We start from the raw sequence: 43,674 nt of genomic DNA, 5'->3' as shown, positions 1-43,674 counted from the left end.
CCGCGCCGCCCGCGCCGCCCGCGCCGCCCGCGCCGCCCGCGCCGCCCGCGCCGCCCGCGCCGCCCGCGCCGCCCGCGCCGCCCGCGCCGCCCGCGCCGCCCGCGCCGGGGCCGGAGTCGCCCGCGGTCGATCTCCACAAGCCGGCCCACGAGGCCGAGCCGGCGGACCAGGCCGAGCACGTCGAGCCGGCCGCGGCACCCGCACCCGCCGCGCCCGCGCCCGCCGCGCCCGCGCCCGCCGCGCCCGCCAACCCCTGGTCCGCGCCCACCCCGTCGCTGTCGCCGCCCCAGCCCCCGCCCCCGCCGCTGCCCGCCGGCGGCTGGGCGTCGGTGCCCCCTGCCGCGCAGGCCGGCTTCCACCCGGGCTTCCACGCCCCGGCCGCCGCCAGCGTCACCAACGGCTTCGCCGTCGCCGCCCTGGTGACCGGCCTGGTCGCGGTGGCGCCGGTGGCCCTGGTCTTCGGCATCGTCGCGCTGGTCCAGATCAACCGCCGCAAGGAGCGCGGCTTCGGGATGGCCGTGATCGGCCTGGTGCTCGGCGTTGTCGGCACGCTGCTGTTCTCCCTCGCGCTGGCCGGATCGACCTTCGAGTCCGGCGGGAGCGACCGGCTCGCCCTGCCCCCGAAGGCCCCGGCCGGCTCCGTCGCCTGGGCCGCGCTGAAGTCCGGGGACTGCTACAACACCCCCGAGAACGGCAGCCGGACCGACCCCGGGGGCGGCGACGAGACGCTGTACTGGGTCCGCCGGGTGCCGTGCTCGGTACTGCACCACGGCGAGGTGGCCGGCACCGTCCGGATCCCGGCGAGCGAGGGTCCGTCCTACCCGGGCGAGGCCAGGGTCCGCGAGCTGGCCGCCGAGCTGTGCCGCAAGGTGCTCGACGACTACGCCCTCGACCAGTGGGCGATCCCGGACGGCATGGACGACGTCTACCTCTACCCGACCCGGGGCAACTGGAGGTCCGGCGACCGGAGCGTCACCTGCGCGTTCGAGGACCGCGACGCCGAGCACCTGGGGACGGTCCGCACCGACCGGGGCAGCCTGAACTCCGCCCAGCTGACGTACCTGGAGGCGGTGCGAGGCTTCAACGACACCTACGGGAGCCAGCCGAGCAAGGGCTTCGCCGAGGCGTCGTCCGAGTACCGGGACTGGGCCCGGCGGATGGCCGCCGCCTCCCACGCGGAGGCCGCGGCGCTGAACAAGGAGCCGGCGGTGTGGCCGGCCGAGGTCAAGCCGACGATCGGCAAGCTGGCCGCGGCCCAGGAGACGGCCGCCGCCGCGTGGGACGCCGCGGCCACCGGCGCCGACCTGGAGGGCGACGTCCGGCGGGCCCGGGCACTGGTGACCAGGACGGTGCCGCTCAGCGTCGAGATCCGGCGCGGGCTCGGGCTCTCCACCGGCGAGCAGGTGCCCGACCTCCAGGTCTGAGTCGCCGACGGCCTCGGTGCGTCGGCGGGCCCACCCCGCCTCCGCACCGGGTTACCCGCCGTTAACCGCGCCCGTACCTGCCGGTAGCGAGCCGCGCGTAGCGTCGCGAGGGCGGATCCCCGGCCCGACCCCCACGCAGGCCGGGGATACGCTCCCCGCCATGAGCGCCTATCGGGTGATGCGGCAGGACGACAACGGCAACCGCTTCCTGGTCGCCACCGGGCTGGAGCGCGCCGAGGCGCAGCGGCTGGCGGCCGAGTTCGAGGCCCACGGCCACAAGCAGCTGTACTGGGTCGAGGCCGACCCCGGCGAGGGCCCGGGTGCCGACGGCGGACGGCCGGGCGCGCCGACGTCCTAGGGTCGCCGAGGCCATAGGGTCGGGCCATGGACAAGGCCGCCGAGACCCCCGTAGATACCCCCGCCGAGACCCGGATCGTCGTCGGCGGCGCCCTCATCCACCGGGGCCGGGTGCTCGCCGCCCGGCGCAGCGCGCCTGCGGCCGTGGCGGGGCGCTGGGAGTTCCCGGGCGGGAAGGCCGAGCCCGGTGAGACCGAGGCGCAGGCGCTGGAGCGGGAGCTGCTGGAGGAGCTGGGCGTCCAGGCCCGGGCGCTGGAGCGGCTGCCGGGGGCGTGGAGCGTCCGGCCGGGCCTGGAGCTGCGGTTCTGGGCGGCGGAGCTGCTGGCCGGCGACCCCCGCCCGCTGGAGGACCACGACGAGCTGCGCTGGCTCGGTCCGGCCGAGCTGGACAGCGTCGACTGGATCGAGCACGACCGGGACGTTCTGCCGCACATCGCGCGGTTGCTCGGCGCCTGAGCCCCTGAAGCCCCCGAATGAAGCCCCCGAAGCGCCGAAGCGCCTGAAGCCCCCGTGCGCCCGCATCAGGCCGCGCGTGCCGGTGTGCGACGCGCGCGGTACGGGGTAGGTCAATCGGACAAGAGGACCCGACGACCGGGATAGCCTGGGTCCTGCTGGGTATGTCGCGTTTCGGCACTATTCGTCACCATCGGTGAGTCGTCCCAGCCGGCTACACCGATCCCGACCAGAGCCGGAGGCCCCGTCGGTGTCGAGTACCGGGAACGGCGGCGGGGGAGCACGGCGGACAGGTACCGCGGGCGGCGCCGCCGCGCGCGCCCGGCTGCGCCGTGGCGCCCACCCGGCCGCCCCGCAGTCGCCGGTCGGTCGCCGCCGGGACACCGTCGACGCCCCGCAGCCCGCCCCGCAGCCCGCCCAGCCGTCCCCGACCCCGGCCGTCCCCGACCCGGGCGCCCAGCCCGGCCTGCGCAGCCGTCCGGCCCGGCCGTTCCCCGGCGGGCCGTCCGACGCCGCGCACGGCCTCGGCGCGCCGCCCGAGGGCAGCCTGCTCGACATGCTGAAGGTCGCCATCGCGATCCTGGACACCGCAGGCCGGGTGGTGCTCTGGAGCCCGGCCGCCGAGGAACTGCTCGGCTGGCCGAACGAGCTGCTGGTCGGCCACCGGATCGACGACCTGATCCCCGACCAGGAGCAGGTCGCCCGGATCCGGGCCGCGATCCAGGACACCCTGCGCCACGGCCGCTGGTCGGGCAACGCCGAACTGCGCGACCGGGACGGCGTGCCGGTCGCGGTGGACGCCCGGGTCTCCCTCCTGGTGGACGGCGACGGCACCCCGTTCCTGCAGGTCAACATGGCCGAGGCGGCCGCCGTCCGGGCCGTCGAGCGCGACCTCGCCGTCCGCGACGCGCTGTTCGAGCAGTCCCCGCTGGGCATCGCCATCATGGACACCGACCTGCGCTACACCGCCGTCAACCAGACCCTGGCCGAGATGAACGGCGTCGCCCTGGCGGACCACGTCGGCCGGACCACCGGCGAGACCCTGCCCGAGCGGGCCGCCGACGAGATCACCGCCATCCAGCGCCAGGTGCTGGCCACCGGCGAGCCGGTCATCGACGTCACCCTCGCCTCCCCGGTCACCGCCCGCTCCGGCTACCGCTCGATCTCCTACAGCCGGATGACCGACCGCTCCGGCCGGGTGCTCGGCATCTCCGGCACCGTGATGGACGTGACCGAGCGCTACCGGGCCGTCGCCAAGGTCGAGCACGCCCGGCGCCGGCTCTCGCTGCTCAACGAGTTCGGCTCCCGGGTCGGCGACCTGCTCGACGCGTCCCGGATCGCCCAGGAACTCGCCAGCTCCGTCGTCCCCCGGCTCACCGACCACTCCGCGGTGATCCTGCTGCAGGCCGTCGCGCACGGCGACGACCTGCCCCGGCACGGTCACGACCGCCGCACCTCGCTGCTCCAACTCGGCACCGCCTCCGTCCAGGACGGCCCCGAGGTCGAGGTGATGCTCCGCCGCGGCGCCCGGATCACCTTCGCCGAGGACTCCGCCTGCGGCCGGGTGCTGCGCACCGGCGTCCCCGAGCTGCTCTCCGGCGCCGACCAGCTCGACGACGTGACGTACTCCGGCGACCCGAAGATGCAGGCCGCCCACGACCTGGGCGTGCACTCCATGCTGGTCGTCCCGCTGCGCGCCCGAGGCATCGTGATCGGGCTGCTGCTGGTCAGCCGGGGCGGCTACCGGGAGGGCTTCGACCGGGACGACCTGGCTTTCACCGTCGAGCTGGCCGACCGGGCCGGCAGCTCGCTGGACAACGCCCGCCTCTACGCCCGCGAGCGCACCGCCGCGCTCACCCTCCAGCGCACCCTGCTCCCGCAGCAGGTCCCGCAGCCCACCGGCGTCGAGGTCGCCTACCGGTACGTGCCCGGCAGCAGCGGCACCGAGGTCGGCGGCGACTGGTTCGACGTCATCCCCCTGCCCGGCGACCGCACCGCGCTGGTGGTCGGCGACGTGATGGGCCACGGCCTGCGGGCCGCCGCCACCATGGGACGGCTGCGCACCGCCGTGCGGGTGCTGGCCGCCCTCGACCTGCCGCCGGACGTCCTGCTGCGGCACGTCCACGAGCTGGCCGACGACCTGGCCCAGGGGCCGGACGAGGCGCTGCTCGCCACCTGCGTCTACGCGGTGTTCGACCCGGGGACGGCCAAGCTGACCGTCGCCAAGGCCGGGCACATCCCGCCGGTCCTGGTGGTGCCGGGCGGGGAGGACGGGGAGCCGACCCGGACCGGCGGCCCGCTGCCCGGCGGCGCCGGCCGGATCCTCGACCTGCCCTCGGGCGCCCCGCTGGGCGTCGGCGGCGTCCCGTTCGAGTCCGTCGAACTGAAGATCCCCGAGGGCAGCCTGCTCGCGCTCTGCACCGACGGACTGGTCGAGTCCCGGGACAAGGACCTCGACGTCGGCCTCGGCCGGCTGGTCACCGTGCTCCAGGACCCGCACGCCTCCATCCAGGCCGCCTGCGAGGCCGTGCTCGACACCATGGAGCAGGGCCGCGAGCCGGACGACGTCGCACTGCTGCTGGCCCGGCTCGGCCACGGCCAGGCCGGCACCCCGACGGCCGGCTGGACCCTGCCGGCCGAGCCCACCGCCGTGTCCCGGGCCCGCCGGCTGGTCCGCTCCACGCTCGCCGAGTGGAACGTCGAGGAGCTCACCGACACCGCCGAGCTGCTGGTCAGTGAGCTGGTCACGAACGCCGTCCGGTACGCGAGCGCCCCCATCGGCGTCCGGCTGACGCTCGGTGAGACGCTGCTGGTCGAGATCTCCGACCCGCTGCCCGACCCGCCCCGGGAGCGGCACGCGGCCGAGGCCGACGAGGGCGGCCGGGGCCTGGAACTGGTCCGCCGCCTGGCGCTGCGCTGGGGCGCCCGGGCCGAGGGCATCGGCAAGGTGGTCTGGTTCGAGCAGGCGTTGCCGGGTAATGAGCCCGACGAACTGTGAGCGGGCGCATGAGCTGGACGGGAGGCGAGGGGAACGGGGCTGCATATGCCAGCAGGCGGCCAGGGGGAGCGCGCGCTCCGGAAGGGGGCGCGAGCGTGGCATTGTGGTTGCGCGGGCGGTAGGACAAAAACCTTCGCCCGATCTGATGTTGTGATGTTGAGGGCGTGTGAACGTACCCCTCGATGATGAATACTCGGTCTTCTCGACATCCGGACGGTCGCGGGGTTGGAGGGGTCGGTCCGTTGAACAGCACCCCGGCGCGGAATGCGCCGAGTAGCAGCGGTCATGCCGCCGTGCCCGGGCAGGCCGGTTCACCGCACCTGCCCGGCCCGGCGTCGCCGCCGGGCGCCGACACCGCGGGCCGCAGCCGCACCGCCCAACCGCTGGCCGACGCCCACCCGTGGGGCGCCGGCGACCCCGGCTCGATCTACGACTACATCCGGGTCGCCACCTTCGCGATCGGCCCCGACGGCCGGATCAGCCAGTGGAGCGAGCGCGCCGCCGAGTTCTTCGGCGTCCCCGCCCCCGACGCCGTCGGCGCCGACCCGATCACCACCTTCGTCCCCCGCGAACTCTGGCAGCGCGGCCGCGCCCGGCTGGAACGCACCCTGGCCGGCGAGGAGTGGGTCGGCACCACCCCCTACCGGGACGCCGCGGGCGGCGAGGGCCTCGCCGAGCTCTACCTGATGCCCGACAGCGCCCTGCCCACCGCCGGCGCCACCTGCCTGGCCGTCGACCTCGGCCGGCTGCGCCGGATCGAGACCGACCTCGCCGCCTCCGAGGCCGTCTTCGGGCAGACCCCCACCGGCTTCATCCTCTTCGACGACCGGCTGCGCCTGCAGCGGGTGAACGACGCCTTCGCCTCCGGCATGGGCCTGGTCCCCACCGACCTCGAAGGCCTCACCCCGCACGACCTCTTCCCGCCGTCCGAGGCCGACCGCCTCAGCGCCGCCCTGCGCAAGGTCCTCGCCACCGGCGAGCCCGTCTTCGACCTGCGCTTCCACGGCGCCGTCCCCACCCGTGAGGGCAACCGGCTCTGGGCCGTCTCGCTGTACCGCCTCAACGGCGCGGCCGGGCAGCCGATGGGCGTCGCCGGGCAGGTCTCCGACGTCACCAGCCGGCACGTCGCCGAGCGGGAGGCCGACGGCGTGCGCCGCAACCTCGCCCTGCTCAACGAGGCCAGCGCGCACATCGGCTCCACCCTCGACCTGGAGACCACCGCCAAGGAACTGCTCGACGTCGTCGTCCCGCCGTTCTGCGACCTCGCCACCGTCGACCTCTACACCGCGCTGCTCTCCGGCGAGACCGTCCCCAGCGCCGGCCGGCTCGGCGACACCGTGCTCACCGACGGCAGCGGCGAACTGCGCCGGGTCGCCGTCTCCAGCGTCATCGGCGGCGCCTCCTCGGTGCTCGGCTCGGTCACCGGCCTGCCCATCGCCGAAGCCGGCGGCACCCTCTGTTACCCGCGCCGCTCCCCGCACGCCCGGGCGCTGCGCACCGGCCGCAGCGTCATCCCCGAGCCCGGCCGCGACCCGCTGCTGCGCTCCACCCTGATCGTCCCGCTGGTCGCCCGCGACCAGGTGCTCGGCCTCGTCCAGCTCTCCCGCGCGATCGGCAGCGAGCCCTTCGACGCCCGCGACGTCGCCATTGCCGAGGAGCTCGTCGCCCGCGCCGCCGTCTGCATCGACAACGCCCGGCTCTACCGCCGCGAGCACGAGCGCGCCCTGATCCTCCAGCGCAGCCTGCTGCCCCCGGGCAATCCGGCCGCCAGCGGCCTGGAGATCGCCTGCCGCTACCTGCCCAGCAACAACAACACCGAGGTCGGCGGCGACTGGTTCGACGTCATCCCGCTGCCCGGCAACCGCACCGCCCTGGTCATCGGCGACGTGATGGGCCGCGGCCTGCGCGCCGCCGTCGCGATGGGCCAGCTGCGCACCGCCGTCCGTACCCTCGCCATGCTCGACCTGGAGCCCGGCGAGGTGCTCACCGCCCTCGACGAGATCGCCCGCGGCCTCGGCGGCGACACCGTGCCGGCCGGCCCGCCCACCCCGTACGGCCGGCTCACCTCGGCCGCCGACGAGGAGGCCCGGGAGGTCTACCTGGCCACCTGCGTCTACGCGGTCTACGACGCCGTCACGCGGCGCTGCTGGATCGCCAACGCCGGCCACCTGCCGCCCGTCCTGCTCGGCCCCGGCGAACCCGCCCGGATGCTCGACGTCCCGCCCGGCCTGCCGCTCGGCGTCGGCGGCGAGCCCTTCGAGGAGGTCGAGCTGACCCTCCCGGACGGCGCCGTCCTCGGCCTGTACACCGACGGCCTGGTGGAGAGCCGCAAGCACCAGCTGGACGAGGGCCTGCGCGCCTTCCGCACCGCGCTGTCCGCCGAGGGCAAGAGCCTCGAAGACCTCTGCGACCACGTCCTCGGCGAGCTCAACCCGCACCACGGCGAGGACGACATCGCCCTGCTGATGGCCAAGGTGCACGCCTTCCCCGAGGACGCCGTCGGGAACTGGTTCCTGCCGCCCGAGCCCACCTCCGTCGCCAAGGCCCGCGAGCTGGCCTGCAGCTGGCTGCTGACCCGCGGCCTGGACGAACTCGTCGACACCACCGAGCTGCTGGTCAGCGAACTGGTCACCAACGCGCTCAAGCACGGCCGGGGCGAGATCCGGCTGCGGCTGCTGCGCGAGCGCGGCCTGGTCTGCGAGGTCTGGGACGACGGCTACGCCCAGCCCCGGCAGCGGCGCGCCCAGGAGACCGACGAGGGCGGGCGCGGCCTGCAGCTGGTCAGCCTGCTGGCCGAGCGCTGGGGCAGCCGGCGCACGCCCAAGGGCAAGATCGTCTGGTTCGAGCTGGCGCTTTAGGGTCCCGTCCCGAGCCTGCGGGATCGGCCGTCCGGGTGCAGTCGCGCGGCGGTCCGCCGTGTCGGGCCGGGACCGGCGCCCCGGTCGGCGTTGCATGGCCGCCATGCGCGTCCGCCAGCTCACCACCGCAGCCGCCGCGCTGCTGCTCGCCGCCGGCCTCGGCGGCTGTTCCGACGACCCGGCCCCGGTCCGTCCCCCCGGGCCCGCCCCGGCCCCGGCCGACCCCACCGCCGGCACCGGGGACGTCCGGCCCGCCGACCGTGCCGCCGTGCGGAGCGGCGGCACGCTGCGCTGGGCCGTGGACGGCCTCCCGACCACGTTCAACGTCTACCAGGGCGCCGCGACCGCCGACTCGGCGCTGCTCGCACACGCGCTCTACCCCTCGCTGTTCCGGCCGGACGACCACGGCCGGCTCGTCCCCGACCCGGACTACCTGGCCGGCGCCGAGTCCACCCCGCCCGGGCAGCAGCCCCAGGTCGTCACCTACCGGCTCAACCCGCACGCGGTCTGGAGCGACGACACCCCGCTCTCGGCCGCCGACCTCACCGCCCAGCGGGCCGCCCTCTCCGGCAGCGACCCGGCCTACCAGGGCGGCCGCCCGGCCGGGTACGACGCCATCGACTCGATCTCCCAGGGCGCCGACCCGCACGAGGTCCGGGTGACCTTCCGACGCCCGTACGCCGAATGGCGCTCGCTGTTCGGCCCGCTCTACCCGGCGGCCGAGACGGCCACCCCGGACGCCTTCAACCAGGCGCTCACCGGCGGAGACCACCTGAGCGCCGGGCCGTACACCGTTTCCGGGTACGACGCCGCGGGCGGGCGGGTCAGCCTCTCCCGCAACCCGCTGTGGTGGGGTGACCCGCCGAAGACCGACCGGATCGACTTCCTCGCCACGCAGCCCGAGCAGCGGCTGGACGCGCTCGACGAGGATCGGCTGGACATCGTCCCGCTCACCACGGCGGTGGACCGGGCGGTGCCCGCACCCCCCACCAGCTCGCCGTCCGCCTCCGGTACACCGACCGCCGCCGCGGCGCCGCCGGCCGCCACGCCCGAGGCCGCGACGGCGGCCCTGCAGCGGGCCGAGTCGTTGCACGGCGTCACCGTGCACCGGGCCGTCGGTGCCTCGCTCACCCAGCTCACCCTCAACGCCGCCCGCGCCCCGCTCACCGACCCGGCCCTGCGGCTCGCCCTCTCCCGCGCCGTCGACCGGCGGCGGATCGCCGACGCCGCGCTCACCCCGCTCGGCCTGCCCGGCGCCCCGATCGGCAGCCACCTGCTCGCCGGCGACCAGGACGGCTACCGCGACAACAGCGCGGCCGCCGGTCCGGCCGACGCCGACCGGCTGCTCGACGAGGCGGGCTGGAAGCGGCCCGCCGGCGGCGGCACCCGGACCAAGGACGGCAAGGAGCTCAGCCTCACCCTGCTCGTCCCGGCCGACTCCGCGACCGCCAAGCGCACCGCCGACGCGCTCACCGCCAACCTCGTCGAGTCCGGCGTCGCGGTGAAGACGGCGACCGCGCCCACCGAGACCTTCGTCGAGGACCACCTGGCCGCCGGGGAGTACGACCTGGCCCTGTTCTCCTGGCCCGCCGGCACCAGCCCGGCGGGCGAGCAGCGGCCCGTCTACGCCAAGCCCCGGCCCGACGCCGACGGCGTCCTCGAACACGGCACCAACTACGCCCGCAGCGGCACCGAGGAGATCGACCGGCTGTTCGACCGCGCCGGCGCCGAACTCGACCCGGGCGCCCGGCTCGGCCTGCTCCAGGAGGCGGACGTCCGGATCTGGCAGCTCGGGCACTCGGTGCCGCTCTACCAGCGGCCCGAGCTGGTCGGCGTCCGGGCGGGCGTCGCCGGTGCGGGGGTCTGGGGGTACGGCTGGCCGCGCTTCCAGGACGTGGGGTGGAACGCCTAGGGCCGTCCTCGAATCACCCGCCGGATCCCGGCGCAGGGGGAACGGCGGGTGAAGAGCGGGTGACCGATCTGTGATCTTGATCCCGCCCGACCTGCTCGTTTCTGCTCACCTGGGCGCTTCCCCGTACGATAGGAGGAAGCCGAGGCATGTCCGTTGCCCGGCGGGTGGACCGGTAGTAGCAGGCGGAACGGGCGGCGGCGATCCAGTGGGATCGCAGGTCGGCGTCTCGCGGCCGGGCGCCGCAACCCACGATTCCGGGAGAATCCGCAAGGCATGCCCACGCGCAACGACATCCGTAACGTCGCTATCGTCGCCCACGTCGACCACGGCAAGACCACCCTGGTGGACGCCATGCTGAAGCAGGCCGGCGCCTTCGCCGCCCACCAGCACCTGGACGACCGGATGATGGACTCCAACGACCTGGAGCGCGAGAAGGGCATCACCATTCTCGCGAAGAACACCGCGGTCAAGTACCACCCCAAGGATGGTGGCGCGCCGATCACCATCAACATCATCGACACCCCGGGCCACGCCGACTTCGGTGGCGAGGTCGAGCGCGGTCTGTCGATGGTGGACGCGGTCGTCCTGCTGGTCGACGCCTCCGAGGGCCCGCTGCCGCAGACCCGCTTCGTGCTCCGCAAGGCGCTCACCGCCCGCCTGCCCGTCATCCTCTGCATCAACAAGACGGACCGCCCGGACTCCCGGATCGACGAGGTCATCAACGAGACCTACGACCTGTTCCTGGACCTGGACGCGGACGAGGACCAGATCGAGTTCCCGATCGTCTACGCCTGTGCCCGTGACGGCGTCGCCTCGCTGACCAAGCCGGAGAACGGCACCGTCCCGGCCGACAGCACCAGCCTGGAGCCGTTCTTCAGCACCCTGCTGGAGCACGTCCCGGCCCCGACGTACGAGGAGGACGCGCCGCTCCAGGCCCACGTCACCAACCTCGACGCCGACAACTTCCTCGGCCGTATCGCGCTGCTGCGCGTCGAGCAGGGCGAGCTGCGCAAGGGCCAGACCGTGGCGTGGATCAAGCGCGACGGCACGGTCCAGAGCGTCCGCATCTCCGAGCTGCTGATGACCGAGGCGCTCACCCGCAAGCCGGCCGAGGTGGCGGGCCCGGGTGACATCTGCGCCGTCGCGGGCATCTCCGAGATCATGATCGGCGAGACCCTCGCCGACCCGGAGAACCCGATCGCGCTGCCGCTGATCACGGTGGACGAGCCGGCCATCTCGATGACCATCGGCACCAACACCTCGCCGCTGGTCGGCCGTGGCGGCAGCGGCAAGGGCGCGGACGCGAAGTCCGGCGCCAAGGTGGACCGCAAGGTCACCGCCCGCCAGGTGAAGGACCGCCTGGACCGCGAGCTGATCGGTAACGTCTCGCTGCGCGTCCTGGACACCGAGCGCCCGGACGCCTGGGAGGTGCAGGGCCGCGGTGAGCTGGCGCTGGCCATCCTGATCGAGACCATGCGCCGCGAGGGCTTCGAGCTGACCGTCGGCAAGCCGCAGGTGGTCACCAAGGAGGTCAACGGCAAGACGCACGAGCCCGTCGAGCGCCTCACCGTGGACGTGCCGGAGGAGCACATGGGCGCGGTCACGCAGCTCATGGGCATCCGCAAGGGCCGGATGGACAACATGTCCAACCACGGCTCGGGCTGGGTCCGGATGGAGTTCGTCGTGCCGTCCCGCGGTCTGATCGGCTTCCGGACCGAGTTCCTCACCAACACCCGCGGCACCGGCATCGCGCACTCGATCCACGAGGGCCACGAGCCGTGGTTCGGCAACCTGACCACCCGCAACAACGGTTCGCTGGTCGCCGACCGGGCCGGTGTGGTCACCGCCTTCGCGATGACCAACCTGCAGGAGCGCGGCGTGCTCTTCTGCGACCCGGGCACCGAGGTGTACGAGGGCATGATCGTCGGTGAGAACTCGCGCGCCGACGACATGGACGTGAACATCACCAAGGAGAAGAAGCTCACCAACATGCGTTCCTCGAACGCTGATGTGGCCGAGTCGATCGTCCCGCCGCGCAAGCTCTCGCTGGAGCAGTCGCTGGAGTTCTGCCGCGAGGACGAGTGCATCGAGGTGACCCCGGAGACGGTTCGCATCCGTAAGGTCGTCCTGGACCAGAAGGACCGCGGCCGCACCGCCTCGCGCTCCAAGAAGGCGTGATCCGGACGGCTTGACCGGCCATTGGCCGGAATGCTTCGCCCCCCTTTCCCATGGAGAGGGGGGCGAACTTTTTCAACTACTCCAAGTTGTCGACGCGGGTATTAACGGAATAGCGCTCATCACGCCCAGGTGTCCGCTGAGCGAACGTGACAGTTCGTCATTCATGACGACTGTCCGTTTGGTGCCTGTCTGGCTATGTCTCATATGTCCGGTTTTCGAAACTTACCGACTGTTCATGTGACCTAATTGAGATCGTCACTGGTCACTTTCGTGTCCGTGCGTGACGGATAGTGGGTGCAGTCAGGCTCGGGTCAAGGGTGAACGCGCAGGGGTGCGCGCCGAAACCACGAGCGCGGACGGCATAGCGGGTCCGGTGACAACCGTCCGCGATGCCCTCCTCGTTGCAACGTCGAATTCAGGAGGCACACCGATGCGTGGTGGGAGCCAGGCCAAGTGGGTTGTCGCAGCTGTTGCTGTCGCCCTTGCCGCGACTGCTTGTAGCAGTGGCGGTTCCACCGGTGGGAGCAGCTCCGATGGCGCTGCGGTCAACGCCCAGGGCGTCTTCAGCTACCAGAGCGGCGAGCCGCAGCGTCCGCTGCAGCCGGCCAACGCCATGGAGAACCAGGGCGGCCGCATCGTCAAGCAGCTCTTCCAGGGCCTCGTCGACTACGACCCCGCCACCGGCGCCCTGCGCAACCAGGTGGCCGACAAGATCGAGACCACTGACGCCAAGAACTACACCGTCACCCTGAAGTCCGGTTGGACCTTCCACGACGGCACCCCGGTGACCGCCCAGTCCTTCGTGAAGTCCTGGAACTGGTCGGCCAACACCAAGAACAACCAGATCAACTCGGACTGGTTCTCCGACATCGTCGGCTACGACGCCGTGCACCCGGAGAAGGGTGACCCGACCGCCGACAGCATGTCCGGCCTGAAGGTCATCGACGACACGCACTTCACCATCGAGCTGACCGACCCGGTCTCGTACTTCACGTACAAGCTCGGTTACTCGGCCTTCTACCCGCTGCCGGAGGGCTTCTTCGCCGACCCGGCGGGCTACGGCCAGAAGCCGATCGGCAACGGCCCCTACAAGTTCGTGTCGTGGGAGCACAACAAGGCCATCACCCTGGCCGCCTTCGACAAGTACGCGGGCACGAACAAGGCCAAGAACGGCGGCATCGTCTTCCGGAACTACACCTCCGGTGAGGCCGCGTACAAGGACCTGATGTCGGACACCCTCGACGTCCTGGACCAGGTCGACTCGACCGACCTGCCCAAGTACAAGGACGACCTGGGCAAGCGCGCGGTCGACCAGCCGCAGGGCGCCATCCAGAACATCTCCTTCGCGCTGTACAACGCCGACTGGAGCGCGCCGGAGAAGGCCAAGGTCCGCCAGGGCCTGTCGATGGCCATCGACCGCGACACCATCACCAAGACCGTGCTGAACGGCACGCGTCAGCCCGCCGACGCGTTCGTGGCGCCCGGCGTCATGGGCTTCAAGGCCGGCAGCTGCGGCGACGCCTGCAAGTACGACCCGGCCAAGGCCAAGCAGCTGATCGCCGAGGGCAACGGCGTGCCCGGCAACAAGATCACCATCCTCTACAACTCCGACGGTGGTCACAAGGAGTGGGTCGACGCGGTCTGCAACTCGATCCGCCAGGCCACCGGCGTCGAGTGCCTCGGTGACCCGAAGCCGGACTTCAAGACCTCGCGCGACCTCGTGACCAAGCGTCAGGTCCCGAGCATGATGCGTACCGGCTGGGTGCAGGACTACCCGCTGAACGCCAACTTCCTGCGCGACGTCTACGGCACCGGTGCGGCGGCGAACGACGCCGGCTACTCCAGCCCGGAGTTCGACAAGCTCTCGAAGGAGGCCGACGCGGCCACCTCGGTCGAGAAGACCACCGAGCTCTACCAGCAGGCCGAGGCCGTCCTGGCCAAGGACATGCCGGCCATCCCGCTCTGGTACTACAAGACCAGCTCCGGCTGGTCCAACAACGTCCAGAACGTGAAGTTCGACTCCTTCGGCAACCCGGTCTACACCGACGTCGAGGTCAAGAAGAAGTAATCGGTCGGCACCGCCTGACCCGGTGACAACGGCCGGTGCCCGTCCCATCCCCACAAGGGCGAGGACTGGCACCGGCCGTTGGCACGCCGACTTATCTCTGGCCGGGATGACGGGCCCGGCAGAGTCATACATGGAGGCACGATGGGGCGCTTTGTCGCGAGGCGACTGCTCCAGATGATCCCGGTCTTCCTCGGAACGACCGCGCTCATCTTTTACATGGTGCACGCGCTGCCGGGTGACCCGGTGGCCGCGATGTGGGGCGACAAGGCGCCGGACCCGGTCCAGCTCGCCGCTCTGAGGCACCAGATGGGCTTCGACAAGCCGCTGGTCCAGCAGTACCTCGACTACATGGGGAACCTGCTCACCGGCGACTTCGGAACCACCCTGGCCGGACGGCCGGTGGTCGACGTGATCACCGAGGCGCTGCCGGTGACGGTGCGGCTGGCACTGCTGGCCTTCACCATCGAGATCGTGCTCGGCGTGTCCATCGGCCTCTTCGCGGGCCTGCGCCGCGGCAAGGCGTTCGACAAGGGCACCCTGGTCATGACCCTGCTGCTGATCTCGATCCCGGTCCCGGTGCTCGGCTTCATCTTCCAGACGATCTTCGCGGACAACCTGAAGTGGGTCACGCCGACCGTCCAGGACTCGAACGACATCACCCAGCTCATGCTGCCGGCCATCGTGCTCGGCTCGCTGTCGCTGGCGTACGTGGCGCGTCTCACCCGTACCTCCATAGCCGAGAACATCAAGGCCGACTACGTCCGCACCGCGGTGGCCAAGGGCCTGCCCCGGCGCAAGGTGATCGGCACCCACCTGCTCCGCAACTCGATGATCCCGGTGGTCACCTTCCTCGGCACCGACCTCGGAGCCCTGATGGGCGGCGCGATCGTCACCGAGGGCATCTTCAACGTCAAGGGTGTCGGCAACGCGCTCTTCCACGCGATCAACCTGAAGGAGGGCTCGACGGTCTCCGGCTTCGTGGCCTTCCTGGTGCTCGTGTACCTGGCCGCCGGCCTGATCGTCGACCTGCTTTACGCGGTCCTGGACCCGAGGATCCGTTATGCCTGACCTGACCGAGAAGAAGACGGCCGAGGAGATCCCGGCCCAGCGCGGTGCCGACACCGCGGCGGCCAAGCCCGAGAAGGCCCGCAGCCTCGGCTCGGACGCCTGGCACGATCTGCGCCGCAAGCCGATCTTCGTGATCTCCGCGCTGCTGATCCTGCTGCTGATCGTCATCGCGATCGCCCCCGGGCTGTTCACCTCGGCGGACCCGCGCGCCGGCGACCTGCGTCTGCACTACCTGACCAAGCCGAACTACAGCCACTTCTTCCAGGCGGACTGGTTCGGCTACGACCTCCAGGGCCGCAGCATCTACGCCCGGGTGATCTACGGGGCCCGCGCCTCGGTCGTCGTCGGCATCTGCGTCACGGCGGGTGTGACCATCCTCGGTGGCATCACCGGCATGCTGGCCGGCTACTTCGGCGGCTGGATCGACACGATCATCTCCCGGGTCACCGACATCTTCTTCGGCATCCCGCTGCTGCTCGGCGCCCTGGTCATCCTCAACGCCTTCACCTCGCGCACCATCTGGAGCGTGGTCTTCGCGCTGGTCGCCCTGGGCTGGACCCAGATGACCCGTGTCATGCGCGGTTCGGTCATCACGGTCAAGCAGGCCGACTTCGTGACGGCCGCCAAGGCGCTGGGCGCCGGCACCAGCCGGATCCTGTGGAAGCACATCCTGCCGAACGCGCTCGCCCCGGTGATCGTGGTCGCGACCATCGCGCTCGGCGGCTACATCGCCACCGAGGCGACGCTGAGCTTCCTCGGCATCGGTCTGCAGGACCCGACCATCTCCTGGGGCATCGACATCAACACCGCCCAGAAGGTGATCCGCACCGCGCCGTACGCGCTGTTCTTCCCCGCCGGAATGCTGAGCCTCACGGTTCTGGCCTTCATCATGCTCGGCGACGCGGTCCGCGACGCCCTCGACCCGAAGCTCCGCTGAGAGAAGAGGTGACGACCCGATGACCACCGTGATCGAGAACAACCAGAAGAGCGGCCGGCTCGAAGTTGGCACCCCGCTGCTGGAGGTCAAGGACCTCCACGTGGAGTTCCACACCCGGGACGGCGTGGCGAAGGCCGTGAACGGCGTCAACTACTCCGTCGCGGCCGGCGAGACGCTCGCCGTGCTCGGCGAGTCCGGCTCCGGCAAGTCCGTGACCGCCCAGACCATCATGGGCATCCTGGACATGCCGCCCGGCAAGGTGACCCAGGGCGAGATCCTGTACCGCGGTCAGGACATGCTCAAGATGGGCAACGAGGAGCGGCGGAAGATCCGCGGCCAGAAGATCGCGATGATCTTCCAGGACGCGCTGTCCTCCCTCAACCCCGTGCTCAGCGTGGGCTACCAGCTCGGCGAGATGTTCCGGGTGCACCAGGGCGCCTCCAAGAAGGAGGCCAAGGAGAAGGCCATCGAGCTGATGGACCGGGTGCGCATCCCGGCCGCCAGGCAGCGCGTCGGCGACTACCCGCACCAGTTCTCCGGCGGCATGCGTCAGCGCATCATGATCGCCATGGCGCTCTCCCTGGAGCCGGACCTGATCATCGCGGACGAGCCCACCACCGCCCTGGACGTCACCGTCCAGGCCCAGGTGATGGACCTGCTCGCGGAGCTCCAGGCCGAGTACAACATGGGCCTGATCCTGATCACCCACGACCTCGGCGTGGTCGCCGACGTCGCGGACAAGATCGCCGTGATGTACGCGGGCCGGATCGTCGAGACCGCCCCGGTGCACGAGCTGTACGCCAACCCGGCGCACCCGTACACCAAGGGCCTGCTCCGCTCGATCCCGCGCCTGGACCAGAAGGGCCAGGAGCTCTACGCGATCAAGGGCCTGCCCCCGAACCTGCTGAAGGTCCCGACCGGCTGCGCGTTCAACCCCCGCTGTGACGTCGCCACCGACCTGTGCCGCACGGAGATCCCGGAGCTGCACCACGTGACCGACAAGGACGGCAAGGAGCTCACCGGCCGCCGCAGCGCGTGCCACCTCTGGAAGGAGACCCTCCATGGCTGAGCCCATCCTGGAGGTCAAGGACCTGGTCAAGCACTACCCGCTGAGCCAGGGCATCCTCTTCAAGAAGCAGGTCGGCGCGGTCAAGGCGGTCGACGGCATCTCCTTCGACCTGGCCAAGGGCGAGACCCTGGGCATCGTCGGTGAGTCCGGCTGTGGCAAGTCCACGCTGGCCAAGGTGCTGATGAACCTGGAGCGGGCCACCTCCGGCCAGGTGCTGTTCAAGGGCGAGGACATCTCCAAGCTGAGCGGCCAGGCCCTCAAGGCCGTCCGCCGCAACATCCAGATGGTGTTCCAGGACCCGTACACCTCGCTGAACCCGCGCATGACGGTCGGCGACATCATCGGGGAGCCGTACGAGATCCACCCCGAGGTGGCGCCCAAGGGCGACCGCCGCAAGGCCGTCCAGGACCTGCTGGACGTCGTGGGTCTGAACCCGGAGTACATCAACCGGTACCCGCACCAGTTCTCCGGCGGCCAGCGCCAGCGCATCGGCATCGCCCGCGGCCTCGCGCTCAAGCCCGAGATCATCATCTGCGACGAGCCGGTCTCCGCCCTGGACGTGTCCGTCCAGGCGCAGGTGATCAACCTGCTGGAGCAGTTGCAGAGCGAGTTCGAGCTCTCGTACATGTTCATCGCGCACGACCTCTCCATCGTCCGGCACATCTCCGACCGCGTCGGCGTGATGTACCTCGGCAAGATGGTCGAGATCGGCACCGACGAGCAGATCTACGACAACGCCACCCACCCGTACACCCAGGCGCTGCTCTCCGCGGTGCCGGTGCCGGACCCGACGGCGCGGGAGAACCGCGAGCGGATCATCCTGAGCGGCGACATCCCCTCGCCGGCCAACCCGCCGTCCGGCTGCCGCTTCCGCACCCGCTGCTGGAAAGCGGAGGACCGCTGCGCCGAGGAGATCCCGCTGCTCGCGGTGCCCTCGGTGCTGGAGGGCCCGGCCGCGCACGAGTCGGCCTGCCACTTCGCCGAGGTCCGGGAGTCGGCCGCCGCCTGATTCCCCGTGGCATCCCCGGAAGGGCCCGTGGCTTCCCGCCGCGGGCCCTTCCGTCGTTCCGCCAACCCGGCAGGCGGTGACCGCACCCATCCGGGTGCACCCGACTCGCGCCGTCGCCGGGGCGCGCTTCTCATGGGGTGTGATGCGACACACACCATGAGGAGGGACCTCCATGCCCGTAGCCGCCCGTGCTCGTTGGGTCCTCGCCGCTGCGACATCCGTGGTCCTGGTGGCCACCGGGTGCAGCAGCGGCGGCGGAGGAAGCGGTTCGCCGGACGCCAGCAAGACCTTCAGCTACCAGAGCAGTGAGCCGCAGAACCCGCTGCAGCCCGCCAACGCGAACGAGGTCGGCGGTGGTCGCATCATCCAGAACCTCTTCAAGGGGCTGGTGGACTACGACCCCAGTACGGCGAAGATCCGGATGCAGGTCGCCGACAAGATCGACACCAGTGACGCGCAGACCTTCAACGTCACGCTGAAGGACGGCTGGAAGTTCCACGACGGCACACCGGTGCACGCCAAGAACTTCGTGGACTCGTGGAACTGGAGCGCGACCACCAGCAACAACCAGATCAACAGCTCCTGGTTCTCCGACATCGAGGGCTACAAGGACGTCCACCCCGCCAGCGGCCAGCCGACCGCGACCAAGATGTCCGGGCTGACCGTCGTCGACGACCTGCACTTCACCATCAAGCTGGCCAATAAGGTCTCGTACTTCGAGTACAAGCTCGGCTACATCGCCTTCTCGCCGCTGCCGGACGCCTTCTTCAACGACCCGGCCGGGTACGGGCAGAAGCCGGTGGGCAACGGCCCGTACCAGTTCGTCAGCTGGACGCACAACACCCAGGTGGTCACCAAGGCCTTCGCGGACTACCAGGGCGTGGACAAGCCGAAGAACGGCGGCATCGTCTTCAAGATGTACACCACGTCCGAGGCGGCCTACGCCGACCTGCAGTCCAGCAACCTGGACGTGATGGACCAGGTGCCGCCGTCGGCGCTGGCGACGTACAAGAGCGACCTCGGCGACCGGGCGATCGACGCCCCGCAGGGTGCCATCCAGAACATCGGCTTCACCCTCTACCAGGCCGACTGGGCCTCGCCCGACAAGGCCAAGGTGCGCCAGGGCCTGTCGATGGCGATCGACCGCGACACCATCACCAAGACGGTGCTGCAGGGCTCCCGCAAGCCGGCCACCGCCTGGGTGGCCGAGGGCGTCGAGGGCTACAAGAGCGGCGCCTGCGGGGACTTCTGCACGTTCGACCCCGCCAAGGCCAAGCAGCTGATCACCGAGGGCGGCGGCGTCCCCGGCAACAAGCTGACCATCACCTACAACGCGGACGGCGGCCACAAGGAGTGGGTCGACGCGGTCTGCAACTCGATCCGGCAGAACACCGGCGTCGACTGCCTCGGCGACCCGAAGCCCGACTTCAAGACGGCGCGCGCCGCGATCACCGGGCACCAGGTCAACGGAGCCTTCCGCACCGGCTGGGTGCAGGACTACCCGCTGAACGCCAACTTCCTGTCCGACGTGTACCGCACCGGCGCGGCCTCCAACGACTTCGGCTACAGCAGCCCGCAGTTCGACCAGGCGGCCACCAAGGCCGACGAGGCCCCCAGCGTCGCGGACACGGTGGCCGGCTACCAGCAGGCCGAGGCGGTGCTGCCGAGCGGGATGCCGGCGATCCCGCTCTGGTACTACCGCACCAACTCGGGCTACTCGTCCAAGGTGCAGAACGTGGCGTTCGACTCCTTCGGCAACCCGGCCTGGACCCAGGTCGAGGTCAAGGGCTGAGCTCCTGAGGGCGTCGGCCCCTCACGCCGGCCCCGCCCTTCCCGCACGGAGGGCGGGGCCCGGCCTCTCGGCCGACCGGCCGCGGCCGGTCGGGTACCTAGGAAGGAGGCTCGGATGGGCAGTTACGTGCTGCGGCGGGTGCTGCAGATGATCCCGGTGTTCTTCGGCACCACGCTGCTGATCTTCCTGATGGTCTACACGCTGCCGGGCGACCCGGTGGCGGCGCTGTTCGGCGAGAAGGCCGCCGACCCGGCCGTGGTGGCCAGCATCAAGCATCAGTACTACTTGGACCAGCCGGTCTGGAAGCAGTACCTGCACTACATGGGGAACCTCTTCCAGGGGGACTTCGGGACCAGCTTCACCGGCCGTCCCGTCTCCGACATCATGGGGAACGCCTTCCCGGTCACCATCCGGCTCGCGCTGCTGGCCTTCGCCTTCGAGCTGATCCTCGGCCTGGCCCTGGGCCTGGTCTCCGGCCTCAGGCGCGGCAGCATCCAGGACACCCTGGTGCTCGTCCTGACCCTGGTGGTGATCTCGATCCCGGTCTTCGTGCTGGCCTACATCGCGCAGACGATCTTCGCCACCAACCTCGGCTGGGTCACCCCGACGGTGCAGGACTCCCGGGACCTCTCCCAGCTGATCCTGCCCGCGATCGTGCTGGGCTCGCTCTCGCTCGCGTACGTCGCCCGGCTCACCCGGACGTCCATCGGCGAGAACCTGCGGGCCGACTACATCCGCACGGCGGTCGCCAAGGGCCTGCCCCGGCGGACCATCGTCTCCCGGCACCTGCTGCGCAACTCGCTGATCCCGGTGGTCACCTTCCTCGGCACCGACCTCGGCGCGCTGATGGGCGGGGCGATCGTCACCGAGGGCATCTTCAACGTGCAGGGCGTCGGCAACGTCCTGTACCGGGCCATCAACCAGAAGGAAGGCCCGACCGTGGTCGGCATCGTGACCGTCCTGGTGATCGTCTACCTGGTCGCCAGCCTGCTCGTCGACCTGCTCTACGCGGTCCTGGACCCGAGGATCCGCTATGCCTGACGTCCACGACGAGAACTCGTACGAGCCGCACCCCAAGCCCGGGATCTCGCACCTCGACTACGCGGGGGAGCAGGGCATGGCGGTCGAGCAGGGCACCCTGGTCGAGGCCGACCCGGTCAAGCGGGAGGAGGCCCGCAGCCTCTGGGGCGACGCCTGGCGGGACCTGCGCAGGCGGCCGATCTTCCTGATCTCGGCCGTGCTGATCCTGCTGCTGGTCGTGATGGCGATCTTCCCGTGGGCGTTCACCGACGCCGACCCGCGCAAGGCCGACCTGGTGCACAACTACCTCAGGCGGCCGGACTGGACCGACTTCTTCGGCGCCGGCTGGTTCGGCTACGACGGGCAGGGCCGGTCGATCTACGCCCGGGTGGTGTACGGCGCCCGGGCCTCGATCACCGTCGGCATCTGCGTCACCCTGGCGGTCACCGTGCTCGGCGGGCTGACCGGCATGGTCGCCGGCTACTTCGGCGGCGGCATCGACGCGGTGATCTCCCGGATCATCGACATCTTCTTCGGCATCCCGCTGCTGCTCGGCGCCCTGGTGCTGCTGAACGCCTTCACCACCCGCACGGTGTGGAGCGTGGTCATCGCCCTGGGCGTCCTCGGCTGGACCCAGATCGCCCGCGTCATGCGCGGTGCGGTGCTGACCGTCAAACAGTCCGACTACGTGGTGGCCGGCCGGGCGCTCGGCGCCGGGACGGGGCGGCTGATGTTCCGGCACATCCTGCCGAACGCGATCGCCCCGGTGATCGTGGTCGCCACCATCGCGCTCGGCGGCTACATCGCCACCGAGGCGACGCTGAGCTTCCTCGGCATCGGTCTGCAGGACCCGACCATCTCCTGGGGCATCGACATCTCCTCCGCCCAGAAGGTGATCCGCACGGCGCCGTTCGCGCTGTTCTTCCCGGCCGCGGCGCTCTCCGTCACCGTGCTGGCCTTCATCATGCTGGGCGACGCGGTCCGCGACGCCCTCGACCCGAAGCTTCGCTGAGCGAGGGGGAACGCATCGTGACCACAGCTGTGGACTCCACCAGGTCCAAGCGGGACGCACCGTACGAGGGGCCGTTGCTCGACGTCCGCGACCTGCACGTCGAGTTCGTCACCCGGGACGGCGTCGCCAAGGCGGTCAACGGGGTCGACTACAGCGTCCGGGCGGGGGAGACCCTCGCGGTGCTGGGCGAGTCCGGCTCCGGCAAGTCGGTGACCGCGCAGGCGATCATGGGCATCCTGGACATGCCGCCGGCCCGGATCCCGCGCGGCGAGATCCGCTTCCGAGGCCGGGACATGCTGAAGATGGGCAAGGAGGAGCGGCGGAGGATCCGCGGCCAGAAGATCGCGATGATCTTCCAGGACGCGCTGTCCTCCCTCAACCCCGTGCTCAGCGTGGGCTTCCAACTCGGCGAGATGTTCCGTGCCCACCAGGGGGCGTCCCGCAAGGAGGCCAGGGACAAGGCCGTCGAGCTGATGGACCGGGTGCGCATCCCCGCGGCCAAGCAGCGGGTGAACGACTACCCGCACCAGTTCTCCGGCGGCATGCGCCAGCGCATCATGATCGCCATGGCGCTGGCCCTGGAGCCGGACCTGATCATCGCGGACGAGCCCACCACCGCCCTGGACGTCACCGTCCAGGCCCAGGTGATGGACCTGCTCGCGGAGCTCCAGGCCGAGTACAACATGGGCCTGATCCTGATCACCCACGACCTCGGCGTGGTCGCCGACGTCGCGGACAAGATCGCCGTGATGTACGCCGGGCGGATCGTCGAGACCGCCCCGGTGCACGAGCTCTACGCGCGCCCCGCCCACCCGTACACCCGCGGCCTGCTCGACTCCATCCCGCGGCTGGACCAGAAGGGCCAGGAGCTCTACGCCATCAAGGGCCTGCCGCCCAACCTGCTGCGGATCCCCAAGGGGTGCGCCTTCAACCCGCGCTGCCCGCGGGCCCAGGATCGTTGCCGGGCCGAGGTGCCGGAGCTGTACCCGGTCACCGAGGACGACGGCGCCCCGCTGGCCGGGCGGGGCAGCGCCTGCTTCTTCTGGAAGGAGACCCTCCATGACCGTTAACGGGTCCAGCGCACTGGGCGCGGCCGTGCCGGAGGAGGCCGCCTTCGCCCAGGTGGTGCCGCGCGGCGAGCCGATCCTCGAAGTCCGGGACCTGGTCAAGCACTTCCCGCTGACCAAGGGCATCCTGCTGAAGAAGCAGGTCGGCGCCGTGAAGGCGGTCGACGGGGTCACCTTCGACCTGATGCAGGGCGAGACGCTGGGCATCGTCGGCGAATCAGGCTGTGGCAAGTCCACGCTGGCCAAGGTGCTGATGAACCTGGAGCCGGCCACCGCGGGCTCCGTCCGGTACAAGGGCCAGGAGATCTCCCGGCTCTCCGGGGCGGCGCTGAAGGCCGTCCGCCGCAACATCCAGATGGTGTTCCAGGACCCGTACACCTCGCTGAACCCGCGCATGACGGTCGGCGACATCATCGGGGAGCCGTACGAGATCCACCCCGAGGTGGCGCCCAGGGGCGACCGCCGCAAGGCCGTCCAGGACCTGCTGGACGTGGTCGGGCTCAACCCCGAGTACATCAACCGCTATCCGCACCAGTTCTCCGGCGGGCAGCGCCAGCGCATCGGCATCGCGCGGGGGTTGGCGCTCAAGCCGGAGGTCATCATCTGCGACGAGCCGGTCTCCGCGCTGGACGTGTCGGTGCAGGCGCAGGTGATCAACCTGCTGGAGCAGCTGCAGGGCGAGTTCAACCTCTCGTACATGTTCATCGCGCACGACCTCTCCATCGTCCGGCACATCTCGGACCGGGTCGGCGTGATGTACCTCGGCAAGATGGTCGAGATCGGCAGCGACGCGGAGATCTACGACCACGCGACCCATCCGTACACCCAGGCGCTGCTCTCGGCCGTCCCCGTGCCGGACCCGACGGCCCGCGAGTCGCGGGACCGGATCGTGCTCACCGGGGACGTGCCCTCGCCGGCCAACCCGCCGTCCGGCTGCCGCTTCCGCACCCGCTGCTGGAAGGCGCAGGACCGCTGCGCCGCCGAGGTCCCGCTGCTCGCCGCGCCCTCCTGGCTGGACGGGGCGGCCCGGCACGACTCGGCGTGTCACTTCGCGGCGGAGCGCGATGTCGAGCAGAGCGCGCCGGAGCGCGAGGCCGGGGAGGCCGGCTCCGGGGCCGACTGACCACCCGGTGGACGCCGCCCGACGCGGCGGCGGCACCCAGGGCGCGTCCTCGCACCGAGGGCGCGCCCTTTCCCGTGATGCAAAAGAGACGTCCCGGCGGATTCCGCAAAGGCCTTCCGGTCGTTGATAGTTGCTCTGCGCCAATCGGCGGTCACTGCTGCGCTGGGGAGGGCTGCTCACCATGGCTGACCTGACGAACTCGTCCCGGAGCAGGGGCGGTGAGCCGCGGATGGACGCGGTGGAGGTGATCGGCGGCGGTCGGGAGAACCTGGTGCCCGGCACCCCGCTGCTGGAGGTCGACGACCTGCACGTCGAGTTCGTCACCCGGGACGGCGTGGCCAAGGCCGTCAACGGGGTGAGTTACTCGGTGTCGGCCGGTGAGACGCTCGCGGTGCTGGGCGAGTCCGGCTCCGGCAAGTCGGTGACCGCGCAGGCGATCATGGGCATCCTGGACATGCCGCCCGGCCGGATCACCGCCGGTCGGATCCTCTACCGCGGCGAGGACCTGCTGACCATGGGCTCCAGGGCCCGGCGGGCCGTCCGCGGCCAGAAGATCGCGATGATCTTCCAGGACGCGCTGTCCGCGCTCAACCCGGTGCTCAGCGTGGGCTACCAGCTCGGCGAGATGTTCCAGGTGCACCACGGCGTCAGCCGCAAGGAGGCCAGGGAGAAGGCCGTCGAGCTGATGGACCGGGTGCGCATCCCGGCCGCCAGGCAGCGCGTCGGCGACTACCCGCACCAGTTCTCCGGCGGTATGCGCCAGCGCATCATGATCGCGATGGCGCTCTCCCTGGAGCCGGACCTGATCATCGCGGACGAGCCCACCACCGCCCTGGACGTCACCGTGCAGGCCCAGGTGATGGACCTGCTGGCCGAGTTGCAGCACGAGTTCCACATGGGACTGATCCTGATCACCCACGACCTCGGGGTGGTCGCCGACGTCGCGGACACGATCGCGGTGATGTACGCGGGCCGGATCGTCGAGACGGCGCCGGTGCGCGAGCTGTACGCGCGCCCGGCCCACCCGTACACCCGCGGCCTGCTGGACTCGATCCCCCGGCTGGACCAGAAGGGGCAGAACCTCCACGCCATCAAGGGCCTGCCGCCCAGCCTGCTGCGGATCCCGCAGGGCTGCGCGTTCAACCCCCGCTGCGACCGGGTGCAGGACCGCTGCCTGACCGAACTCCCGCCGCTGGTACCGGTGGTGGCCGCGGACGGGGCCGAGCTGCCGGGCCGCCGCAGCGCCTGCCACTTCTGGCGGGAGACCCTCGACGGCTGAGGGTGCCGCAGCGCCGCCGTCGCCTACCGCTCGAAGCCGACGTTCTCCCAGACGATGTCGGACAGCCCCTGCGCGCCGATGTTGGCGAGGTTGGCGCGGGCGCCGTACAGCTGCGGACGCTGGTAGAGCGGCAGCACGCCGGCCACCTTCCACAGCTCGCCGTCGGCCTGGTTGATCGCCTCCGAGGCGGTCGCCGCATCGGGCGCGGCGGCGGCCCGGTCGAGGGCGGTGTCCACCGCCGGGCTGCCCGCGCCGACGTGGTTGGTGCCGCCGTTCTGGACGAAGTTGGCGCGGGTGCCGCTGGCCGGGAAGGGCGTGCCGAGCAGCGAGTAGGCGGCGATGTCGAAGTCGTTGCGGTTGACGTACCGGTCGAAGAACTCGTTCGCGGCGGCGGTGACCGTGGTGACCTTGATGCCGACGTCCTTGAGCATCCGGGTGGCGCTGGCGGCCTCGTTCTGGGCCTGGGTGACGCCGGCCGGGACGACCATCCGCAGGTTGAGCTCGCGGCCGTCCTTCTTCCGGACGTCGCCGTCGAGCGTCCACCCGGCCGCGTCCAGCTTGCGGGCGGCCTCGGCGGGGTCGTAGCGGCTGAGGCCGAGGGAGTTGTCCCGGTAGGCGTTCTGGTTGGCGACCAGCAGGTGGTTGTTGAGCGGGACGGCGGGCCAGTCCAGGCCGTTCAGGTCGGAGCGGATGACGGCGTCCCGGTTGATGGCCTGGAAGACGGCCTGGCGGACGGTCGCGTCGCTGAGCACCGGGGTGCGGGCGTTCAGGGTGAGCTGGCGGAAGTCCGGCCCGCCGGCCCGGCGGACGGCGGCGCCCTTGGTGTTCTTGATGGTCTGGTACCCGGTCACGTCCGGGCCGTTGTTGAAGAGGTCGATCTCGCCCTTGGCGAAGGCGGCGGCCATGGCGTTGGGCAGCATGGCGTGGAAGACGATCCGGTCCAGCATCGGCTTGTCGCCCCACCACGAGGGGTCGGCGACCAGGGTGACGGTCTGGGCGGCGCGGTCCAGCCGCTCGACCTTGAACGGGCCGGCGGTGACCGGGATCGCGTCCAGGTAGGCGGAGTTGAACAGCTCCGGGGTGGCGATCCGGCTGGCGGGCAGCAACGGGGCGTTGGCGGCGCCGTTGAACATCGACTGCCACTCGGAGAACGGCCGGTCGAAGGTCATCACCGCCTGGAAGTCGTCCTTGCCCCGCTCGACCGAGGAGACCTGTTCGAAGCCGGTGCTGCTGGAGGGCCGGTAGGCCGGGTCCTTCCCGTTCAGGGCACGCCAGTTGGCCTCGATGTCGCGCCAGGTGATCGGGGTGCCGTCGGACCAGTGGGCCTTCGGGTTGAGCGTCCAGACGACCACCTGCCGGCCGTCCCGCAGCTCCGCGTGGGCGTCCTGCAGGTAGGCGGGGTTGACGGTCTGGGTGCCGGCCGCGTCGGAGCGGAAGAAGGTCGGCAGCAGCGGCTTGGTGACGCTGATCGTCGAGGACTCGCTGCCGTCGGTCTGGATCGGCGACCACTGGTGGGAGAACTGGGTGATCGCCAGGTGCAGGGTGCCGCCCCGGCGCAGCCGGGATCGGTCGAGCGGGTTGATGTCGATCGAGGTGAGCTTGGGGATCCCGGCGGCCGTCAGCCCGTTCGCGCCGCCGTCGCCCTGACCGGAGGCGCACGAACAGAGCGTCAGCGAGAGCGAGAGTGCGGTGAGGCCGGCGAGCAGAGCCGGCCGGTACTGGAGGCGGCGGCTCATCGGCGTGCTCCCCGAGGTGGCTGTGACGGAAGGTGTGGCGTCACATCTTGCTGACCGGAAGGGGGAGTTGTCGAGGGGCGGGCCGGGATCCGGCCCGCCCCCCGATCGGCGCGGTCGTCGCTCAGACGACGGTGAACTTGAAGGTGCGGTCCTTCTCACCGGTCTTGTCGAGCAGCGGGGTGATGGCGTCCGCGACGTCCTGCGGGGTGATCGCGGCGGTCTGGCCATTCTTCTTGACCTTCACCTTGTCGAACACGCCGTTCAGCTGGCCGTTCAGCGCGTCGAGGTCCCACTTGGGCACGATCTTGCCGGAGGCGTCCGGGGCGAGCGTGAGCGTCTTGGCGGCGACCAGCTTGCCGAAGCCCCACTTCTTGGCACCGGCCACGACGTACACGTTGCCGTTGACCGCGGACTTGCCGAGGCTGTCCGCGGCGGCCTGCAGGGCCTGCGGGGAGACCTTGGGCTGGGCGGCCGTGACGGCGAGCGCGATCGGCTGGTCGGGCTTGCCGGCGGCGCGGTCGCGGTAGGCCTGCTCGACCACGTCGAGGGCGCTCGCCGAGTCGATGGCCTGACCGGCCCGGCCGGGCACCACGATCGGGTCGCCGTTGTCGCCGAACTTGACGTAGCCCTCCTGCAGGCCCTGGCCCGAGCCGGAGGCCAGGGTGTCCAGCGCGGCCTTGAGCTTGGCCCGGTCGACCTTGACGTCCGGTGCGACCGCCTTGGTGCCGCCCTTCAGCGACTTGATGACGTCGACCGGGTTGTAGCTGTGCTGGGCGAGGCCGTCCACGGTGCCCGTGGTGTCGAAGCTCAGCCCGGCGACGGTCGGGTCGAGGTTCAGCGTCTGGTCGCCGACCTTCAGCTTGAGCGGCTGCTGGCCGGCCTTGCCGACGGTCTCGTCGAGCTGGTGGATCGCCTGGTCGCGGCCGTTGCCACCGATGTCGGTGCCGAGCACCACGGTGCCCTTGGGGACGTCGGACTGGTTGAGCATCAGGCCGGTGCCGTACGCGGCGGCGCCGAGGAACAGCACACCGCCGATGCCGTAGACGCCCAGCTTGACGAGCTTCTTGCCGGCGCCGCCGCGCTTGGCCTTGCCGGGCGCGGCCTTGGCCTTGGCCGGCTGCGGTGCGGGCGGGACCGGCGCGGACTGGGCGCCCTCGGGCCGGGGGCCGGGGGTCGGCAGCGGGGTGAGCTCGGTGGCCTCCGGGTCCCGCCCGGGCTGCTGCGGCTGGCCGGGGGCGGCACCGGGGGCGCCCGGGAAGAGGCCGCCGGGGGCCGGGGTGGCGAAGGCGTCCTGGCCGGGCGTGGCGGGGCGCTGGGCGGCGAACGGATCGGCGCCGGCCGGGGCCGAGGCGAACAGGCCCGGCTGCGGGCGGGCTTCGCCGCCGTGCGGGGCGCCGTGCTGCGGCAGACCGGGTATGGCGGCGGGCGGCGGGGTGCCCTCGCGGATCGGCTCGAAGCCGTCGACCGAGGTGTCCTCGGGGTCGGCCGCGCCGGCCGCCGGGCCCTGCGGGCGGGCGCCCGGGCGCGGGCCCTGCTGGGGCCGGCCGTTGGGCTTCCGGCCGTTCGGCTGGGCGCCGTTCGGCGGGGTGCCCTGCTGCGGGCGGGCGTCGCGCCGGCCGCGGGCCTCGGCCTCGGGCGCCATCGGGGCGAACGGGTCGGCGACGGGCGGGACGAAGGGGGCGGCGGCCTCGTACACGCCGGGCTCCTCGGCCGGGGGCTGCGCGCCGGGGCCGGGGGGGAACGGTGCGGCGGGTGCGCCGTTCGGCTTCGGCCCCTTGGTCTGGGCGGGCACCGGGCGGCCGTTCGGACGGGCCGCGCCCGGGGCGGGGCGGGCGCCGTTCTGGCGGGCACCGGTGGCCGGGGCAGCCGGGGCGGCCGTCGGCCGGGGCTCGGCGGCGGCGGGCGCGGCCGGGGCCTCCGGTGCGTCGGCCGACCCGGCGGTCGGGGCCGACTCGGCGCCCTTCTTCTGCCGGGGCCGGAACCAGGCGCCGGTGGACTCCGACTCGGAGGTCGCCGGCGGGATCGGCGGGATCTGCCACTCCGGCGGCAGGTTCGGCGGGGTGGCCGTCTGGGCGCCGCCGTCCATCACCCCGAGGACGGGGGAGGCGGGCGCGGAACGGTGCCGCGGGCCGCCAGGCTCGGGGGCGGGCGCCGGGGCCTCGTCACCCGGGCCGTCCTCGTTCTTGACGGTGCTGCGGACCACGACCGGCGGGATCGGGCGCGACCCGGGGATGTTGATCCGGACCCGGGTGGTCAGGGTGGTCTCGGTCTTCGGGCCGTCGTCCTCGCCGCCTGACGCGGCGCCCTGGGCGGCACCGGTCCGGTCGCCGCCCGGGAGCCCCGGTGTGCCGTAGGGCGGGGTGCCCGACGGGTAGGCGTCCGGGCCCGTACGCCGGGGCGTCGGGTGGGCGTTGTCAGATTCGCGGCTGCTCAATGCTGCTCTGCTCCGGGTTCGCGGGCGGGCCGTGCGGCGCGACCGCGGTTCGTGGTCGCCGGGCCTGGGCGGGCGGCGGTCGGGTACGGCGTTCTGCGGGACCACCATACTGGGAAGAACTGAGCGGCGAACGGCATCGGACAGATCCTGATACGTCCGGTTCCTCCGGTATGAGAGTACGGCCGTGTACTCCTGACTGCGCGTCGTGCACGGCGCCGTACGCGCCCCGCGGGTGGGGTCAGCGCGGCGGTCCGGGTACGCCCGGGAACCAGCTGCCGCGGGTCGGCAGGGTGGCGCAGATCACGCCCAGGACCGAGCCGGTGAACAGCCAGCCGAGCGAGGTGGCGTTGGACCACAGCACGTTGTCGCCCTCCGGCCGGGGCACGATCACCAGCAGCATCGCCAGGAACCAGCCGGCCGCGGGCAGCGCCGCACCCAGCCGGGTGCCGGTGACCCGCAGGCCCGCGTAGAAGGTGGCGCCGGTCGCGGCGAGCGACAGCAGGACCCCCACGGGCGGCCACAAGGCCTGCACAAAGGATCCGCAGACCGACACCGCGATGCCCAGCAGGAAGAACAGGACGTAGGCCGCGATCCGGGCCGCGCGTGGGGGCTGGGACTCGGCCAGTCGCTCCTCGCGGGTGCCGAGGACGGTCGCCGGGAACGAGCGGCGCGGCGGCGGGGCGGCGGCGGGCTCGGTCATCGGACGCTCTCCTCGGCGGGGGTGTGCAGCGGGTCGGTGTCGGGTGCCAGGCCCGCGAACAGGTCGTCCTCGGGCCGGTCCGGCCCGGCCTGGCCGCGTACCAGCTGGTAGTACTCGGTGGCGAGCAGCGGCTGGCCGAGGTGGTTGGAGAGCGCGAAGGAGGCGCCGTCCACGGTGATCTGGGTGACGTGCGCGGCCATCGCGGCCGCCTTGTGCCCGGCGTACGCGGAGCCGTCCAGCACGGTGGTGACCACCTCGTCGGCCACCACGCCGGGGACGTCGGCCGGTTGGGCCACCCCGGGGAAGGACGCCCTGGCGGCGGTCTCGGCGAGCCCGGCCTCGATCACCGAGCGGGGCATCCGGTTCCAGTACACCTTGGCGATCCGCCAGGCCGGGCCCAGCTCCGGGCGGTGCACCGGATCGGCGGCCAGCTCGTACGCGCGCATCGCGACCCGGTGCGCCTGGATGTGGTCCGGGTGTCCGTAGCCGCCGTTCTCGTCGTAGGTGACCAGTACCTGCGGCCGGACCTCGCGGATCACCGCGACCAGGTGGCCGGCCGCCTCGTCCACGTCGGCCCGCCAGAAGCAGCCGGGTACGTCGTTGTCGGGCACGCCCATCATCCCGGAGTCGCGGTAGCGACCCGGGCCGCCGAGGAAACGCAGGTCGGTGACGCCGAGCGCGCGCATCGCCTCGGTCAGCTCGCCGATCCGGTACGCGCCGAGGGTGCCGTCCCGATCGGCCGTCAGATGGGCCAGCCCGGGCGGGATCACCTCGCCGCCCTCGCCGAGGGTGCAGGTCACCAGGGTGACGTGGGCGCCCTCGGCGGCGTACCGGGCCATGGTGGCGCCGTTGCCGATCGACTCGTCGTCGGGGTGGGCGTGCACCAGGAGCAGGCGGCGGCCGGTAGTCGCGGTCATGGGGGAAAGCCTAGAGCCTGTCGTCACGATGGCGGCCGTGGTGGCGGGGTCAGAGCTTCAGGCCGTTGATCATCCCCGCGAGGTTGCTGGTGACCTGGCTGATCGACGGGGCGATCGAGCTGGAGGCCAGGTAGAAGCCGAGCAGTGCGCAGATGATCGCGTGCGCGAGCTTCAGGCCGGAGCGGCGGATCAGCACCACCACGATGACCAGCATCAGCATGGCTGCGGAGACGGACAAAGCCATGTCGGCTCACACCCCTTCTCGGGTGCGCCACCCGGGGAGGGCGGCGGTGGGACCGTGCGGGACCTGAGGTCGGGTGACCGGGGCCCGGGACGGGACCCGACGATCACCGCCCGACCAGTCATACCCGATGGGTAAGGGGAGCATTACACACGGTGAGTCTCCGCAGGCCGGGGCACTGCGGCACTCGTGGGGCGCATGGGCCGGTCGGAGGGGGTATGCGCCCCTTTGGGGGGTACTTGGGAACGATGCTCCGAACGAGTGATCACCAGGCTCCCGACAGCGGGAGCGGGGCGTCGTAGGGTCTGGTGCCATGACCTCCCACACCCCTGCGGACACCTTCCCCCGGCAGTACGCGCGTACCCTGCGCTACACCGTCGGCGCGCCCCGCTCGTTCTCCGTCGCACCGGACGGCTCGCGGGTCGTCTTCCTGCGCTCCCGGTCGGGCGGCGACCGGGCCAACCTGCTCTGGACCCTCGACACCGCCACCGGTGAGGAGCGGATCGCCGCCGACCCGGCCGTGCTGCTCGGCGGCGGCGAGGAGGACCTCTCGCCCGCCGAGAAGGCCCGCCGCGAGCGCAGCCGCGAAGGCTCGGCCGGCATCGTCGGCTACGCCCTGGACGCGGCCGGCCGGCTGGCCGCCTTCGCCCTCTCCGGCCGGCTGTTCACCGCCGACCTGGACTCCGGCGTCACCGCCGAACTGCCCGCCCAGGGACCGCTGTTGGACCCGCGGGTCTCCCCGGACGGCAGCCACGTCGCCTACGCCAACACCGCCGGCGAACTGCGGCTCACCCGCACCGACGGCACCGCCGACCGGGCGCTCGCCGAGCCCGACGGCCCGAACGTCACCTGGGGGCAGGCCGAGTTCCTCGCCCAGGAGGAGATGGGCCGCGACCGCGGCTTCTGGTGGTCCCCGGACGGCGACCGGCTGCTGGTCGAGCGCGCCGACGACTCCCCGGTGCGTCGCTGGTGGATCGCCGACCCGGCCAACCCGCAGCGCGAGCCCGCCGAGATCGCCTACCCGGCCGCCGGCACCGCCGACGCCGAGGTCGGCCTCTGGGTGTTCGACCTGGACGGCGGCCGCACCGAGGTGGTCTGGGACCGGGTGGCCTTCCCCTACCTCGCCCGGGTGCACTGGTCCACCGGCGGCGTGCCGCTGCTGCTCGTCCAGGCCCGCGACCAGCGCAGCCAGCGGATCCTCGGCCTCGACGTGGCCACCGGCGCCACCGAGGTGCTGTTCGAGGAGCGCGACGAGGTCTGGCTGGAGCTGTTCCAGGGCGTCCCGGCCTGGACCCCGGACGGCAGGCTGGTCCGGATCTCGGACGACGCGGGGGTGCGCGCGCTGGTGATCGGCGACCAGGCCGTCACCGGGGCCGACCTGCACCTGCGGTCGGTGGTCGCGGTCACCGACGACGAGGTGTTCTTCAGCGCCTCCGGCGGCGCCGGGGAGACCGACCCCGAGCCCGGCTGGATCGCGGTGGGCCGGATCAGCCACGACGGCAAGCGGCTGGCCTGGGAGTCTTCCAACGGCCGTCCGTTCACCTCCGTCACCAGCGCCGTGCACGCGGGCGGGATCACCGTGCGCGCCACCGCCGAGCCGGACCTGCCCGGCACCCTCGTCCAGGTCGCCCGCGACCTGCCCGAGGGCGTGGTCGTCGACGACGTCGCCACCATCGCCTCGCACGCCGAGACCCCGGTCATCACCGCCCGCCCGGTGTTCCGCTTCGCCGGCGAGCGCCGCATCCCGGCCGCGGTCTTCCTGCCCACCGGCTACGACCGCGAGCGGGACGGCCTGCTGCCCGTCCTGATGGACCCGTACGGCGGCCCGCACGGCCAGCGCGTCGTCCAGGCGCACAACCCGCACCTCAACTCGCAGTGGTTCGCCGACCAGGGCTTCGCGGTGGTCGTCGCCGACGGGCGCGGCACCCCCGGCCGCAACCCGGCCTGGGAGAAGTCCATCGCCTTCGACTTCGCCGGGGCCACCCTCGACGACCAGGTCGAGGCGCTGCAGGCGCTCGCCGAGGAGTTCCCGCTGGACCTCGGCCGGGTCGCCATCCGCGGCTGGTCGTACGGCGGCTACCTCGCCGCACTCGCCGTGCTGCGCCGCCCGGACGTCTTCCACGCGGCCGTCGCCGGGGCGCCGGTGACCGACTGGGAGCTGTACGACACCCACTACACCGAGCGCTACCTCGGCCACCCGGCCGAGCGGCCCGAGGTGTACGCGGCCAACTCGCTGACCGGGTACGCCGCCGGGCTGGAGCGGCCGCTGATGATCATCCACGGCCTGGCGGACGACAACGTGGTCGCCGCGCACACCCTGCGGCTGTCCTCCGCGCTGCTCGCGGCCGGGCGCCCGCACACCGTGCTGCCGCTGTCGGGCGTCACCCACATGACGCCGCAGGAGGAGGTCGCGGAGAACCTGCTGCTGCTCCAGGTCGACTTCGTGAAGCGCGCGCTGGGGGCGTGAAGCCCGACAGGTAGCCCCTGACCGGCGGATGCGGCGGCCGGGCCCCGTCACGCGCACCGGCGTGACGCGGGTACCGGCCGCCGGCATGACATCCGTCATGACGAAGGCACGACGGCGGACACTGCCGCCGCATCCCGCCCGCACGGGACCCTGACGTGGTGCGAACGACACCGGACGCGACACCACCAGGGCAGAGGAGCGGGGCGATGGGGACCGAAGTGGCGGCCTTCCGCGGCGTCGGCAAGAGCTACGGGCGGGTGCGCGCCGTGGACGATCTCAACCTTGTGCTGCGGTCGGGTGAGACCGTCGCCCTGCTCGGCCCGAACGGCGCCGGCAAGTCCAGCAGCCTGGACCTGCTGCTCGGCCTGCGCGAGCCCGACCAGGGCAGCGTCACGCTGTTCGGCGGCACGCCGCGGGAGGCGATCGCGGCCGGCCGGGTCGGCGCGATGCTGCAGAGCGGCGGGCTGATGGCCGACGTCAAGGTCCGCGAGCTGGTCCGGCTCGCCTGCGACGTGCACCCGCGCGGTCGGTCGGTCACGGGGGTACTGACCGACGCCGGGATCACCGAACTGGCCGAGCGCCGGGTCGACAAGCTGTCCGGCGGCCAGGAGCAGCGGGTCCGCTTCGCGCTCGCGATCGCCGGCGAGAGCGACCTGATCGTGCTGGACGAGCCCACCACCGGCATGGACGTCAGCGTCCGGCAGGCGTTCTGGGCGAGCATGCGGGCGCAGGCCGACGCCGGTCGCACGGTGCTGTTCGCCACCCACTACCTGGAGGAGGCGGACTCGATCGCCGACCGCGTCCTGGTCCTGCACCGGGGCCGGCTGATCGCCGACGGCAGCTCCGCCGAGATCAAGGCGCGCGCCGGGGCCCGTCGGGTCGCCTTCGAACTCCACGACGCGGACGGCGAGTTCGAGGAGAGCGTGCTGCGGATGCTGCCGGGCGTGCAGTCGTTGGACGTCACCGCCCGGGTGCCGGGGGTGCGGACGGTCCGGATCCGGACCGCGGACGCCGACGCGAGCGTCGCCGGGCTCTACCGGGCGGGTCTGTACCCGCGCGGGCTGGAGGTCACCGGCCTCGGCCTGGAACAGGCCTTCCTGACCATCACCGGCGAGCAGGACCAGTACGAGGCGGCGAAGGAGAGCGCGCGATGACCACCCTGATCCGGCTGGAGATCCTGCGGACCCTCCGCAACCGGCGCTACCTGCTCTTCACCATCGCCTACCCGGCGCTGATGTACTTCTTCTTCATCCACGCCTACGACTCTTCCAAGCCGGCCGGCGGCCTGCCGGTGAAGACCTACTTCATGGTCTCGATGGCCACCTTCGGCGCGGTCGGCGCGGTGCTCACCGGCAGCGCGCAGCGGATCTCGCTGGAGCGCAAGAGCGGCTGGGTGCGCCAGCTGCGGCTCACCGCGCTGCCCGGGCGGGCGTACACCTTCGGCAAGATCGCCGCGAGCGCGGTGACCACGCTGCCGGCGATCCTGGTGGTCTTCGCGGTCGGCGCGAGCCAGGGCGTGTCGCTGAGCGCCCCGCAGTGGATCGGCCTGACGGCGGCGCTGTGGCTGGGCAGCTTCGTGTTCGCGGCGCTCGGGGTGGCGCTCGGGTACGCGGCGGCGCCGGACTCGGTGCAGACCATCGTGATGATCACCTACATGGTGATGGCGCTGTTCGGCGGGACGTGGTTCCCGGTGAGTGGTTCGCTGGAGAAGTTCGCCCGGTTCAACCCGGTGTACCTGTACAACAAGCTGGCCACCTTCACCCAGCCCGGGCACTCCCTGGACACCGTCGCGGTCGCCGGACTGGCCGCCTTCCTCGCGGTGTTCGTCGTCGCCGCGGCGGCGCTGTACCGCCGCGACACCCGCCAGGCATGATGACCTCCATGAATGACGCGCGCCGGGCCCACCCCTTCGACGAGCACCCGGAGGCGGGCCCGGCGCGCGCGTCGTTCATGAACGTCCCCGGCTCCCCGGTGGAGACCCGTCGGCAGATGCTGGTCAAGATCGCCTGGATGCTGCTCTGGATGATCTACCTGGCCTACCCGGTGGGGAACCTGCTGCACGGGGGCCACAGCCTGGCCGGCGAGGTGCTCGGCTGGGCCTGCCTGGCGTTCTTCGTGGGCGGCTACGTCCTGCTGGTGATCTTCCGCTCGACGGCGGGGATGCGGCCGCGAGCCTGCCGAGCCGTCGTGGCGGCCATGGTGGTGTTCGCGATCGCGTCCGCCTGCGTGCTCGGCGGAGCCTTCCTGACCCTCTTCATCTACGCCTCGGTGTGCGTCGCGATCATCACGCCGGCCCGGTACGCGCTCCGCGCGCTCGGCGGCATGGCGGCCCTCACCGCCACGGTCGGCCTGCTCATCCACGCCGGCGGGGACGACATCGCGACCTTCACGCTCAGCGCCTTCCTCTCCGGCATCGCGATGACCGGCCTGCAGCGGTTGGTCGCCACCATGAAGGAACTGCGCGAGGCCCGCGCCGCGGTCGCCCACCTGGCCGCCTCCGAGGAGCGGCTGCGCCTCGCCCGCGACCTGCACGACCTGCTCGGGCACTCGCTGTCGCTGATCACGTTGAAGAGCGAACTGGCCGGGCGGTTCATGGACGCCGGCAAGGACGAGGCGGCGCGGGCGCAGGTCGCCGACATCGAGCAGGTCGCCCGGCAGTCGCTGATCGACGTCCGGGAGGCGGTGACCGGCTTCCGCCGCCCCACCCTGCCGGTCGAACTCGCCGCCGCCCGTACCGCGTTGGCGGCCGCGCAGGTGCGCCTGGAGGCCGCGCCGGAACTGGCCGAGGCCTGGCCGGGGCTCGCCAACGAGGAGTCGGGCGCGCTGGCCTGGGCGCTGCGCGAGGCCGTCACCAACATCGTCCGGCACGGCGAGGGCGCCACCGTCTGCACCGTCACGGCCGACGAGAGCTGGGAGGCGAGCGGCGAGCGCTACGCCGTCCTGGAGATCGCCGACAACGGGCGCGGGCCGGGCAAGTCCCAGCCGGGGAACGGGCTCTCGGGCCTGCAGGAGCGGCTGGCGCTGGTCGGCGGGCGGCTGGAGAGCGGGCCGGGGGAGCGGGGCCGGGGCTTCCGTCTCCGGGCCTCGGTGCCCCTGCGGACGGTCGCCGCACCGGTTGCCCCGCAGCCGTCCGAGAAGTCCTAGACCGTCCGGCCCGGACCTCGGCCCGGGAACCCGGCGGCCCGGGCCGATCGTCCCTCCGGACATGGCTACCGTTCTCGTACTCGGCTTCGACCCGCACACCGTCCCCGGTCTGGACGGCGACACCCTGCGGGCCGGCCTCGACGCCGAACTCGCCCGCTTCGCCGACCACGGCATCGACGCCGCCATGACCCTGATCGCCCCCGACGCGAGCGCCGAGCCCGCGATCGTCGCCGCCCTCGCCGGACGCCCCTGGGACGTGGTCGTCATCGGCGGCGGCATTCGCAAGCCGGAACCGGCCCTGACCTTCTTCGAGCACGTGGTGAACCTCGTCCGCCGCCACGCCCCCCAGGCCGCCATCGCCTTCAACACCAGCGGCGCCGACTCCGTCGAGGCCGCCCAGCGCTGGCTGTGACGCGAACCGGAGCGGGAAGTCGGCCCGGCCGACTTCCCGCTCCGGTCACCACGTACTGCGGCGGCGTGCTGAACCGGCTGACAGCCGGGGTACCGGCCGACCCGTCGGGTGCGGGACGGCCGCCCGGGTGCCGCGACCCGGTGGCCGGGGCGGTCAGCCGCCGTCGGCGAGGTGGCGGCGGAAGCGGAGGGCGGGGCGGTCGTCGATGGTGAGCCTCCCGACGACGGTGAAGGCGTTGCGGGTGAGGACGGCCGCGGAGGCGGCGTTGTCCAGCGTGGTGACGGCGGTCAGCGAGGTCAGGCCGTAGGCGGTGGCGGCGAGGCGGCAGACCTCGGCGACGGCGGCGGTGGCGACGCCCCGGCCGGCCGCGGCTTCACCGACGCGGTAGCCGAGCTCGGCGCCGCCGCCCTCGACGTCGACCAGGTTGAGGCGGCCGAGCAGGGTGCCGGCCGGGTCGAGGATGAGGTGGAAGTGGCAGGTGCCGGCCGCCTGTTCGGCGAGGAGGGCGGCATGGCGGGCCGGGAAGTCGGTGAAGTAGGCGTCACCCCGGTCGGGGACGGTGCGCGCGAAGTAGGCGCGGTTGGCCTCCTCGAAGGCGAGGAGCGCCTCGGCATGGTCGGGTCGGAGTCGTTCCAGGCTCAGCATGCCGCCAGTCTGGCCCGCAGGGCGGCGGTGAACCACTCGAATACCTCCCGCAGGCTGTCCGGGACGGGCCAGCCGTTGATCGCCGCGAGCAGGTGCCAGTAGCGCTCCGCGCGCGCGTCGTTGGCGGTTTCCAGGCGGGTGAGCAGCCACTGGCGGAGGGCGGCGTCGTCCGGGCGGCCGAAGGTCTCGGCGTACGCGGCGGTCAAGCCGGCGAGGACGGCGTCGGCCTCCGGCGCGGACGGCGCGATGCCGTCGGCCAGCGCGGCGCCGACCAGCGAGCGCACCGTCGCGGTGAGGTCGTGGTGCAGCCCGGTGGTGTCGCCGTCGGCCCGTTCGGTGGCCTGGTGTTCGGCCATCGCGCGGATCGCCGCGCGGAAGTCCGGGTCCTGGACGAGTTCGCCGAGCTCGACCCACGCCTCGACCTGCTCCGCGCCGGGCTCGTCGGGCAGCTCGGGCATCGCGGAGCGGAGCATCGCGACGAACTCCGGGTTGGCGTCCAGTCCGCCGAAGGTGTCGTCGATGAAGTCGTGGACGAGGCGCCGGCGTTCGGCGTCGGAGAGCTTGGCGAGCTTGTGCATGAGTGTCGTCTCCTCTGGTGTGGACGCGCGTTGGGCGACGGCCCGTAGGACGGCGCGGCGCAGCCGCAGGGTGCGGATCTGGACGTCGATCGCCTCGGCGTGCGCGGCGGCGACCTCGTGCAGCGGGGTCTCCCGTTCCAGGACGCGGCGGATGGCGGCCAGGTCGAGGCCGAGTTCGCGCAGCGTGCGGACGAGGTCGAGCCGGGCGAGGGCGTGGACGTCGTAGCGCCGGTAGCCGGCGGTGGTGCGGTCGGTGGGCGGCACGAGGCCGGTGTCGGCGTAGAAGCGGATGGTCTTCACGGTGAGCCCGGTGCGCCGGGCGAGGTCGCCGATCGAGTAGCGGGCGTCGTTGCCGTCCATGGGGTCCAGCCTGGCGTCTCCCCCTATGGGAGACGCAAGCTACGGGAGATGCAAGCTGCGGGGGACACACGTGCACGCCCTATGGTCGTGGCCATGAGCGACACACAGAACGGGGCCCTGATCCGCGTCCTCCTCGCCGAGGATCAGGGGATGGTCCGGGAGGCGCTGGCGGCGCTGCTCGGGCTGGAGGGCGACATCGACGTCGTCGCGCAGGTGGGACGCGGCGACGAGGTGGTGGCGGCGGTGCTGGCGCACGGGGTGCAGGTGGCCGTGCTGGACATCGAGATGCCGGGGATGACGGGCATCGAGGCGGCCGCGGAGCTGCGCCGCCATGCACCGGGGACGAGGGTGGTGATCGCGACGACCTTCGGCCGGCCGGGGTACCTGCGGCGGGCGATGGAGTCGGGTGCGGACGCCTTCCTGGTGAAGGACGCGCCGGCCTCGGAGCTGGCGGAGGCGATCCGCCGGGTGTTGCGCGGGGAGCGGGTGATCGATCCGGCGCTGGCGGCGGCCGCGCTGGCGGAGGGCGCGAACCCGCTGACGGCACGCGAGCGGGACGTACTGGGCGCGGCGGCCGACGGCGCGGTGAACGCGGACATCGCGAGGCGGCTGCACCTGTCGGAGGGGACGGTCCGCAACTACCTGTCGATGGCGATCCAGAAGACCGAGGCCCGCAACCGCACCGAGGCGGTGCGGATCGCCCGGGAGAAGGGGTGGCTGTAGGGGTCCCTCAGTTGAGGCGGTGCCGGGCGGCCCGGGCCTCCTGGCGGACCTTGGCGGCGGTGTCCGGGTCGAAGGCGTCGAGGATCTGCGCGTAGGCGTCCATCTCGGCCGAGCCGCCGAGGAAGTCCCCGGTGCGCACGAGGAGTTCGGCGCGTTCGAGGCGGAGCTGGGCGGGGTGGCGGGGCAGCAGGAGGGAGAGTTCGGCGGCCCAGAGCTGGGTGCGGGCGTGTTCGGGGCGGTCGGCGGCCCAGGCGCGGATGTTGCCGAGTACGCGCAGCACGATGTCGAGCGGCTGGGCCGGGGTGAGCAGGTCGGGGGTGAACTCCTGCCCGGCGGCGTGGACCAGGCGTTGCGCGTCGTCCGGGTCGAGCAGTCGTCCGCCGTGGAAGGGGTCGGCGAGCACGTACTCCTCGCCGCCGGCCGGGCCGCCGACGGCGACGATGAAGTGGCCGGGCAGCGCGATGCCGTGGACGGTGAGCCCGGCCCGCCGCCCGACCGCCATCCACACCAGGGACAGCATGATCGGCAGTCCGCGCCGGCGCCGCAGCACGTCGGGCAGCAGCGAGGATTCGAGCCGCCGGTAGTCGGACTGCTGCCCGTGGAACCGCTCCCGCCCGCCGAGGACGGCGGCGAGCAGGGCGGCGGTCTCCTCCGGCCCGGCGGGGGCGCGTTCGGCGACGGCGAGCCGGACGGCGCTCGCGTGCCGCTCCAGGGCGGCCTCGCAGGCGGCGAGCAGGGCGTCCACGCTGGGCGGTTCGCCCGGGTCGTCCGGGTCCAGGACCGGGCCGTGTTCGGCGGCGGCGAGCAGGCAGAGCAGCACCGGGTCGGCGGGCTCGGCACGGGCGGCGGTCCGGAAGCGGTCTCTGCTCTGCTCGGTCACGGTGACGGCGACGGCTTTCGTACGGCGGGCGGGCAAGCGGACGAGTCGGGTGGGCGGGCGGCTCGGGCGGGCGGGTCGGACGGCGGTGCTACCCCTGGGGGAGAAGGGCGTAGTGGTAAGTGTGACTGGTCGTGAAGCCGAGTCCGTCATAGAGCGCGATCGCACCGGCATTGTCCGCCTCGACCTGCAGGTATCCGCCGGTCGCTCCCTCCTCGGCGGCCCGGGCGGCGAGCACCGCCATGACGGTCGTGGCCAGTCCGGCCCGTCGGGCGTACGGCGCGACCTCGATCGCACCGAAGCAGGCCCAGGGCCCGTCGATGACGCAGCGTCCGATCGCCAGCGGCGGCTGCCCGGGGGCGCCGGGCACGGTGGCGAACCAGACCGACGGCCCGCCGTGCACCACCTGCCGGGCGGCCTCCTCCAGCGCCTCGTCCTCGCCGACCCGCCGGTAGAGCGAGAGCCAGGCCGCGTCCGCCGTCCGTGCGAGCCGGACCCGGTCGTGCCCGGAGCCGATCCGGGTGAGCCCGGTCAGCGGGGCCGTCCGGACCAGGGTGGGCGCGTATCCGGCGCCCAGCCGGTCGAGCTCGGCCCGCAGGTCCGCCGGCGAACCGGGGGTGAGCACCTCGACGTACGCGGGCAGGTCGCGGGCCGCGTACCAGGCGCGGACGGCCGCGAGCGCGTCGGGCAGCGCGAGCCCGGGGTCGCCGAGCGCCTGCACCGAGTTGGCCCGCCGGGTGAAGCCGGCCGAGGCGCGCAGCGTCCACTCGCCGAGCGGTTCCTGCTCGACGGCGGGCCAGCCGCGGGCCGCGATCCGCTGGAGTTCGACGGGCGTGGCGGCGGGCAGGGGAGCGCGGCGGGCCGGGAAGAGCGGCACGACCTTGCCCGCGACCAGCAGCTTCTCGGCGAAGGAGACCGGCTCGCCGCTGCGCGGGGCGACCGTCAACCCATGATCGTCCCACGATGTGAGCACGCCGATCGCATCCCGGAACACCGGCCGGTCGCCCACGAACTCCGAGATGCGCCGGACGGACACGCGTCGTCCCACGTCAGAGCGATCTATCCGGACCTCCGGACGGTCCTGAACCGGCCCGCCTGCCGTCATCTGGGCACCTCCTGTGCATTTGCGGTCTCCGACCCGCGATACTAGGGGCGGGCATCGACGACGCCGCGCTCACCGCGCACGCGAGCAGAACAGAACGGGCCGCCACGGCCCTTCCGAGGAGGAACGACAGCGTGACCTACGTCATCGCGCAGCCTTGTGTCGACGTGAAGGACAAGGCGTGCATCGAAGAGTGCCCGGTTGACTGCATCTACGAGGGCGAGCGATCGCTCTACATCCACCCGGATGAGTGTGTCGACTGTGGCGCTTGCGAGCCGGTCTGCCCGGTCGAGGCGATCTTCTACGAGGACGACACTCCTGAGGAGTGGAAGGACTACTACAAGGCGAACGTCGAGTTCTTCGACGACCTGGGTTCTCCCGGCGGCGCCTCGAAGCTGGGCCTGATCGAGCGTGACCACCCCTTTATCGCCGCTCTGCCGCCGCAGAACGCCGACCACTGACGATCGGTGGAAACTGAGCTGTGAGCACCAACAGCACGCGCGCGCCGTTCCCGGGCCACCCGGGGGCGGCGCGCCGCGTTTCCGACCTCCTGCCGGTCTTCCCCTGGGACAAGCTGGAGCCGTACAAGGCGACCGCGCTGGCCCACCCGGGAGGTCTCTGCGACTTCTCGGTGGGCACCCCGGTGGACCCGGTCCCCGAGGTGATCCAGAAGGCGCTGGCCGCCGCCACCGACACGCCGGGCTACCCGACGGTCTGGGGCCCGGTGGAGCTGCGCGAGGCGATCGCCGGCTGGCTGCACCGCCGCTGCGGCGCCGAGCTCGGCCCGCAGGCCGTGCTGCCGACCGTCGGCTCCAAGGAGCTGGTGGCCTGGCTGCCGACCCAGCTCGGCCTCGGCCCGGGCGACCAGGTCGCCTACCCGCGGCTGGCCTACCCGACCTACGAGGTGGGCGCGCGGCTGTGCGGCGCGGAGCCGGTCGAGTACGACTCGGTGGACGAGCTGGACGGCTCCCGCGTCCGCCTGCTCTGGGTGAACTCGCCGTCCAACCCGACCGGCCGGGTGCTCGGCAAGGACGAGCTGCGCCGTACCGTCGCCTGGGCCCGGGAGCACGGGGCGCTGCTGGTCAGCGACGAGTGCTACCTGGAGCTGGGCTGGACGGCCGAGCCGGTCTCGGTCCTGCACCCGGACGTCTGCGGGGGCGGCCACGAGGGCCTGCTGGCCGTCCACTCGCTCTCCAAGCGCTCCAACCTGGCCGGCTACCGCGCCTCCTTCGTGGCGGGCGACCCGGTGGTGGTCAAGGAGCTGCTGGAGGTGCGCAAGCACGGCGGCATGATCGTGCCCGCGCCGGTCCAGGCGGCGACGATCGCGGCGCTGTCGGACGACACGCACGTGGCGGAGCAGCGGGAGCGGTACTCGGCCCGGCGCTCGGCGCTGCGGACGGCGCTGGAGGCGTACGGCTTCCGGGTCGAGCACTCGGAGGCGAGCCTCTACCTGTGGGCGACGCAGGACCGCCCGTGCTGGGAGACCGTGGCCGAACTGGCCGGGCTGGGCATCCTGGTGGCGCCCGGCGACTTCTACGGGCCGGCCGGCGAGCGCTTCGTCCGGGTCGCGTTCACCGCGACCGACGAGCGGGTGGCCGCGGCCGTGGAGCGGCTGAACGCGGCCCGCTAGCGGGGAGCGCGAGAGGGGCCGGTGTCCACCGACACCGGCCCCTTCGTCATGCCCTGCGATCCCGCGATGCCGCGGACGGTTACA

At 72.4% G+C, this 43,674-nt stretch carries 36 protein-coding genes (1 of these 36 running past the window's edge); 26 read left to right on the top strand and 10 right to left on the bottom strand.

Annotated features, from left to right (window positions below):
- The 18 genes from ACIO5E_RS18155 to ACIO5E_RS18070 form a co-directional block, all read left to right on the top strand.
- Nucleotides 1–1,424: DUF4190 domain-containing protein (locus ACIO5E_RS18155; protein WP_400668599.1), on the top strand; the 1,424-nt coding region annotated here is incomplete at its 5' end.
- A gap of 160 nt (nucleotides 1,425–1,584) precedes the next feature.
- A complete protein-coding gene (locus ACIO5E_RS18150; protein ID WP_400668597.1) occupies nucleotides 1,585–1,782 on the top strand; it encodes an SPOR domain-containing protein in 198 nt (65 codons plus the stop codon).
- 26 nt (nucleotides 1,783–1,808) lie between these two features.
- Entirely contained in the window at nucleotides 1,809–2,237 is a 429-nt protein-coding gene (locus tag ACIO5E_RS18145) for an NUDIX domain-containing protein (RefSeq protein ID WP_400668594.1), read from the top strand.
- A gap of 247 nt (nucleotides 2,238–2,484) precedes the next feature.
- Nucleotides 2,485–5,232 carry a SpoIIE family protein phosphatase gene (locus ACIO5E_RS18140; RefSeq protein WP_400668591.1) on the top strand — a complete coding sequence of 916 codons (2,748 nt, stop codon included), beginning with the start codon at nucleotides 2,485–2,487 and terminating at the stop codon, nucleotides 5,230–5,232.
- A gap of 293 nt (nucleotides 5,233–5,525) precedes the next feature.
- Nucleotides 5,526–8,090 (top strand): SpoIIE family protein phosphatase, encoded by a 2,565-nt coding sequence (locus ACIO5E_RS18135; protein WP_400668588.1) that lies wholly within the window; start codon nucleotides 5,526–5,528, stop codon nucleotides 8,088–8,090.
- Between the two features lie 103 nt (nucleotides 8,091–8,193).
- Nucleotides 8,194–10,002 (top strand): ABC transporter family substrate-binding protein, encoded by a 1,809-nt coding sequence (locus ACIO5E_RS18130; RefSeq protein ID WP_400668586.1) that lies wholly within the window; start codon nucleotides 8,194–8,196, stop codon nucleotides 10,000–10,002.
- A 273-nt stretch (nucleotides 10,003–10,275) separates the two neighbouring features.
- The gene (gene typA, locus ACIO5E_RS18125) at nucleotides 10,276–12,180 is read left to right on the top strand and encodes a translational GTPase TypA (protein WP_400668584.1); all 1,905 of its coding nucleotides are present in this window, start codon (nucleotides 10,276–10,278) and stop codon (nucleotides 12,178–12,180) included.
- 430 nt (nucleotides 12,181–12,610) lie between these two features.
- Nucleotides 12,611–14,248, top strand: a complete 1,638-nt coding sequence (locus tag ACIO5E_RS18120; protein WP_400668582.1) for an ABC transporter substrate-binding protein — start codon at nucleotides 12,611–12,613, stop codon at nucleotides 14,246–14,248.
- Between the two features lie 141 nt (nucleotides 14,249–14,389).
- On the top strand, nucleotides 14,390–15,316 hold the full coding sequence (locus ACIO5E_RS18115; protein ID WP_400668580.1) for an ABC transporter permease: 927 nt from the start codon (nucleotides 14,390–14,392) through the stop codon (nucleotides 15,314–15,316).
- Nucleotides 15,309–16,253, top strand: a complete 945-nt coding sequence (locus ACIO5E_RS18110; protein WP_280676421.1) for an ABC transporter permease — start codon at nucleotides 15,309–15,311, stop codon at nucleotides 16,251–16,253. The genes ACIO5E_RS18115 and ACIO5E_RS18110 overlap by 8 nt, the downstream gene beginning before the upstream one ends.
- A 19-nt stretch (nucleotides 16,254–16,272) precedes the next feature.
- The gene (locus ACIO5E_RS18105) at nucleotides 16,273–17,322 is read left to right on the top strand and encodes an ABC transporter ATP-binding protein (RefSeq protein ID WP_400668577.1); all 1,050 of its coding nucleotides are present in this window, start codon (nucleotides 16,273–16,275) and stop codon (nucleotides 17,320–17,322) included.
- Nucleotides 17,315–18,331, top strand: a complete 1,017-nt coding sequence (locus ACIO5E_RS18100; RefSeq protein WP_280676419.1) for a dipeptide ABC transporter ATP-binding protein — start codon at nucleotides 17,315–17,317, stop codon at nucleotides 18,329–18,331. The genes ACIO5E_RS18105 and ACIO5E_RS18100 overlap by 8 nt, the downstream gene beginning before the upstream one ends.
- A 172-nt stretch (nucleotides 18,332–18,503) precedes the next feature.
- Nucleotides 18,504–20,123: an ABC transporter substrate-binding protein gene (locus tag ACIO5E_RS18095; RefSeq protein ID WP_400668575.1), complete on the top strand. Its 1,620-nt coding sequence runs from the start codon at nucleotides 18,504–18,506 to the stop codon at nucleotides 20,121–20,123.
- Nucleotides 20,124–20,237: 114 nt separating this feature from the next.
- Entirely contained in the window at nucleotides 20,238–21,164 is a 927-nt protein-coding gene (locus ACIO5E_RS18090) for an ABC transporter permease (protein ID WP_400668573.1), read from the top strand.
- A 76-nt stretch (nucleotides 21,165–21,240) separates the two neighbouring features.
- On the top strand, nucleotides 21,241–22,155 hold the full coding sequence (locus ACIO5E_RS18085; protein WP_400668759.1) for an ABC transporter permease: 915 nt from the start codon (nucleotides 21,241–21,243) through the stop codon (nucleotides 22,153–22,155).
- Between the two features lie 17 nt (nucleotides 22,156–22,172).
- Nucleotides 22,173–23,225 carry an ABC transporter ATP-binding protein gene (locus ACIO5E_RS18080; protein WP_400668571.1) on the top strand — a complete coding sequence of 351 codons (1,053 nt, stop codon included), beginning with the start codon at nucleotides 22,173–22,175 and terminating at the stop codon, nucleotides 23,223–23,225.
- Entirely contained in the window at nucleotides 23,215–24,345 is a 1,131-nt protein-coding gene (locus ACIO5E_RS18075; protein WP_400668569.1) for an ABC transporter ATP-binding protein, read from the top strand. Before ACIO5E_RS18080 ends, ACIO5E_RS18075 begins: the two co-directional genes overlap by 11 nt.
- A 229-nt stretch (nucleotides 24,346–24,574) precedes the next feature.
- Nucleotides 24,575–25,624, top strand: coding sequence for an ABC transporter ATP-binding protein (locus tag ACIO5E_RS18070; RefSeq protein WP_400668757.1), 1,050 nt, complete (start codon nucleotides 24,575–24,577; stop codon nucleotides 25,622–25,624).
- A gap of 23 nt (nucleotides 25,625–25,647) precedes the next feature.
- Here ACIO5E_RS18070 and ACIO5E_RS18065 read toward each other — a convergent pair whose 3' ends face one another.
- From ACIO5E_RS18065 to ACIO5E_RS18045, 5 genes are all read right to left on the bottom strand, one after another.
- The gene (locus ACIO5E_RS18065) at nucleotides 25,648–27,360 is read right to left on the bottom strand and encodes an ABC transporter family substrate-binding protein (protein WP_400668567.1); all 1,713 of its coding nucleotides are present in this window, start codon (nucleotides 27,358–27,360) and stop codon (nucleotides 25,648–25,650) included.
- Between the two features lie 121 nt (nucleotides 27,361–27,481).
- Nucleotides 27,482–29,794 carry a hypothetical protein gene (locus tag ACIO5E_RS18060; protein WP_400668565.1) on the bottom strand — a complete coding sequence of 771 codons (2,313 nt, stop codon included), beginning with the start codon at nucleotides 29,792–29,794 and terminating at the stop codon, nucleotides 27,482–27,484.
- 238 nt (nucleotides 29,795–30,032) lie between these two features.
- The gene (locus ACIO5E_RS18055) at nucleotides 30,033–30,494 is read right to left on the bottom strand and encodes a DUF6113 family protein (protein ID WP_400668563.1); all 462 of its coding nucleotides are present in this window, start codon (nucleotides 30,492–30,494) and stop codon (nucleotides 30,033–30,035) included.
- A complete protein-coding gene (mshB, locus tag ACIO5E_RS18050; protein ID WP_400668561.1) occupies nucleotides 30,491–31,411 on the bottom strand; it encodes an N-acetyl-1-D-myo-inositol-2-amino-2-deoxy-alpha-D-glucopyranoside deacetylase in 921 nt (306 codons plus the stop codon). The genes ACIO5E_RS18055 and mshB overlap by 4 nt, the downstream gene beginning before the upstream one ends.
- Nucleotides 31,412–31,460: 49 nt before the next feature.
- Entirely contained in the window at nucleotides 31,461–31,655 is a 195-nt protein-coding gene (locus tag ACIO5E_RS18045; protein ID WP_063347949.1) for a DUF2304 family protein, read from the bottom strand.
- A 310-nt stretch (nucleotides 31,656–31,965) separates the two neighbouring features.
- On the opposite strand from ACIO5E_RS18045, the gene ACIO5E_RS18040 reads away from it, so the two are divergent.
- The 5 genes from ACIO5E_RS18040 (at nucleotide 31,966) to ACIO5E_RS18020 (ending at nucleotide 37,675) form a co-directional block, all read left to right on the top strand.
- Entirely contained in the window at nucleotides 31,966–34,119 is a 2,154-nt protein-coding gene (locus tag ACIO5E_RS18040) for a prolyl oligopeptidase family serine peptidase (RefSeq protein ID WP_400668559.1), read from the top strand.
- Nucleotides 34,120–34,325: 206 nt separating this feature from the next.
- Nucleotides 34,326–35,273 carry an ABC transporter ATP-binding protein gene (locus ACIO5E_RS18035; protein WP_400668556.1) on the top strand — a complete coding sequence of 316 codons (948 nt, stop codon included), beginning with the start codon at nucleotides 34,326–34,328 and terminating at the stop codon, nucleotides 35,271–35,273.
- Nucleotides 35,270–35,992, top strand: coding sequence for an ABC transporter permease (locus ACIO5E_RS18030; protein WP_400668553.1), 723 nt, complete (start codon nucleotides 35,270–35,272; stop codon nucleotides 35,990–35,992). The genes ACIO5E_RS18035 and ACIO5E_RS18030 overlap by 4 nt, the downstream gene beginning before the upstream one ends.
- 8 nt (nucleotides 35,993–36,000) lie before the next feature.
- Nucleotides 36,001–37,263: a sensor histidine kinase gene (locus tag ACIO5E_RS18025; protein ID WP_400668551.1), complete on the top strand. Its 1,263-nt coding sequence runs from the start codon at nucleotides 36,001–36,003 to the stop codon at nucleotides 37,261–37,263.
- Between the two features lie 61 nt (nucleotides 37,264–37,324).
- Nucleotides 37,325–37,675 (top strand): hypothetical protein, encoded by a 351-nt coding sequence (locus ACIO5E_RS18020; protein ID WP_400668549.1) that lies wholly within the window; start codon nucleotides 37,325–37,327, stop codon nucleotides 37,673–37,675.
- Nucleotides 37,676–37,828: 153 nt separating this feature from the next.
- On the opposite strand, the gene ACIO5E_RS18015 is transcribed toward ACIO5E_RS18020, so the two are convergent.
- Entirely contained in the window at nucleotides 37,829–38,320 is a 492-nt protein-coding gene (locus ACIO5E_RS18015; RefSeq protein ID WP_400668547.1) for a GNAT family N-acetyltransferase, read from the bottom strand.
- The gene (locus ACIO5E_RS18010; RefSeq protein WP_400668545.1) at nucleotides 38,314–39,258 is read right to left on the bottom strand and encodes a MerR family transcriptional regulator; all 945 of its coding nucleotides are present in this window, start codon (nucleotides 39,256–39,258) and stop codon (nucleotides 38,314–38,316) included. The genes ACIO5E_RS18015 and ACIO5E_RS18010 overlap by 7 nt, the downstream gene beginning before the upstream one ends.
- A 93-nt stretch (nucleotides 39,259–39,351) precedes the next feature.
- On the opposite strand from ACIO5E_RS18010, the gene ACIO5E_RS18005 reads away from it, so the two are divergent.
- Complete coding sequence (locus tag ACIO5E_RS18005; protein WP_280676402.1) at nucleotides 39,352–39,981, top strand: response regulator transcription factor; 630 nt, start codon at nucleotides 39,352–39,354, stop codon at nucleotides 39,979–39,981.
- 7 nt (nucleotides 39,982–39,988) lie between these two features.
- Here the strand turns inward: ACIO5E_RS18005 and ACIO5E_RS18000 are convergent, their stop codons facing one another.
- Together ACIO5E_RS18000 and ACIO5E_RS17995 are read right to left on the bottom strand one after the other, a co-directional pair.
- Nucleotides 39,989–40,897: a transglutaminase family protein gene (locus ACIO5E_RS18000; protein ID WP_400668542.1), complete on the bottom strand. Its 909-nt coding sequence runs from the start codon at nucleotides 40,895–40,897 to the stop codon at nucleotides 39,989–39,991.
- Between the two features lie 52 nt (nucleotides 40,898–40,949).
- Nucleotides 40,950–41,804 (bottom strand): GNAT family N-acetyltransferase, encoded by an 855-nt coding sequence (locus ACIO5E_RS17995; RefSeq protein WP_400668540.1) that lies wholly within the window; start codon nucleotides 41,802–41,804, stop codon nucleotides 40,950–40,952.
- A 290-nt stretch (nucleotides 41,805–42,094) separates the two neighbouring features.
- Between ACIO5E_RS17995 and fdxA the strand changes: the two genes are divergently transcribed.
- Both fdxA and dapC read left to right on the top strand, forming a co-directional pair.
- On the top strand, nucleotides 42,095–42,421 hold the full coding sequence (gene fdxA, locus ACIO5E_RS17990; protein WP_030061559.1) for a ferredoxin: 327 nt from the start codon (nucleotides 42,095–42,097) through the stop codon (nucleotides 42,419–42,421).
- Between the two features lie 20 nt (nucleotides 42,422–42,441).
- Nucleotides 42,442–43,590 carry a succinyldiaminopimelate transaminase gene (gene dapC, locus ACIO5E_RS17985; protein WP_400668537.1) on the top strand — a complete coding sequence of 383 codons (1,149 nt, stop codon included), beginning with the start codon at nucleotides 42,442–42,444 and terminating at the stop codon, nucleotides 43,588–43,590.
- A gap of 79 nt (nucleotides 43,591–43,669) precedes the next feature.
- Here dapC and ACIO5E_RS17980 read toward each other — a convergent pair whose 3' ends face one another.
- Nucleotides 43,670–43,674, bottom strand: partial view of a hypothetical protein gene (locus ACIO5E_RS17980; RefSeq protein ID WP_400668535.1) — the 3' end only. Its footprint extends 763 nt past the window's final position; 5 of the gene's 768 nt are visible here — the last part of the coding sequence; its start codon lies beyond the right edge, outside the window — the gene reads right to left on this strand; its stop codon occupies nucleotides 43,670–43,672.

This window comes from Kitasatospora sp. NPDC087314 (assembly GCF_044744365.1).
Classification (GTDB): domain Bacteria; phylum Actinomycetota; class Actinomycetes; order Streptomycetales; family Streptomycetaceae; genus Kitasatospora.
The sequence above is the reverse complement of the archived record's forward strand: the minus strand, read 5'-3'. Positions and strand labels throughout refer to the sequence as shown.

What these genes read in the sequence shown, in the direction of transcription:
- ACIO5E_RS18025 (WP_400668551.1), top strand. Translation starts at nt 36,001, where the DNA reads ATGAATGACGCGCGCCGGGCCCACCCCTTCGACGAGCACCCGGAGGCG.
- ACIO5E_RS18065 (WP_400668567.1), bottom strand. Translation starts at nt 27,360, where the DNA reads ATGAGCCGCCGCCTCCAGTACCGGCCGGCTCTGCTCGCCGGCCTCACC.
- typA (WP_400668584.1), top strand. Translation starts at nt 10,276, where the DNA reads ATGCCCACGCGCAACGACATCCGTAACGTCGCTATCGTCGCCCACGTC.
- ACIO5E_RS18020 (WP_400668549.1), top strand. Translation starts at nt 37,325, where the DNA reads ATGGCTACCGTTCTCGTACTCGGCTTCGACCCGCACACCGTCCCCGGT.
- ACIO5E_RS18040 (WP_400668559.1), top strand. Translation starts at nt 31,966, where the DNA reads ATGACCTCCCACACCCCTGCGGACACCTTCCCCCGGCAGTACGCGCGT.
- ACIO5E_RS18115 (WP_400668580.1), top strand. Translation starts at nt 14,390, where the DNA reads ATGGGGCGCTTTGTCGCGAGGCGACTGCTCCAGATGATCCCGGTCTTC.
- ACIO5E_RS18145 (WP_400668594.1), top strand. Translation starts at nt 1,809, where the DNA reads ATGGACAAGGCCGCCGAGACCCCCGTAGATACCCCCGCCGAGACCCGG.
- mshB (WP_400668561.1), bottom strand. Translation starts at nt 31,411, where the DNA reads ATGACCGCGACTACCGGCCGCCGCCTGCTCCTGGTGCACGCCCACCCC.
- ACIO5E_RS18085 (WP_400668759.1), top strand. Translation starts at nt 21,241, where the DNA reads ATGGCGGTCGAGCAGGGCACCCTGGTCGAGGCCGACCCGGTCAAGCGG.
- ACIO5E_RS18095 (WP_400668575.1), top strand. Translation starts at nt 18,504, where the DNA reads ATGCCCGTAGCCGCCCGTGCTCGTTGGGTCCTCGCCGCTGCGACATCC.
- ACIO5E_RS18035 (WP_400668556.1), top strand. Translation starts at nt 34,326, where the DNA reads ATGGGGACCGAAGTGGCGGCCTTCCGCGGCGTCGGCAAGAGCTACGGG.
- ACIO5E_RS18005 (WP_280676402.1), top strand. Translation starts at nt 39,352, where the DNA reads ATGAGCGACACACAGAACGGGGCCCTGATCCGCGTCCTCCTCGCCGAG.
- ACIO5E_RS18105 (WP_400668577.1), top strand. Translation starts at nt 16,273, where the DNA reads ATGACCACCGTGATCGAGAACAACCAGAAGAGCGGCCGGCTCGAAGTT.
- ACIO5E_RS18100 (WP_280676419.1), top strand. Translation starts at nt 17,315, where the DNA reads ATGGCTGAGCCCATCCTGGAGGTCAAGGACCTGGTCAAGCACTACCCG.
- ACIO5E_RS18030 (WP_400668553.1), top strand. Translation starts at nt 35,270, where the DNA reads ATGACCACCCTGATCCGGCTGGAGATCCTGCGGACCCTCCGCAACCGG.
- ACIO5E_RS18045 (WP_063347949.1), bottom strand. Translation starts at nt 31,655, where the DNA reads ATGGCTTTGTCCGTCTCCGCAGCCATGCTGATGCTGGTCATCGTGGTG.
- ACIO5E_RS18150 (WP_400668597.1), top strand. Translation starts at nt 1,585, where the DNA reads ATGAGCGCCTATCGGGTGATGCGGCAGGACGACAACGGCAACCGCTTC.
- ACIO5E_RS18015 (WP_400668547.1), bottom strand. Translation starts at nt 38,320, where the DNA reads ATGCTGAGCCTGGAACGACTCCGACCCGACCATGCCGAGGCGCTCCTC.
- ACIO5E_RS18055 (WP_400668563.1), bottom strand. Translation starts at nt 30,494, where the DNA reads ATGACCGAGCCCGCCGCCGCCCCGCCGCCGCGCCGCTCGTTCCCGGCG.
- ACIO5E_RS18110 (WP_280676421.1), top strand. Translation starts at nt 15,309, where the DNA reads ATGCCTGACCTGACCGAGAAGAAGACGGCCGAGGAGATCCCGGCCCAG.
- ACIO5E_RS18070 (WP_400668757.1), top strand. Translation starts at nt 24,575, where the DNA reads ATGGACGCGGTGGAGGTGATCGGCGGCGGTCGGGAGAACCTGGTGCCC.
- ACIO5E_RS18075 (WP_400668569.1), top strand. Translation starts at nt 23,215, where the DNA reads ATGACCGTTAACGGGTCCAGCGCACTGGGCGCGGCCGTGCCGGAGGAG.
- ACIO5E_RS18090 (WP_400668573.1), top strand. Translation starts at nt 20,238, where the DNA reads ATGGGCAGTTACGTGCTGCGGCGGGTGCTGCAGATGATCCCGGTGTTC.
- ACIO5E_RS18010 (WP_400668545.1), bottom strand. Translation starts at nt 39,258, where the DNA reads ATGGACGGCAACGACGCCCGCTACTCGATCGGCGACCTCGCCCGGCGC.
- ACIO5E_RS18130 (WP_400668586.1), top strand. Translation starts at nt 8,194, where the DNA reads ATGCGCGTCCGCCAGCTCACCACCGCAGCCGCCGCGCTGCTGCTCGCC.
- ACIO5E_RS18120 (WP_400668582.1), top strand. Translation starts at nt 12,611, where the DNA reads ATGCGTGGTGGGAGCCAGGCCAAGTGGGTTGTCGCAGCTGTTGCTGTC.